Origin of the sequence: Gehongia tenuis (genome assembly GCF_014384795.1) — a bacterium.
Lineage (GTDB): Bacteria > Bacillota > Clostridia > Christensenellales > NSJ-53 > Gehongia > Gehongia tenuis.
In genome coordinates this window covers 1-55,575 of the sequence record NZ_JACRSR010000006.1, presented here as the reverse complement: position 1 = coordinate 55,575, position 55,575 = coordinate 1, and the positions used below count along the sequence as shown (strand labels likewise).

Below are 55,575 nucleotides of genomic sequence, written 5' to 3'. Positions count from 1 at the left end.
CGTTCCCAGCGCCGCACTGTATAGGATCAGCTGCGGATTCAAGAGGATGGAGGACATCATAAACGCCGCCAGCCAGTCATCTTTGATTCCGCCTTTGGAAAAGGAAGCTGCAATGGGGATGGTTCCGTACATACACAGCGGAGAAGCGATCCCAAGAACACTGGCGGCAACTATGCCCAATATACCAATCTTTTTCTCACCGATTGCGCGAAAGGTGTTATGTATCTTGTCTTTGAGAAAGACAGAGACAGCGGAGCCCAGCAGCATACCCAGCACCCAATAGGGAAAGAGCTGCTCCAGCTGAACGCTGAAATAGTACCAAAGGTAAACACTCTCGCGTCTTATGATTTCAAACATGACATCCCTCCTTACAGCAGCCGGCAGGAACCGTCCGGCGCATAATAAAATTCAAATTTATCTTCAGATTCAAACAGTTCCAACATCAGATCCAAATCCCGTGCAAGCGGGTACTCTTTGATCCGGCTGCGTTCCAGCCAGAATACCCGACCTTCCGGGGATGATTGTAAATGCCCCTCAAACCGGTCGCTCTTGAAAAGCAAGATTACATATCTTCCGCCGTTCTCCATGGAAAACTGCTTGATTCCGCAAAGAAAGGGGGTCTTGATCTGATATCCGGTTTCTTCCCAGACCTCCCGGATCACAGATTCCACAAAAGATTCTCCCGGTTCCACGTGACCGCCGGGAAAGGCAAGACCATCCCAGGCAGTGCCGATCCGTTCCTGCACCAAAATACGCCCGGCTTGGTCGGAAATCATACAAAGAGTCGTGAAAACAGCCTGTTCCACGGCGGCCACCCCTTTCTCAGTTATTCGTCGATGGAAACCAGCTGATAGGTTCGGCTGCCCAGACCGATCTTCTCTGCCTGCTCCAGCGTATGTAATCCATTTCTGGACTCAATACGGTTAATCAGTGACTGCCCATCCTCCGCAGCATAAACCAGATCCACACAGGCCTGGTCAACCGCTACCGGGTCAAAGGATGCAAGGATGCCAATGTCGTGCATATCCGGCTCGGCAGGGTTTCCATCACAGTCGCAGTCAACACTCAGACGGTTCATCACATTGATATAGAGGATGTTTCCGTCCAGTGAGTTGACCACAGATTTTCCGGCTTCCGCCATGGATTCCAGAAAGGCATCCTGCTCGCCGCTCCACATACTGCCGCCTTTACCTCCGGTATGAATATTTGTCTTTCCTTCCGAGGAGGCAATGCCGATGGAAATATTCTTAATGGCTCCGCCGTAACCGGCCATGGCATGACCTTTGAAGTGCGACAGCACCACAAAATAATCATAGTTTTCAAAGTGGGCGCCTACATAGTTTTCCGTCAGATTATCGCCGCCCTCCACCGGCAGTGTGATGGAGCCTTCCTCATCCATAATATCTACATCGGCTATGGCGGTATAACCGTGATCCTCGGCTACCTGATAGTGCATGGCCGTATTGGAACGGGAACCGCCATAAGCAGTATTGCACTCCACAATGGTTGCCTCCAGCGACTGCACCAGATCGCCAATCAGATCGGTTCGCAGATAGTTGCTTCCCGGTTCGCCGGTAGACAGTTTCACGGCTATGTTGCCGGTGGGGGAAGCCTCCAGTGCATTGTAGATGGCCATGAGTCCCTCGGAGCTGATGTCGGTAGTCATATAAACTGCCGGCGCGTCTCCATTAACGGTTGTGTCTGCTCCTGCACCGGAATCCGTTTCACTTTCGCTGCTTTCGGGATCGGAGGACGGCGTTTCCGGCTGGCTGTTTTGTGTGGTTGGATTGCTCGATTCCTGAACCGGTTCTGTTTGGCCGCAGCCTGCAAGGCAAACGGTAAAAAGAGCCACGGCTAACAGGGCCGCAATTCCTTTTCTTTTCATTGATTGCTCCTTTCTGCGCACTGCGCTTGATCGATCGATTTCATTATTCGGATTTTTCCAAAGTCACGGTAAAATTCTCTGCTTGTGCGGCAATATCTTCTATTCCCGCTTCCAATCTGCCCAACGAGATCAGACCGTTGGAGTAATTAAAATCCTGATAGAACAGAGAGAGGTTTCCCCATGGAGCGTATAGGCAGAGGTCGCCCGGCGAAGGGTCGTAGCCCTCCAGCTCATCCGCAGAGGGAAGCTGCTGTCCTTCCGGGAGATATGCGATCTTTTCTACACTGTTATAATCTTCAAAGGTCACTTCCAACGGCAGCAAATCATAGAGCGCATCGGCAACCGGGTTCTCATATAGGGTAATTTCATACGACTGTCCGTCTATTGTCATCAGAACCTGCCTCTGATCGGGTTCCACAGGTTCCGATTCCGTGTCTTGGGGAATTTCCGGCTCTACGGACGGTTCCGGCACGGATTCCGGGGTCTCTTCATTCGAAGTCTGCGAAGAAGCAGGCGGGGATACGCTTTCCCCATCCGTATCGCTTTCCGACTGACAAGCCGCAAGGGAAACCACAAGCAGCATTGCCGCCATCAGGCTTAACAGCTTTTTCATACATTTTCCTTTCCGGCGGCTGCTTTTTTCGCACCGCCAAGCTTTCTCAATCCCTTTGAAAGATAATGGGCAGCAAATACCCAAAGCCCCATCAAGCAGATATAGTCCAGATAGAACGACCAGATCGGCTCCTCATAGTCCAAAAAGACAAACTCTGACTGCAAGAGCAAATAGGTTGTGAAATCCCGGCTGATAAATACAAAAATACCATAAGCCGCAATCAGCATTCCGATCAGGCACAGCAGTATTTTGCGTGTATTTGATGGAGTTTTCGTGCCCATTCTCTTTTTCGCCATGCCCAAAAACATATTCCAGTGCAGGCCCAGATGAACGCTCATCAGAATAAAGCCCCAATAAGCGCCCAGAATATGCAGCCTTCTGGCCAGCGCCATCCCGCCGTCAATGGGCAGGAATGCAAATACATGACGGGACATGGCAATACCGCTGTACATCTGCGCCAGCATTGCAATCAAAAGCAGCATGTCCACACTGACCTGGAGCACCCTCATGGGTGTGTATCTGCCTTTGAACAGGGTCTTATACCAATTTCGATTTAGGAAATGATGTGCAAGAAACAAAATGAGCATCCCGGCTCCGACCCACTCGTGGGCTGCTTCGCCCCACAGCTGGTAACCCATCAAAACCAACAACGCCAGCGTCATCAGCACATCTACCACGATTTTTATGATGGCAGTTGGTTTCATCGCTTTATCCTCCTATTCGTTTTCCCATGGCATATGCTTCTTGGGGGAATCGCGTGCGTTTTGTCATTTGAACAGTTCCGCAGCCAACCCCCAGAATTTCTCCTTGATTCTGAAAATTCAAGTAGCGGCACAGGGTTTCGTAATGTGTTTTCACGTCCTGCATCGTCCAGCTATTGCTGTCCCAGGCGGCGACAATCAGGGCGGTTTTCAGCCCCTTTTCCGTCAGCTGTCCATTGAAGCTGTAAAAACGGTCAATGACGGTTTTCAGCTGTGCGGAAAAGCCGAAATAATAAAGCGGCGTCACAAAAACAGCCATATCGGAATCCAAAAGCTGTTCCCGCAGAACAGTCATATCATCTTTTTGCACACATGGGCCCGACATTCCACAGGCACCGCAGCCCAAACAGGGATTCAGTTTGGTATGCCCGGCGTCAAACACTGTCACATCATGCCCGGCTTCCTCAGCGCCTCGTCTAAACTCCGCTGCCAACAGATTGGAAGAACCATGCTTATGCGGGCTGCTTTCAATCACCAAAATCTTCATTGCTCATCCCCCCTTATAAACCCAGACTTTTTACCCAGGAAGAAACCTCGCTCATAGAAGCGGAAGCGCTCAGCTTCTTACCCGGCAAAACCTTTGCCGCCGGACAGCTCTTTTCCAGAATGGAGGCCGTCTTGCCCATGCCGCTGCCGCCCGAAGTGGCAAAGGGAATCACCGTTTTGCCGGAAAAATCATAGCTTTCCAAAAATGTCTGTACGATCCGCGGCGCTTCGTACCACCAGATAGGGAATCCCACGAGTACCACATCGTACTGCGCCATATTCTCTACCGGTACGGCAATGGCGGGGCGGGCAGCCTTATCATTCATCTCCACGCTGCTGCGGCTCTGCTTGTTGTTCCAATTCAAATCGGCATTGGTGTAAGGGGAAGCCGGTTTGATCTCATACAATTCCCCGCCTGCTGCGTCCGCCAATGTATTTGCCAGTCTTTCCGTTGCGCCGCTGGCAGAAAAATAAGCAACCAATGTTTTGCTCATCATCAAATCCTCCTTGTTATAACTTGCTGTATTCCTCATCGGTGACTGCTTCCAGCCATTCATTGACGGCGTTCTCGCCCGGCACCTCTACTGCCAGATGGGAAAACCAGCCGTCCTTCGCCGCGCCATGCCAATGCTTCACGCCCGCCGGAATCACGACGACATCGCCGGGATGAAGCAGCTGCGGCTCTTTGCCCCATTCCTGATACCAGCCCTGCCCTTCGGTGCAAAGAAGAAGCTGTCCGCCGTTTTTATCCGCATGGTGAATGTGCCAGTTGTTACGGCAGCCTGGCTCAAACGTCACGTTTGCGATAGCTGCACCGGATGTGGCGAGCATTTTCAAATAGCTCTGCCCGGTGAAATACTGCGCAAACCCATCGTTGGGCTGCCCCAGCCCAAACAGTCCTCCATGGGCGCTTTCGTGGGCGTCATCCTCGTTCCAAATCTCCTTCGCCATACGAAAGGCCGCCCACGCCTTGGGCCACCCGGCGTAAAAGGCCGCATGGGTAAGGATCTCTGCAATTTCCTCTTTTGTGATCCCATTCTTTTTAGCAGTCTCCAGATGGTACTGGAAAGAAGAATCCACAAGCCCCTGAGACATCAGGGCAACCACTGTGACCAGAGAGCGATCCCGCAGGGAAAGCTTATCCTCCCGGTTCCACACCTCGCCAAAAAGCACATCATCGTTCAGTTCCGCAAATTTGGGAGCAAACTCGCCCAGATCCCGGCGGCCTGCTGTTTGCTTTACGGCCATTTTTTACACCTCCTTATTTCTGTCGCTGATCAGCTGCCCGCCGACCCCCACATTATCCAGTTCATTTTCTTTGATGAACACATAAACCCCCGCTTCGGGCAGCCCTGTCACCCTCGCAGCTGTCTCTGTAAACTCTTTTGCCAGAGTACGCTTTTGTTCTTTTGTCAGCTTTGCAGCCTCCATTGTAATTACAGGCATTGTATTTCCTCCGTTTCTAATCAAAAAATGGGGAGAAGCGGGCAAAAGCAGCCGCTTCTCCCCAAGCAAAAATTATGCCATGGGATTTTCCCAGGAACCTCTGGTGTCCACATTCGCTTTCTTTGCAAGAACCTCCAAAGTTTCCATCTCCTCGGCGCTCAGCACAACCTTGGCTGCTTTCGCGGCGTCCTCTGCATGAGAGGGCTTGGTTACGCCAATGATCGGACGCGTGCCCTTGGCAATAGCCCAGGCAATGGCTACCTGCGGCACGCCCACATTGTGGTTCGCCGCCATCTCACGCATAGCATTGATCAGCTCCTCCAGCTGCGGCAGGATGGGATTATAGGTATCGCCGCGCTGGCTGCCCTCCGGCAGAGGATTCTTGGTATCGTACTTCCCGCTGAGCGCGCCCTGCTCCAAAACCATATAGGCGTAGAAGTCGATGTTGTTTTCTTTGCAGTAGTCCAGAATGCCGGCATCCTCGGAAGAACGGTAGAGCAGGCTGTAATGATTCTGAACGGCGGAAATATGCACGCCTTCCTTGCTGAGAATTTCTTCTGCCCGCTTGATCTGCGCCAGATTGTGGTTGGAAACGCCAACCTGACCCACCTTACCGCTCTTTACAAGAGAAACCAAGCCGGGCGTCCAGCGTTCCACATCGGCAGGATTGTGAATCCAGTAGACGTCAATATAATCGGTTCCCATGCGCTTCATGCTGGCGTCGCACATCTCCGCTACCGGGTCTGCGCCGCTGCCTGCAATCTGAGGGGTGAATTTGGTGGAAAGGATGACATTCTCGCGGGGATAGGTCTTGGCAAACGCACCCAGAATATCCTCAGATGCCCCCATGCCATATACCGTTGCCGTGTCCCAGAGAGTAAGGCCCTCACGCATTGCTGCGTCAAACACTTCTTTCAGCTCAGATTCGCCCAGATGGTTACCGAACACCTGATCGCCGCCTGCGGCGCCAACGCCCCAAGACCAGGTTCCAAGTGCGATTTTCGGGAAATTTTTGTTGTTATTCATAGTATTGTTCTCCTTTTTTCTTTGTGTTTTAGTTTTCAGAAATTCCATTGGTGGAAAGCCACTCGCTCACATCATCCGGCATACTGCTTCCGCCGGAGTAGTGAATGGAAAGCGCTTCGCCCATTGCCGCATCCGGCACGAGCTTTGAAATAGCGGTCAGGCTTTGACCAAAACGTCCGCCGCCGTGGCTGCAAAACGGAAGGATCGTTTTACCGGAAAAATCATATTCTTCAAGGAAAGAAGCAACCGGCATGGGGATGGACGCCCACCAGTTGGGATAGCCCAGGATGATGGTGTCATACTGCTCCATGTTTTCCACATGGCTTGCAAGTTCCGGCCGTGCCTGCTCGTTCTGATCTCTCTGCGCCTCATCCAATACGGTGTTGTAATCATCGGAGTAGGGATTGACCATCGTGATCTCAAACAAATCTGCTCCGGTCTGGCTCTGGATTTCTTCTGCAACGCCCTGTGTGTTGCCGCCCCAGGAGAAATATGCAATCAAGATATTCCCATCACCGGAAGTGTTGTTGCTCGTAGCAGAGCCGGATACGGAGCCGGAGCCGGCCACCGCATTTCGCACCAGACGAATACCGATGTTAAAGCTGCCGTGATCCTGTTCCAATGTGGCGCGATAGGCAGAACGCATATTTTTGGCAAAATCGTTCCAGCCGCCGCCCCGGTAAACCCGAAGCGAGCCGGTTTCCGGGCCGGTGGGATCGGTCTGCTCCTCTGTGCTGTAAGAGCCGTAATAATCCCAGACCCATTCGCTCACATTGCCGTGCATATCATATAGCCCATAGGCATTGGGGGCGAAGCTGCCCACCTCTACCGTTGTTTCGCGGTACTGGCCCGGCTGGGTATCCAGATCGCCCTGAGAGAAGTAGTTGCCCTCGATCTCATAAGGGTAATGTCCGTAATAGTTGACCTCGTCCGCACTGGGAGAGTTCTCCGTATTGAAGGGCGTGGTGGTTCCGGCTCGGCAGGCATATTCCCATTCCGCTTCCGTGGGAAGCCGGTAGCCGTTTGCCTCCCGGTTCCATGTGACATTCTGTCCGTCTACGGTGTAGGCGGGCGTCAGACCTTCCAGCTCGCTGCGGGCATTGCAATAGGAGATTGCATCCAGCCAGGAGATGTTCTCTACCGGCAGATTTTCTCCGGAGAAACTGCTGGGGTTTCCATTCGTAACCATTTGAAAATCCGCCTGTGTCAGCTCATAGGGGCTGATATAGAAATCGCTGACGGTTACGGAGTGCTGGGTCTCGTCCTCGCTGCGCCAAGGCTCGGAGTCCGGACTTCCCATTTGAAAGCTGCCGCCTTCAATCAAGATAAATCCCTCCGGAACATCTTGATCGGCAACTGTTTCCGATCCATCGGCACTTTGCGATGAAGCAGGGGGGTGAGACGCACTCTCACCGTCCGTACTGGTTGTGCTGCCGCAGGCCGCCAATGACACCACCATCAAAAGTGATAAAAAGATTGCAGTTAACCGTTTCATAAAGAACCCTCCTTACTCGGTCAGGCCGGCAGAAGAAAGCCATTCTGTTACCTCATCGCTGGGCTCTGCAGCCGCAGAACTGCTGAGGGAAAGACCGTCAACTACCGTAGCATCCGGTTCCAGAGACTCGATTGCGCTGATTGTGCTGGAAAAACCGCTGCCGCCGCTGGTAACAAAGGGCGCAATGGTCTTGCCGGAAAAATCATAGTTATCCAGGAAGGTGTAAAGAATCATCGGCATATCGCCCCACCAGTTAGGGAACCCAAAGTAAACCACATCATACTGTGCGAAATCCTCTACGGTTTCTGCAATCGCAGGACGGGCGTCGCTTGCCTGCTCTTCCTGTGCAATATCCAGCAGCGTATCGTAATCATCGGTATAGGGCTCCGCCGGAGTGATTTCAAATACATCTGCGCCGGTTTGCGCCGCAATTTCATTGGCTACCGCTTCAGTATTGCCCGACCAGGAGAAGTAAACGACCAGCGCATTGGAACCGGCTTCCGTTTCCGATTCAGAAGGTTCCTCAGTTTGCGTAACGTTCTCGGAGGAGGAAGGTTTTTCTTCCGGCGTGGAGGAAGGCTCCGTTTGGGAGGGCGCCGCAGACGACCCATCTTGGGAAGGATCACTCTCCGAAGAATTGCTGTTCCCGCAGGCCGCAAGAGCGAATACCATAGTAAGCGTCAATACAAAAGCCAAAATTTTTTTCATGTTAAAGATCTCCTTTCATTGATCTGACTACTGTACAGAAGAACTTGGTCCCGTCTGCTTATGCCAGATATTTTTTGTTATTTGGTTTCTTTTCCCAGTGTCATGCACTTTGCGGCAGTATCGCCGGTTTTCAGATAGGTGTAGCCCGGCATTTCAAACAAAATCGGTTTGAAACTGCCGTAATCAATTTTTCCGGAGGCATTCAGGATGCTCTCCTCTGCGTAGGTGTGGTCAATTTTCAAAATGAAATTGTCAAACCCCTTCGTTTCATAGAGGTCTTCCACCGTGCATTCCATGGAAACTTTTGCCTCGTCAATCAGCGGGGCGCTGTTTGGACCGATGTTGTAGCTGAACACCTCTGATTTGTCGGTCTTATTGCCGCTGACACAGCCTACATAATCCGCTTTCCGAAGCATCGCTTCATCCACTACATTGACCGATAACACTTTGGTATCCCGAATCCCCCGATTGGTGTAGTGAGGCTTTGCCAGACTGACCATGATGTGATCGTGCCCCATGATGCCCACATGACCAACCAGCACCCAGTTGGGCTTTTTATCCACCATAGTGCCGACCACTACCAGCGGGGTGGGATACAGTGCCAGTACAGAACCTAAGTCTTTCTTCATATTTCTTGACCTCCATTTGATTTGTTTTCAGATGCCTTTTTGATTTCAAAGCGAAGATAATCCAGCCTGTCCAGCTGCTTTTCTTTGAAATGGATTTCGTCCAAGGTACCATTCCTTTTTTCGTTGAGCATTCGCATACGCTCCTGTTGCGTGGACTCGCCGACGAGAAGCAGCTTCATATATGTCTCGACTTCCTCTTTTTCGAAGCCAATATCATGGAGCGTCATAATCATACTCAGCCGTTTTATATCTTCTTCATCGTACTGCCATGCTCCCATCACCTTTCTTACCGCATCGCACAGCCCCCAGCTTTCATATTCATTTAATATCTTGATGGGGATGTTATACCGTTCACTTGCTTCCTGAACTGTCATTTTATGCTCCTTTCCGATGTAATTAAAAAATATAGGTGCTCCTCTTGGGAACACCTATATAGTAATTCAAATATTGTGATATGTAAAATGCTTATATTTAATCTCCAGATATAGATTTTATGTATGCTCTTGCATGTTCGATAAAGACTATTGTTGTGGAAGAAAGTATCTGATTCTTTTTCCATGTAAGAACTGTGGGCGTTTCAACGCTTGGAGATAACGGAACGAATTTAAGTCCCGGATAGTGACAATCCAATTCAATTCCCAATACGGCTCCGATTTGTTCCTGTGCCAGAATTGCTTCATTGTAGAGCAAATTGCCGCTTGCGATAACCTCGATCTGATCATAATATTCACCGAACCATTTTCTGATTTCAGGGTACATTTTCTCACTTCTTGCCGAAATAAGCTGCTCATTCTGCAAATCGGCTGCCTGAATGGTCTCCTTTTGTGAGAGCTCCGATAATTCGGACACAAGAATACCCCATTTTTCTTTTGCAGGCATGGAAATATATTCGTATTTACTGATATCGATCGGCTCCATCATCAGTCCAAAATCGAGAATTCCCCGCTCAATACGTTCTTTTATATTCTCAGAATTACCACTGTAAATCTGATACCGAACCAGTGGATGCTTTTCTCGAAAAGAGGCAATCATTTTAGACAGGTATCTGGTACTGCGAAATTCGCCGCTGCCAATGGATATTTCACCGGTCAACTGTACATCTCCACGTTGAAAGTCTTGCTTTGTCTTTTCTGCAAGGGAAACGAGTTCTTGTGCTCTTCGTTTTAGAAGCATACCATCTTCGGTCAAAATAATATTATGATTGCTTCGAGTAAATAATTTTACGCCTAACTCCTCCTCCAGCTGCATAATGGAGCGTGAAAGAGTAGGCTGTGTTAAATGAAGCAGATTGGCAGCTTTTGTTATGTTTTCTTCTCTGGCCACCATCAGAAAATACTGTAATGAACGAAATTCCATAGTGATACATTCCTCCTTTATTGCATTGTATCACAAGCATTGATAAATTTGAATATCTAACGTTCAGATATTCAATAAAATAATATCAAGTAAAGCGGCAAGCAATGCAATCTTCCGTAAGATTGCGTATTTTAGGTAGGAAACCGTTCCTGGTATTCCTGCCTAAAATGCTTGTTGGTGACATATCCCCAAACCCCTTAGATCGCCACCTGCGGTGACGGCTACGCGTTCTGCGAACGCTGAAAAACAAATAAACAAACTGTATCAAAACAGAAAAAACTCTATGCGAAAGATTTCTCAATCGCATAGAGTTTTCATTTTTCCGTTTACCTGGCATAACTCATAGTTTTTGTAATGTTTCCTTATGAGCTACTGCCATTTGGGCTCATGCCTTTTTTTTCGATCAATCCATATGCCGCAGCGCCTTCATGGCGGTCTCCAGCCGCTTCAATCCGTCGTTCAGCAGGAATGCAGGACAGCCGAAATTCATACGGAAGCCGCCCTCCCTGCCAAACTCCGAGCCCTTCATGATACCAAGGTTGCCCTCCCGGACCAGCGCCTTGACCATGGTTTTTTCATCCTTATTATATTTGGACATATCCATCCAAAGCAAATAGGTGGATTCAGGGGTGTAGGCCTTGATCCTGGGCAGATGTCCCTCCAGAAACTTCATGGCCCGGTCACGGTTTCGGGTCAGGTAGGCCATCAGCGCGTCCAGCCAGGGCTCGCACTCTTCATAGGCGGCAATCTGCGCCACCTGGCCGAAGGGACTGAGCCCGTACAGGTGCAGGCGCTGCTGCATCTTTTCAAAGGGTGCCAGCATCCGTTCGTCCTTGGCGATCACATAGGACTGGTGCAGGGAGGGCACATTGAAGGTCTTGCTGATGGCATGGAAACTGAGTGCCCTCGCGTGGGCATCGGGCAGGGATAGCAGCGGAACATGCCGGTGGCCTTCATAGATGAGGTCGCTGTGAATCTCATCGCTGATAATCTTCACATCGTAGGCCTCGCAGACCTTCAGCATCTTCTCCAGCTCCTCCCGCTTCCACACCCTGCCGGTGGGATTGTGGGGGCTGCAGAACAGCAGAAGCTTAGCTCCCTTCTTGAAGCACGCCTCCAGGTCCTCATAGTCCATGACGAAGCCGTCCTCCGTTTCAAGAAGGGGATTCTCCATCACCTTCATGCCGGCGTCCTTGACCGCCCGGTAGAAATGGGGATAGACAGGCGGCTGGATCACCACCGAATCACCAGGGTTGCCCAAAGCCATCAAAGCCGCAAGCACGCCCGGCATCACGCTGGGCACTCCCCGCATCAGCTCCACATCCACGTCGAAGTCATTGCGGCGCTTCTGCCAGCTGGCAGCGGCCCTGAGGGACGCAGGATCCTCCATCTCGTAACCCAGCAGACCGGTATCCGCCCGTTTCTTGATCGCATCAATGATGGGCTTCGGCGCCGGAAAATCCATGTCGGCTACGCCCATGGGGAGAACGCCGCTTCGGCCAAAAGCCTTCTTGCGGTTATCCCACTTGATTGAATTGGTTCCCTCCCTGGGAACCAAAAGATCAAATGACTCCATCAAATCCATATCCATTTACTACCCGCCTCCTAAAAACCATATCTTGCTTTCGGATGAAGTGCCAAATCCAGCGTCCATACCAGATCCCGCCACGCATCCGGCAATTTCTCTGCAATGTCCGGCTTGGCCGCAATCGCTTCCACGGCGATCCCCCTGGCTTTGGCACAGGCCTCGGCCAGTTTCTGCCCTTCTACCACCTGTTCCACGGTGGTCATCTGGGCAAGATGGGTGTTGTTGATGATGCCCGTTATGCGCATCCGGCTTTTGGCCTCTATGGTATCCATGAGCGCCAGCGCATCCCGCTCATTGGTGGTATCCGGCCGGAAGAGATTCATGATAAAAAGCATCTCATATCCCTCCTTCTCAAAGAAGGGCTTGTAGCGGCCCAGCACCGTAGCGCCGGTGGCATCGCCGCCCACATCAAAAATGGCCTCCTCCTCGCGGTGGGCGAAGGCGCTCATTACCTCCGGCCCCAAAGCGGGCAGGTCCACGCCGGTACGAAAAAGAGGGGGGACCACCACTCGGACCCCCGCCTTTTCCAGTTGTTCCTTCATATTGGATGAACCGTAGTAGGGATTGATCACGTCCAGATCCACCAGCACCACCGGTTTATCCTCTTTTCGGTATCCCATGGCCATATTCACGCACAACTCACTCTTGCCGCTACCATAGGAGCCCACCAATATCTTGATTCTTTTCATTCGTTCATGGTCCTTTTGGCCTGCACAGGAACGGTTTCCGCTTCTCTGCCCGTTCTTTTCTTGAACCAGGCATAGACCCTGCGCCAGTTGATGTGGACGAGGACATCCACCACCACGCCGATGACCACAAGCCACAGGACGATTTTGATGAAATTTTCACCCACCCAGGTGATGAAACCGCTCTCGTACCACTCCACAGCCTTCTTGGCTCCGCTCTCCATGAAGCTGCCGAAGAAGCTGTCCATGAGCTTCGTAATAAAATCCATATCCGTCCTCCCCTATTTGGGTCTACTCCACGATAACCTCCACTTTTTCCGTTTTGACCTTGATATCCTGAATATCCACATCGTCGGCAATGTACCACTTGACCGATACGCTGGAGGAGCCGGTGCCCAAATGCGCCACATCCACATAAAGATAGATATACGCAGGCCGGATGCGGTTGACCATGCTGTAAGGCACCGTGAAGGTCACCTCCGTGGAGGCGGGCACCACCTTGGCCGTCAGCCCGCTTTGCAGGTTCTCCACCTTGATGGGCATGTCGTAGGTGATCTCCTCCCGCTTCTCCTCAATGGTAATGGCCACATTGACCGGCGCGGCATCCATCAGCATCACGCCGTCGGGGATCTCCACGCCGCAGCTTTGGGTGACGCTTTGATTGAGTCCCGCCACGTTCACCTGTTCCAGCTGCAGGCTTTCCATGCCGTCCAGCACCGCCTTGGGTCCCGCCACCACCAAGGTTTCCGGCAGCACCGCCACATCGGTGATCTCATAGCCCTGGGCCACCTCGCCAACCGTGAGGCTGTCCTTGTTGATGGGGAGTTCCTTGGTGGAATAGGCCTCAATGTTCACCTTGACCGCCGACACATCGGAGCGGATGCTGGCCGCCGAAACGGTGTTGCCGCCGGCGTCCTTGAGCTCATAGGTCAATGACTTCTCCCGGGTCTCGGTAACGGAGGTGATATCCACATCCACCAGCGCTTCCTCCACCGCCTCGAGGTCGCTCTTGGCGCCGGTGAGCACGATCTGCTCCGGCTCGGCGGTGATGGTGCGAATCCAATAGTTTGATTGCAGCGTACCGATCTGGCGGAGGCGCACCGGCACCGTGCGCGTCACCAGCTCCTCCACGGTCACCGTCACCTCGCCGGGTGTGACGGCCTTCACCGTGCCATAGGACGTGGTGCAGGTGAGGTTCACCTTCTGTTCCCCCACGCTGGTTACCGTGGAAAGGTCCAGGTTGAGGGAAATCCTCTCGCGGGTCAGATCGTTGAAAAGATCATTTCGAACGTTCACCGTTACTTTACCGCTTGCCACCAGTTTCGTCAAATCTTCCCGGATGGCAAGCCCCCGCTCCCGCAGCTCCGCCTCGCCCTGGATTTTGACGGGCACTTCGGAAAAAGTCTTTTCCCGAAGGGGATTGGTTTCCACGATGACGTAATTCCAAAGAATGATGGCAAAGAGCACCGATACGATCTTCAGCAGCAGATTTTGGCGAAAGATCTTATAAAGTATGGTTTTCATCCGTTCCTTCATAGCTTTCGCCTCCTATGGATCACCTTGGAAATCAAGGACTCCTCCGTGGGCGGGCCATAGATCTCACTCAGAATCTCCTTCAGGGACGCGGAATTGAGATAGCGTTTGATCCTGCCCTCCCGGGCAATGGAGATCACGCCCGTCTCCTCTGAAACGATGAGAGCCACCGTGTCCGAGCTCTCGCTGATGCCCACCGCCGCCCGGTGGCGGGTGCCCATCTCCTTGGAAATCTGATTTTCCGTCAGGGGCAGCAAACACGCCGCGGCTTCGATGCGGTCTCCGCGCAAAATGACCGCGCCATCATGCAGGGGCGTGTTGGGTTCAAAAATATTCTCCAAAAGAGGCGCACTGATCTTCGCGTCCAGCCGGGTACCCGTTTCGGCGATCTCGCCCAGACCCGTCTTTTGTTCGATGATGATGAGAGCGCCCACCCGCCGCTTGGACAAATGTTCGGCGCATTCCACCAGCTCGTCCACCACCCAGCCCGCACCCAGTTGGGCCGTTTCCGCCTTGCCAAAGATCTTGCTGCGGCCCAGATGCTCCAACGCCCGCCGCAGTTCGGGCGTAAAGAGCACCACCAGCACCAGAGCGCCGGATGTGATGATGTAGTTGAAGATCCAGCCCACAGCCGTCAGTTCAAAAACCTGGGCCAAAGCGGAGCCCAGGAATACAATACCAAGGCCCTTGATGACCTGGAACGCCCGGGTCTTCCGGGTCAAATTGAGGATCTGGTAGATCATCACCGCCACCAGCAGCATATCCACAAGGTCCCGCCAGGTCAGCTGAACCACGATCACATTGCGTATATATTCAAGAATCCGCTGAACAAATTCCAAATCATCACCCGCCTTTATGGCTTCCCAATGCCTTTATTATAGCATATTGCCGTGCGGTAAAAAACCTTTCCATGGAATTTTCCGGATGAATCCCCATGGCAAATCCAGGTAATCTAAAAAAAGGGGCATAAAGCCGCTTTTTTTACCCGTTTACAATGCCCTGAGGCGTCCTGCCCGACAGCGCATCCAGGATCTGAAAGGAACATTCCGCCGCCATGGTGTTTCGGGTGTCCAGGGTATCCGAGCCAATGTGCCCCGTTAAAACCACATTGTCAAGACATAGAAGTCCCTCCGGAATGCCCGGCTCATGGACGAATACGTCCAGTCCGGCGCCGGCAATCCGTCCCGCCTTCAGTGCGCTTATCAGCGCCTCCTCGTCCACCACCGCGCCCCGGGCCACATTGATCAGGTAGGCGGTGGGCTTCATCAAATAGAAGGCCCTCTCCCCGATCAGCCCCCTCGACTCATCGGTCAGCGGCAGGTTGAGGGACACCACGTCGCTGGTTCGAAGCAGGTCGTCCAGGTCCATGTAACTGGCCCCGTCCTCTTTGTCCAGCCTGTTCCGGTTGTGATAGACTACCGCCATGCCAAAGGCCCGCGCCCGCCGTGCCAGCGCCCGGCCAATCCGGCCCATACCCACAATGCCCAGCTGTTTCCCGTACAATGTGGTGCCCATTAGGTCTTTGCGGCGCCAATGCGTCTCCTGATCCTCACGGACCAGCCGGTCCCACAGCACCACCTGCCGACATACGGCCAGCATCAGCGTCATAGCCAGCTCCGCCGTGGCCTCGGTGACGGTATAGGGAATGTTGGTCACTGGAATGCCCAGCCTTCTTGCCGCTTCCACGTCCACATTATCATAGCCCGCGCCGTAGGCGGTCACAATCTTAAGCTTCTCCGCCCTAAGCAGCATCTCCTCATCCACCTTGATTCCTGACGTGGCCACGATGGCCGAGCATTCGGGCACGGCGGCCATTTGTTCCTCCCGGGTGAGCAGCCAGCCCTCTTCCGGATAGATCAGCGCACACCTCTCCTCCAATTTCCGAAACCCTTCCCGCGGCACGCGGTAGGGCACCAAAATTTTTTCCATGCCTTCACCCCCCCTCAAGGATTGAGCAGATTGGCGGGAATCTTCCCGCTGTCCGCGTCCATAAGCTGCCTCGCCCGTTCCCGCATGGAGGCCTCCATCACGCCATCGGCATTGCCGCCCCGGTGCGGCGTCAGCACCACATTTTCCATGGCAAGAAGGGCCTTCGGGATACCCGGCTCATGCTCAAACACATCCAGGCCCGCTCCGGCAATCTTTCCCCGTTCCAGCGCCTCCACCAGCGCCGCTTCATCCATCACCGCACCGCGGGCCGTGCTGACCACAAAGGCGGTGGGCTTCATGAGCTCAAATTCCGCCCGGCCCAGCAGCTTCCTGGAGCTGGCGCCGAGAGGCAGATTGAGGGAGATCACATCACTGGTCCGCAGAAGCTTTGCAAGGTCCATATACTTTGCGCCCTCTTCCAGCTCGGAAGTCAGATGATGCCGGTTGTGATAGACAATGGTCATGCCAAGGGCTCTCGCCCGCCTCGCCACCGCCCGGCCGATCCGGCCCATGCCGATAATCCCCAGCTGCATATCCATCACCGTGGTCCCCATGCGCTTGGCATTGCCCCAATAGGCGTACTGGTCTTTTCTCACCAGGCGGTCCCACTCGGACACCCTGCGGCACACCGCCAGCATCAGCGCCACCGACATCTCCGCCGTGGGTTCCGTTACGGGATCGGGATTGTTGCAAACCCACACGCCACGCTTCGTGGCCGCCTCCACATCGATGTGGTCGTAGCCGGCCCCGCCGCACACCACGATCTTGAGATCCCTGCCCGCTTCCAGCATCTCCTCGTCCACCCGAACGCCGTCCGCCGTCAGTCCGAAGGCCCCGGGCAGAGCCTTCAGCACCTCTTCCCGGCGGAGCCTGCTGCCTTCCGGTGCCGTGACAACCTCAAAATGCTGCCTCAGCTCGTCCATGACCGACGGCAAAAAGGGCGCGCACACAATGATCTTCCGCACCATGATCCTCCTTCCCGTTTTTCCGAAGTAAACGTTATACCTTATCTTAACATCCCTGTCCCATTTCAGCAAGGCAAAAAACCGCATCCGTGAGGAGGGTTGAGATGCGGTTTTGCTATTTCGTTATGGGCGGGAATCCCCGCACTTTATCCTATGCCTTCAGCCCGCCAAGGGTCCCATTTTGGGGGTTGAATCCGGGCGGAGAATCGCATACGATATTGAAAAGGGGGTGCCGCACCATGATCCAATATCCTGACTACCAGGACGGCCTGGTGAATCTGGCCTGCTCCGTGCTGAAGCACTACGCTCTTCCCACCGGCCACAAGACCATGTCCGATGTGGATGGACTGCTCATGAAAAATCCAAGGCATGTGGTGGTGCTGCTGCTGGACGGTATGGGCTGGGCCTCGCTGGAGGAGCTGCTGCCCGAGGACAGCCTTCTGAGGCAAAAGGCGCTGCGGCCCATCTCTTCCGTTTTTCCGCCCACCACCACCGCCGCCACCACGTCCCTCAGCAGCGGGCTTACACCGGCGGAGCATGGCTGGCTGGGCTGGTCCCTCTATTTCGAAGAAACGGACGACATCGTAGCCATCTTTCCCAACACGCTCCATTACGGCGGACGCGGCCCCGCCGCTCCCATCCATCTTGCGAAAAAGCATCTGCCTTACGCGAGCCTTATCGACCAGCTTCGAACCGCCGGGCGCACCGCTCATTCGGTGTCCCCCTTTGGCACCTACCCCATCGAAACCCTGGAGGAGCTCGTGGAGGGCGTGGCCGCCCTGACGAAGGCGGGCACCGACTATATCTATGCTTACTGGCCCCAGCCGGACAGCGTGATGCATCACACAGGTTCAGCGTCCAGGAAAACCCGTTCCTGGATGAAGCGGCTGGATGTTGCGGTGCGCAATCTGGCTGAACGGCTCTCGGACACCCTTCTCATCGTCACCGCCGATCACGGCCACCGGGATAACCGCTACGCCTACATCACCGACCATCCGGATATCGCAGGAACGCTGGTGCGTCCGCCCTCTCTGGAGGATCGGGCTTTGGCCTTTCACGTACAGGCGGACCGGCGGGAAGCTTTCCAACAGGCCTTTCTCGCGGCGTTCGGCGACGAATTCCTTCTTTGTTCCAGTGAGCGGGCGCTCGCGGAGGGCCTCTTTGGCGGCGGCATGCCCCATCCCCGGGTTCCGGGTTTTCTCGGCGACTTTCTTGCCATAGCCACCGGGGATCTGGCTCTTGCCTACGATCGCTCCTGCCACCGCTTCCTGTCCAACCACGCCGGACTCACCGATCGGGAGATGGCCGTACCCCTTATCGCTGTGGAATGCCCATAAAAAGGCCGCGCCTTCCGGCCCGGCCTTTACACTAACCCTTTTGAGCCTTATACGTCTCTCCCCAGTCCATCATGGCGTCCAAAACGGGCTTTAGACTGTAGCCCGTTTCCGTAAGCGTATACTCCACCCTGGGCGGCACCTCGGCATAGACTTTCCGGGTGAGAAGACCGCTTTCCTCCATGGCCCGAAGCTGCGCCGTCAAGACCTTTTGGGTGACGGTGCCAATGGATTTTTTCAGTTCGCCAAAACGTTTGGTACCCCCCATCAGATCCCGCAGGATAAGAACCTTCCACTTGTCGCCGATCAGCGTAAGCGTCGTTTCCACCGGACAGGCCGGCAGCGGCTTTGCTTCCATGTTCATCCCTCCAATAGTATCTTTAAAGCAACTACGGCACATTCCTGTGCCTACTTTACATTTCCGTCATACACCACTATTCTATAACCATAGGCTTGCCTTCGCAAGTCCGCAGCTTATGCCATTTTAGGCAACTGGAGCGTGAAACATGACGCACGACGAAAAAAGACACTATCTCCTTAAGACGCTGCTGCAGGAGCGCGGCGATCCTTTACCCATCCCGGCGGACGGCGAAAGCCAGCGAAGGCTTCTTCGCGCCCTCCTGAACGTCCGGCGGCCCGCGCCCGTTTCGGATGCCTTTCTCCAGGTGCAGGACGAATATCTGGCAGAGCGGCTCGCCCAGCGGGGAGTCACCGACTCCGCAAATCTTGTCCCCACGGCAGAAGGCTTCTGCCTGTGGCGGGGGGATATCACCGCCCTGCGGGCGGACGCCATCGTTAATGCCGCCAACAGCGGAATGCTGGGCTGCTTCGTACCCTGCCACGGCTGCATCGACAACGCGATCCACACCTATGCCGGAATTGAGCTCCGCCTATTCATGGCCCAGCTCATGGCGGGCCAGGGGGAGGAGCCGGTGGGCCGGGCCAGAATTTCCCCCGCCTTCAACCTGCCCAGCCAATACGTGCTGCACACCGTGGGCCCCATGGTGTCCGGCAGGCTCACGCCCCATCATGAATCCCAGCTGGCCTCCTGTTACCGGACCTGTCTGGCCCTCGCCGATGAAAACGGCCTCCAATCCCTGGCCTTTTGCTGTATCTCCACCGGCGAATTCCTCTTTCCCCCGCTCCGAGCCGCGGAAATCGCCCTCGGCACCGTTCGGGATTACCGCGCCCAAACTCAAAGTAAAATGAAGGTGATCTTCAATGTCTTTCAAGAATCCGATGAACAAATCTACCGCCGGCTTCTGCAACGCCATTGAGGCTCTGGGCCAAGCTCTTGAAAGGGCGGACGCCGTTGTGGTCGGCGCCGGTTCCGGCCTGTCCTCCTCGGCTGGGCTCACCTATTCCGGGCCCCGGTTTGAGGCCCATTTCGCAGATTTTATTGCAAAATATCATTTTAGGGATATGTATACCGCCGGATTTTACCCCTATGCCTCCCCGGTGGAATACTGGGCCTACTGGAGCCGCCACATTTATTACAACCGCTATGACCTGACCCCGGGCAGAGTCTATTTTGATCTGCTGAAGCTGGTCCGGGATCGGGACTATTTTGTGATCACCACCAATGTAGACCATCAGTTTCAGCTCGCCGGCTTTGATAAAGCCCGGCTTTTCTACACCCAGGGGGATTACGGCCTGTGGCAGTGCTCCCTTCCCTGCCATAAAAAGACCTATGACAACGAAAAGACCGTGCGCCGCATGGTAGCGGAGCAAAGAAATAGGCGTATTCCAACCGAACTCATCCCCCGCTGTCCCGTATGCGGCCGTCCCATGACCATGAACCTTCGCAGTGACAGCACCTTTGTGGAGGACGAGGGCTGGCATCGGGCCCATAAGCGGTATGAGGACTTCCTTAAACGGCATGAGGGGCTGTCCATCCTCTATCTGGAGCTGGGCGTAGGAAGCAACACCCCGGTTATCATCAAGTATCCCTTCTGGCTTTGGACCTGGCAAAATCCGAAGGCGACCTACGCCTGCATCAATCTGACGGATGCCGCCGCTCCCCGGGAAATCCTGCCCCAATCCATCCGAATCGAAGGGGATATCGGCGAAGCTATCGCCTCCTTGATTCCATAAAAAAAGCCTCCGCCTTGGGCGGAGGCTTTTGCATATTGTCAGCGTTTGGCGGACATGAGCCGGGCGCTGATCACGCCCTGGATGTTGCCCATGGCTTCCACCAGGCCATCGTCGCTGCCGTTGTCCAGATCGATCAAGGTGTATGCGGTCTGGCCGCGGCTGCGGTTATTCATGTTGTTGATGTTGATGCCCCGGGCCGCCAGAATGGATGTGATCTGACCCACCATATTGGGCTCGTTCTTGTGCAGCACCGCCAGGCGGGGCGCACCGGTGCCGGGCAGGGAGCAGTCGGGGAAGTTGACCGAGTTGCGGATGTTGCCATTCTCCAGGTAATCCCGAACCTGAGCCGCGGCCATACGGGCGCAGTTGTCCTCGCTCTCCGGCGTGGAAGCGCCCAGATGGGGTATGCAGATTACATTGGGGAGGCCGATCAGGGCCTCGCTGGGGAAATCGGTGATGTAACGGCCCACCTGCTTCTCCTCCAGAGCCTTCACCAGATCCTCCTCATTGATGATGCCTCCCCGGGCAAAGTTCAAAATCCGAATGCCCTGGTTGGCTCGGGCCAGGTTCTCCGCATTGATGAGATCCTTGGTCTTGGCGTTGAGGGGCACGTGGATGGTGATGTAATCGGAGTTGGCAAGAAGCGCCTCCAGGCTGGATTCATGCTTGACGGCCCGGGACAGATGCCAAGCCGCGTCGATGGAGATGAAGGGATCATAGCCCAAAACCTCCATGCCGATGGCATGGGCGGCGTTCGCCACCATTACGCCGATGGCGCCAAGGCCGATAACGCCAAGACGCTTGCCCTTCACTTCCGGGCCCACAAACTGGTTCTTGCCCTTTTCCACCAGTTTGCCGATCTCGTCGCCCTGACCCTTCAGGGTCTTGGTCCATTCGATGCCCTCGATCACCCGGCGGGAGGCCAGGAACAAGGACGCGATCACCAGCTCCTTCACCGCGTTGGCGTTGGCGCCGGGGGTGTTGAAGACAACGATCCCCTTTTCGGTGCAAGCGTCCACGGGGATGTTGTTGGTGCCCGCGCCGGCCCTGCCGATGGCCAGAAGGCCTTCCGGCAGTTCCTGATCGTGCAGGTTGGCGCTTCGGATCAGGTACGCGTCAGGATGGGTCTCCTCCTTGGAAACCTGATATTGATCGTCCAGCTCATCATAAATGACCGACGAAATGGCGTTCAGCGTTTGAATTCGATACATGCGCTACCTCCTATCAGCCGTGCCGCTTTTCAAAGTCGGCCATGAAGTCCACCAGCTTCTGCACACCCTCCATGGGCATGGCGTTGTAGATGCTGGCGCGGATGCCGCCCACCGAGCGGTGACCCTTGAGGTTTACCAGCCCGTTCTCCGCCGCTTCCTTCACGAAAAGAGCGTCCATGGCCGGTTCCGGCAGGGTGAAGGTGACGTTCATCAGCGAACGGTCAGCCTTCTTGGCGGTGGCGTGGTAGAAGGACGTGTTGTCCAGATAATCGTAGAGCAGATTGGCTTTCATCTCATTGATAGCCTGAATGGCCGGCACGCCGCCCATCTCCTTCAGCCAGTCGAAAACCAGCTTGGCAATGTAGATGGGATAGCAGGGCGGGGTGTTGTACATGGATTCGGAGTCGGCATAGGTCTTGTAGTCCAGCATCACCGGGGTGTTCTCCGCGGCGCGGCCGATGAGGTCCTCGCGGATAACCACAATGGTCACGCCCGCAATGCCGATATTCTTCTGGGCGCCGGCGTAGAGCAGGCCGAAACGGCTCACGTCCATGGGCTCGGAGAGAATATTGGAGGAAGCGTCCGCGACGAGCGGCACATCGCCCACTTCGGGAAGCTTCGTGTATCGGGTGCCATAGATGGTGTTGTTGGTGGTGATATGCACATAATCCGCATCGGGATCAAACTTGGCGTTCGCAAGATCGGGGATGCAGTTGAAGTTGGTATCCTTGGAGGAGGCCACCACGTTCACATCAAGAAACTTGGCCGCTTCCTGGGAGGCCTTCTTGGCGAAGGAGCCGGAGACGATGTAGTCAGCCTTGCCGTTTTGTTTGAGGTTGATGGGCACGCAGGAAAACTGCATGGTGGCGCCGCCGCCCATAAAGAGCACCTTGTAGTTGTCCGGGATGCCCATAAGCTCACGCAGCTCCGCTTCCGCAGCTTCGATGATCTCCATGTACATCTTGGAACGGTGGCTCATCTCCATCACACTCATGCCATGGCCGCCGCAGCTCACAAGCTCCTTTTGGGCACGCTCCAGCACGGGCAGCGGGAGGGTCGCAGGTCCGGGTGAGAAATTGAATACACGATCCATGATACCGTCCTCCTATTTTTGATAATTATTTCACAAATTGATCGATCCTGGGTCCTTGCGCCGGATATAGTAATAAGATAGCACGATTCACCCGGGTTGTAAAACGGAAATCCCAACAAAATGCAATTTATACCTGCCTTTTCTGCCATTTTTTCATGCGGTCCGTGGCCAGCACCATGGCCTTGCCCAGGGCCTCCTCATCGCCCCTTGCCACATCCTCTCTCAAGGCCAAAAGGCTTCCGAGGAGACGGTCCAGGGAAAGCACCAGCGCATCCCGGTTTTCCAAGAAAAGCTGGGGCCAGAGCCTGTCGTTCAGGATGGCCACCCGGGTTGCACCCCGAAAGCTCCCGCCTTCAAAGCCCTTGCTTTGTAGAAAATCGGGATTGTCGCACAGCGCCGCCGCCAGCACATGCATCAGCTGGGAGGTGTATGCAATGTTTCGGTCATGTTCTTCGGCCGTGCAGGATACGATGCGGGAAGCGCCAACATGGCGCGCCATGGACCGGACCAGTTCCACGCTTTCCGGGCGGGCGGCGTCATCGGGGATCACGATGTAATTGCAGCCCTGGAACAGGTCCTTTTTTGCATGGTCGAACCCCCAGACCTCAAGGCCCGCCATGGGGTGGCCGCCCACGAAATCCACGTCCGCGGGGAGAAGGGGCGGAATTTTCTCCAGCACCGCGCCCTTGACCCCGGCAATATCGGTAACCACCGTACCCGCCGTGAAAAAGGCCCGGTTTTTCTCCACAAATCCGGCCAGGTCCCGTGGGTAGAGGCAGAGCACCCAAAGATCGCTGGGTCCCGCAGGCGCCGTCAGTCCCTCGTCAATGACGCCCCGTTCCAGCGCTTTCTCCAGCGAGGCCTCGTTCACGTCAATACCCACAATGCGCGCATCCCTGAAGCCCCGAAGGGCCATGGCCATGGACCCGCCCATGAGTCCCAGGCCCACCACCGCAATTTGAAAAGCCATGGCTTCCTCCTTACAGCGTCCGGCCCATGACGGAGGCCACGGCGGAAAGCCGCTCCATCAGGGAAGCGAACTGGTCTGGATTGATGGACTGGGCGCCGTCGCACAGGGCGCAGGCGGGATTGTTGTGCACCTCGATGATGAGGCCGTCCGCACCCGCAGCAATGGCCGCCATGGCCAAAGGCTCCACCAGAGCGGCCTGGCCGGAGGCATGGGAGGGATCCACGATCACCGGCAGATGGGACAGCCGCTTCACCACCGGAATCGCACTGAGGTCCAGAGTGTTCCGGGTGTAGGTCTCAAAGGTGCGGATGCCGCGCTCGCACAGAATGACCTTGGAATCGCCCTGCGCCATGATGTATTCAGCGGACATGAGCCATTCCTCAATGGTGCTGGACAGGCCCCGTTTCAGAAGCACCGGCTTTCCCGACGCGCCCACCTCCTTCAGCAGGTCGAAATTCTGCATGTTCCGGGCGCCAATCTGAATCACGTCCACCAGGTCCTCAAACAGCTCCAAGTGATGGGGGGACATCATCTCCGAGACGATGGGCAGTCCGGTGGCCTTCTTTGCCTCCACCAGAAGCCGGATGCCCTCGATGCCCATGCCCTGGAAGGCGTAGGGCGAGGTGCGGGGTTTGAAAGCGCCGCCGCGGAGCGCCGAGGCGCCAGCCGCCTTCACCGCTTTTGCAATAGCGGTCACCTGCTCCTCCGATTCCACCGAGCAGGGGCCGGCCATCACAGCCAGCGCTTTGCCGCCCACCTCCAGACTGCCCGCCTTCACGATGGTGTCATCGGGATGAAATTTGCGGTTGGCGCGTTTGAAGGGCTCCTGCACCCGCACCACCCGTTCCACGCCGGGACGGATGGCCATGCGTTCCTTATCCACCAGCCCCGCATCGCCCACCACGCCCAGCACCGTCTGAGCTGCGCCCCGGCTCTCGTCCACGCTGAGGCCCAGCTGAATCAGCTCTTCCTTGACCGCCTCAATTTCGCTGGGCTTTGCTCCCGCTTTCATCACCACAATCATTTTCGTTCCTCCTCCCAAAAATAAAAAGCCCGCGGCCTTAGCCGCGGGCTTACGATATCTTCCTTTTACCCGTCCAGCGCTGGCCATTTATCCAAAGCAAAATAACCGTAGGCATAGCTACGGTAATAGATAAAGGACATAGCGCAGGAAATGGAATTCATCGGTTTTGCACCTCCAAGAATTGTTCACAGTTTAGCATCAATCACCGGCAAGCGCAAGCCTTTTTTACAAATTTCAAAAGATACCCAAAAGATCCAGTGCGACCTTGATCAAAAGCAGCGCCAGCACTAGAAAGAACATGGGCCGGACCACCCGTGCGCCCCGGGTGAGAGCCAGCTTTGCCCCGATGAGGCTGCCCAGAATGGAGGCCGCCGCCGCGGGCACCGCCACCGCGAAGAGCACCTGCCCGCTGATCAGAAAGGTCACAAAGGCGCCGGTGTTGGAAGCGAGATTGACCACCTTGGCATTGCCGCAGGCCGTCAAAAGATCCATGCGCAGCAGTCCAAGGAAAGCCAGTATGAGAAAGGTTCCCGTTCCCGGGCCGGAAAAACCGTCGTAGCAGCCGATGACAAACCCGATGGCCAGCGATCCCAGATAGAGAGCCCGGCCCCTTCGCATCTCACCTTTGGGCTTGTCCACCGTCCGGTGAAGGGCCAAAAAAATGCCCGCCACCGGAATGATGATAAGAAGAGCGATCTTGAGAGCCTGATCACTGAGAAGCAGGGCCAGCCTCGCTCCCGCCCAGGAGCCGCCCAGCGCACCCGCCGCCGCCATCACCGCCGGCAGCAGCAGTATCTTCCCATGCTTCAGGAACCGGCTCATGGCCACCGCCGTTCCGATACCGTTGGCGAACTTATTGGTACCCGCCGCCAGATGGGTGGGCAGACCGGCAATGAGATAGGCGGGCAGGGAAATGAGTCCGCCGCCGCCAGCCACCGCATCCACCAGGCCAGCCAGGAACACCAGCGGGCAGACGATTACATAGGTCCAAACCGTGATCTCCATGGCGCCTCCTAAAAAAAGGGGCGGCCTGCGCCGCCCGCTTCATCAGCCCTCCACAGCAAAGTAATTGTAGATACCGCGGATCGCCCGCCCAAAATCTTCATCGGATACGCCCACGATGATGTTGAGCTCGCTGGAGCCCTGATCAATCATGCGAACGTTCACGCCCGCCCGGGCCAAAGCATTGAAAAGCCGTGCAGCCGTACCCAGCGTGCTCACCATGCCGATGCCCACCGTGGCCACCAGCGACAGGTGGCGCAGCACCTCCATGGAGTCGGGATGGCAGGTCTCCTCAATGCGCTCCATGATCTTTTCCAGCTTTCCGCCTTCCAGCTGGGCCTCCTGAATGACCACGGACATGGTGTCGATGCCTGTGGGCAGATGCTCGAAGGACACGCCGTTCTCCTCCAGCGCCTCCAGCACCCGCCGGCCAAAGCCCAGCTCCGCGTTCATAAGATTTTTTTCTATGGACAAAACGCACATATTCTTGCGTCCCGATATGCCCGTAATAATCTTTTTGGGGCGCCCCTCGGGATACTTGTCGGTGATGAGCGTGCCCGGATCCTCCGGACGATTGGTGTTGAGCACGCGGATGGGAATGCCTGCCTTGCGGGCAGGGAATACGCAGTCCTCATGGAGCACGGTGGCGCCCATATAGCTCAGTTCCCGAAGTTCCTGGTAGGTGATTAGATCGATAATCTTGGGATCGTCCACGATCCTCGGGTCGGCCATGAGAAATCCGGATACATCGGTCCAGTTCTCATAGAGCTCCGCCTGGACCGCCCGGGCCACCAATGAACCGGTGATGTCCGAACCGCCTCGGGAGAAGGTGCGCACGGAGCCGTCGGGCATGCTGCCAAAAAAGCCCGGGACCACCGCCCGACGGTGCTGCATCAGTTTCTCAGAAAGGCTCTTCTGAGTCCTTTCCATGTCCAGCTGGCCCTTTTCGTCAAAGAGAATCACGCCGGCGGGATCCACGAAATCATAGCCCAGAAGCTCGGCCAAAATCTTGCCGGAAAAGTATTCGCCGCGGCTTGCCGCGTAGTCCCGGCTCGCACCCTCCGCGATGGCGGCGGCCACCTGCTCAAGCTCGCTTCGAAGGTCCATGGCAAGCTCCAGGTCCTGGATAATGCCCATGAAGCGCTGAATCAGCAGATTCAGCACGTCCCGGCCGTCCTTGCCCGCCGCCACCTCGTCGTAGAGCCGATACAAGAGATCCGTCACCTTGATATCCCCGTCGTAGCGCTTGCCCGGCGCTGAAGGCACCACATAACGCCGCATGCGGTCCTTGCGGATGATGGACTGCACCTTAATAAACTGACCGGCATCGGCCAGCGAACTGCCGCCGAACTTGGCAACTTTAATTCCCATCGCTGGGTTCCCCCTTCAATCTACTCATTAGGACAATCGCCACGATTATAAAGCGCCCGAAAGCCAAAGTCAAGTTAAGGCCGTATTATGCGTCCTTCCATATAGAAGCGTTTTTCCTGGGCCTCGCCCATGGAAAAGGTCTTTCGAGGCAGTACGCCCCGGCTGTCCACCGCTTCGAACAGATGGTTTTTGTCGATGGGCGGCAGCAAAAACGCCGCATTGCCCGGCTTTTTCCCCAAAGCTTCCGTCACATCGTCCCCATGGACATAGTCCAGCGACACCTTGGGATTGCGCTTCAGATAATCATCCAGAAAATCCTGCAGCAGTCCCACCGCCAGTTCGCCCCTTCTAAAGCGGGCCAGCTTCTCTCCCGCTGGGGTGATGAGTTTTGCCCAAAGGCTGCCCCCGTCCCCGTCCTTAAAGGTCAGGTTGCCCTTAAAGTGGGCTTCCATAGCCATCACCAGATCCCGGGCATCCACACCAAAGAGCACCCGGTGGATGGGCTCAAAGACGAGGCCCTCGTCGTGAAGGTTGACCACCTCCACCAGAGCGAACCGTGCCGGGTGGTCCTCCCAGGCATCCCCCAGCGCGGGCTTCAGGTTTTCCCAGCAGCGCTTGGCAGTGGCCAGCGAATGGTTGCCGTCCCCGGAGGCGAAGAGCAGCGGATGCTCGCCCTTCTTGAGCCCCTCCAGTGCATCCAGCACCTTCATGCAGCCCTCCTCCGGCAGGAAATAGCCCTCAAGATGGCCGCCGCCCATCATGAGCTCAAAATCATAGGTCTTTTTAAGGGCGCCGCGCCCTTCCCACAGGGGCTCGATCACGGTTCTTCCCGGATCGTCCACCAGCAGCATCACATGGGGAAATTCGGCAGGCGCCGCCTCGCGAATGGCGATCCTGGGCGGCAGGCGGTCCACAATGGTGCCTTCCGTCGCCCGAATGAGGCTCTGGGAGCCCGGCGTAAAGTCGTAGGCTTCAAGATCGATGGAAAGAACAAGGCCCGTCCGCGTCTTGTTCCCCAGTGTGCGGCGCACCAGCATCATGCCCGGCTCAAGCTCGGTGAGCACGCCCGAATCGAGATACGCCTTGATGGCGTCATGGATCGCCCTGATGCGCTCCGGCTTATCCGGCCGTTCAAGATAAACCTCGGGATAGATGAGCCGCAGCGTGGAAGGGGCATCCTTCACGATCGCCTCCACCTCGCGCCAATACGCCTCCTCCGCGGTGTACTGGTCGCAGGCCACCACCGCCCACTTCTCAAGCTCCGTGCCCTTTATCGGCATCAGCAGCCGGGGTATCTTCACAGCAACACCATTATAGATCATCAGATTCCTCCCGTTTCACCGGAAATTTTTGCATCTTTAACTATATCATCAAACCCCGCGATCAACAACGGAAAATTCACTCTTGCCATCAACTTTGTAAAAGCATATAATGGTTGTTCAACTGCAAAAAGGGGGGGAAGCAGCGTGTCGGAACAATCCCTGGAAAGGGCAAAGCTCACAAAGACCCTGCGGCTCATCGATGACGAGTCCCGCATGACCCGGCAAAAATACGAAGAGCTGAGGGAGAGCGTCGGCGGGCTCAAGCGCGGCGCGTCCAGCGCCTTTGACTCGGCCCTGCACGTCAAAACCTTTCTGCTGGAGAGGGCCCGTCAAAACCTCATCAATCTGGGTCTGGCCGCCGGAAAACCCTATTTCTGCCGTGTGGATTTTCGGGAAGCCGGCCATGATGAGCTTGCCACCCACTACATTGGCAAATACGGCGTGGAGGATACCCAGCATCATACCATGGCTGTCGTGGACTGGCGCTCTCCCGTCGCCAATCTCTATTACAGCGGCCAGCTGGGGAATGTCTCCTACCGCTGTCCCGATGGAAATGTGGAAGGCGAACTGATCCTGAAGCGGCAGTTCACCATTGAAAACGGCGAGCTGAAGCACATGTTCGATACCGATGTGGTGGCCCAGGAGGCCTTCCTGCGGGACGCCCTCAGCGAACTTAAGGACAATCGCCTTCGGGATATCGTGACCACCATCCAGCAGGAACAGAACCTGGTGATCCGTGCTCCCATGAACGGCCCCCTTCTGGTGCAGGGCGCGGCCGGCTCGGGCAAGACCACCATTGCGCTGCACCGCATCGCCTATCTGCTCTATGCCCATCAGGACACGCTCACCCCTAAAAACCTCATGATCCTGGCGCCCAATCCCCTCTTCCTCGATTATATCTCCGAGGTTCTGCCCGAGCTGGGCGTGGAGGACGTGGTGCAGACCACCTACGTGAAGCTTTGCCAAGAACTCATGGGAAAGCACGGCCCCAAAGTGGCTCCCGCCGATCCTCTTACCTTGATGTTGGAGCGGAACCTCACAAAGGATGCCGCCGAGCGCATGGTCCGCTGCGGCCGCTACAAGGGCAGCCTTGCCTTCCGGAAAAAGGCGGAAGACTATCTCGGGCATCTGCAAAGCGCCATAATGCCGGAAGCCTCCCTCACCCTGGGAAAGCTTCGCATCTACTCCCGCAAGGAGCTCCTTCGCATCTTTACCGAGGATTTCGCCCCCTATCCTCTCGTTCCCCGCATCAGGGAAATGGAAAAGCACCTCAGCTTTAAAATGGCGGACAGCGCCGCCAGGCTGGTGGCGTATTACGAGAAGGACTGCCAGACGCGGGTGAACGCGCTCAAGCTCAGACTGCCTCCGGGCGAGGAGCGACAGCACCGCATCCTTGAGGTCTACGAGGCCCGGGATCTTCGGATCAAGGAGGTCAGGACACAGGCTGAGGAGAGGCTGAAGACCTACATCGCGGCCTTCAAGGTGCCCACCCTTTTGGAGGCTTACCAGGATTTCCTCGCCCATTACAGCGCGGATGATCCCGATCTTCTGGCACAGCTTGCCGCGGAGAATCGGGAGGAGCTCCTGGCGGGCAGAATTCGCCGGGAGGACCTGGCCGCTTTGGTACTGCTTTGCCACGGCCTTTTTGGGCTGTCGCGAAAGCTCTCCATTCAGCATGTGGTCATGGATGAGGCCCAGGACTTCTCCCCCTTCGAGCTTTCCCTGCTGGGAACGCTGACGGGCAGCGAATCGGTGACGCTGATGGGCGATCTGGCCCAAAGCATCCACCCCTTCCAGGGAATTGAATCCTGGAAGGAGGTGGCGGAACAGTGTTACCAAAGGGCCGGCCTTGAAACCATGACGCTGGTGACCAGCTACCGCAGCACCACGGAGATCATGGCGGTGGCGGAAAGCGTGCTCGCCCATTTCACCAGTCCCGAACGGCCCGCGGCGAAACCGGTGCTCCGCCATGGACCGGCGCCGCGTTTTTACAGGGTCGGGGAACAACAGCGGCTGCCCGCATTGCAGGCCCTCGCCCTGGAATTTGCCGAAAGCTACAGCTCCGTGGCCGTCATCACAAAGACCCCCGCCGCGGCGAAGTCCCTGTATAGCAGGCTTCGAAAAAATACCGCGGTTCATCTCATCACCCAGAAGGACACCCACTATGAGGGCGGCGTGATGGTTCTGCCGGCGGCGCTGGCAAAAGGCCTCGAATTCGATGCCGCCATTTTGGCGGATGTTGACCGGGAGACCTACTGTGAAAACCCCCTCGACTGCCATCTTCTCTATGTATCCCTCACCCGGCCTCTCCACGCGCTGGCCGGCGTCTTTTCCGGGGAGCCTTCCCCGCTTCTCTCGGCGGTGTCCTTTACGGACTGGGCCTAAAAAAAGCGCGCCCCCATGGGCGCGCTTTCCCTATACCTTGATATACTTCCACTTACCCTTCCTCAGCCGAATCCAATACATCAAAGTCCGGATGCCGAAATCGGCCAGGAACGCATAGTACACCGACTGAAGCCCCAGATTAAACCAATGATACAGAGCCAGAGTGGTCAAAAGCCGGAAGCCCCAGATCCCCACAAAACTCGTTATCAGAACGTAGGTGATATCCCCCGCGCCCCTCAGCACGGCCGAGATCACATTGTTCACACCCATGAAGGGCTCCACCAGGGCGAGGATGTAGATGCAGCTGATGCCCAGCTGGAGCACCGCCGGGTCGGAGCTGTACATGTGCATCAGGGGATTCGCAAAGACCACCAGCAGAATCCCGGTAAAGGTCACCGCCGCAACGCCGGTATAGACGTTTTGCCAGGCGGCCATATCCGCACGCCTGAGATCCTGGGCGCCCAGGGTCTGGCTGACCATGGCCGTGGCCGCCGTTGCAAGGCCGGTGACCGGCATGAACGCCATGGAATTGATGTTGGTAACCACCTGGTAGGTGGCCAGAGCCACCGTACCCATGGATGCGATCACCGTCTGCATCATGAGGAATCCGCCCTGCATCACCAGCTGCTCCAAGGAGGCGGGAATGCCCACCTTGAAAATGCGGCGAATGAGATCGAGGCGAACCTTGAAGCTTCTTATTCTTGCTTTGCTGATGCCGCCATGGCTGAGCTTCAGCATGGCAAGAATAAGGATCATGGACGCCCAGCGGGCGATGGTGTTGGCCCAGCCCGCGCCGGCAATGCCCATAGGCTTTACGGGACCCCAGCCGAAGATCAGCACCAGGCTGAGCCCAATATTCAGGACATTGCTGATGGCCGCCACAAACATGGGCGTCTTGGTGTCGCCCACGCCCCGGAAGGCGCCCGCCACCACCAAATAGATGATAAAGCCCGGCACGCCCAGAAGAATGATGCCGAAATACTCCACCGCCAGAGCCAGAGCATCGGCGGAGTTGCCGCCAAGGAAGATACGGAGGATGGGCTCCTTCAAAAACAGGCAGGGAATCACGATGATAGCCGAAGCCACGATAGAGATGATGATGGACTGCACCAGGGTATGACCGATGGTATCGTAATCCTTCTCGCCCCACTGCCTCGCCACCACCACCGTGGTGCCGGTGGACAGGGCGTTGAAAACCGCTTGGATGAAATTCATCACCATGTTGACCAGGCCCACCGCAGCCAGGGCCGCGGTACCGATGCGCCCCATGAGCACCATGGCCACGATGCCCACCAGCATGACCAGAATCTGTTCGACGATGGACGGCCATGCCAGCTTCATGATATCCTTTTCAACCTGCCAGCGTTCCTTGCGCCTTAGCTCCGTATCCGACACGAAATCACACTCCTTTTTCAAGAAATAATAAGGGGGCCAAATCGGAATTTGGCCCGCCTAAGCGTATCTTTGTTTAATTATCGCCCTGGATTTCAAGACGGGTTACACTGAGGTCCTGCATATTGAGCCGGTAGAACTGACCGGCGGCCAGCGCCGTACCGCTTTCTTCGTCCACCGCTGTCACCTGAAAGATCACGCAGCCCGCCGTCTCCAGCACAAAATCGTAGTTGGCCAGATGGCCCTGCAGGATGTATTCGGGCTGCTGGTCCACATCGGCCCTGATCCGGTACATGCGGTCAAACTGCTTTTCCGTGCCGTCCTCCGAGGTGACGGTGTAGCCGTTCGCATAATAGATCATGCCGTCCGACGTAAGCAGGAATTTCAGCCCGCCCTTGTCCACCTCCACGATGTTCTCCAGCGGACCGCCCTCGGCGTTGACCCGTTCGATCCGGGCCTTGCCGTTGCCAATGCTGACCTTGCGGTACAGCGTCTCACCCTCCAGGGGATAGTTTTTGATCATCTGCTGCAGATCGCTGCCGTCAAGATTCATGCGGTACACCGCCCAGTCGGAGCGGTCCTCGTAGAAAATCTTATCCTCCCGGATATCAAAGCGGCTGATGGAAGCCGTGCCGCTGATCTGCCGAATCACCTTCTCGCCCAGATCCAGACAGATGATCTGTTCCTTGTCCGAAAGGTTGATGCCATAGATACCGTTGTTCCAAAACTTGAGGTTGGTGAGCAGCACGTCAGCCAGCACCAGCGTCCTCTCGCTGCCGTCGGGTTTTATGCGGTACAGCCCGCCGGTCTGATCGTCCCGGCCCTCCAGCGTAATATAGAAATGGTCCTCCGCCTCGAGCAGACCGCCCCGGGCGTTGACCCGCTCCGCCAGGACCTGGCGTCCGGTGCCGTCCAGCTTGATCCGTTCCAGCGACGCGTAGGTCCCCGGCATATCCGGCGCAAAGTAATAGACGTATTCATCCATCACGCCCAACACATGCAAATCACTGGCTTTATAGAGTCTGTAAAGCTCGCTGCCATCCTTTTTAAGGCGGTAAAGCCCGCTGTCCGGCCTGCCAAAGTAGATGTAGTCTCCCTGCTGCATAGCAAGCTCGGTATTGGGGGTCCCCCCCACCAGCTCCGACGCCGCCGGTCCTTCCGGCTTGCCGCCGCAGCCTGCAAGACCCATCGCCATCAAAAGACACAGCGCTGCCGCCATCCATCGAATCCTTGCCCTCACCGGGTGCCTCCTTCATCTCATAAGAAGTCTCATTATTATAGCATGCTTTACGAAAAAAAGCCATTGGCCCTTGGGTCAATGGCTAAAATTCCTTCCTCAGAGACTTTTGATTACCTTGTCAATGGCCTCGGCCGAGCGGCAGAGGGCCTCCAGCTCATCCTTCGCCAGATCCACCGGCACAAAACGCTCAATTCCCTCGCCGCCCACCACCGCCGGCAGACTCAGGCACACGTTCGGCATTCCGAAGATCCCCTTCACCGGCCCCGAGACGGTAAGAATCGCCTTCTCGTCCCGGAGAATGGCCTCCACGATGCGGCGCACAGCCAGGGCCACGGCGTAATAGGTCGCACCCTTTCGGGCAATGATCTCATAGGCGGCATTTTTCACCTTGGATTCGATCTGGTCCGCCAGCGCCGTGCCCAAATCCATATCGCACCGGCCGCACTTTTCACAGAAGGTGTGCACATCCATGCCGGCAAGACGGGTCAGGCTCATGGCTACAACCTCGCTGTCCCCATGTTCGCCAAGGACATAGGTGTGAATGTTTCTTGCGTCAATATGGGTATGCACGCTGATCAGATGCCGCAGCCGGGATGTATCGAGGACCGTGCCGCTTCCCAGAACCCGGCCAAAAGGCAGGCCGCTCACTTCCATGGTGACATCCGTCAGTACATCCACTGGATTGGTCACCACCAGCAGCACCGCGTCCGGAGCGTTTCGAACAACTTCGGGCACGATTTCCCGAAAGATGGCCGCATTTTTGTGCGCCAGATCCATCCGCGTTTCACCGGGTTTTTGATTCGCGCCGGCGGCGATGATCACCACATCGCTTCCCTTGAGATCGCTGTATTCCCCCGCCATCACATTCATGGAGGGATAGAAGGCGGCGCCATGGTTCAGGTCCATCGCTTCGCCCAGCGCCTTCTCCTTATCCTTGTCCACCAATACCAAGTCGGAAACCAGTCCGCTCAGGGTAAGCGTATAGGCGGTGGTGGCGCCCACGAATCCGGTGCCGATCACGCCCACTTTATTGCCTTGTCGTTTCATCCCTTCAACTCCTTTGATTCTAGGTTTTGCGGCGGAAGTTTATTTTACTCCTACATTTTGATCCTTCAGGGCTTTTTTCCTTGTTTAAACGGAAAAGATTTGGTAAAATCCTGGGTAACGCGTTATAATAAGAAAAAATTCGTAAAAGAGGTTGTATTGTATGTCCATTGAGTTGCGCTCATTGCACAAGGATCCCGCGGCCTGCGAGGGCCAAACGGTCAGCGTCAACGGCTGGGTGCGCACCGTTCGGGATTCCAAGGTTTTTGCATTTATCGAACTGGCCGACGGCACCGCCTTCCGGCCGGTCCAGCTGGTTCTGGACAAAAACGAGACGGAGGACTTCGACCGCTGGGTAAAGCTGAAGCTGGGCTCGGCCATCACCGCCACAGGCAGGGTGGTGCTCACCCCCGAAGCGAAACAGCCCTACGAGATCAAGGTGGAAAGAATTGAGCTGGTGGGGGACTGCGACGCCGCCTATCCGCTGCAAAAAAAGCGGCACACGCCGGAATATCTTCGGACCATCGCCCATCTCCGGCCCCGGACCAATCTGTTCCAGGCTGTGTTCCGGATCCGTTCCCTGGCGGCCTATGCGCTGCACCGTTTCTTCCAGGAGCGGGGGTTCATCTATGTCCAGACGCCCCTCATCACCGCCAGTGACTGCGAGGGCGCGGGCGAGATGTTCCAGGTGACCACCCTGGACCTCAAGAACGTGCCCATGGATAAAGGCGAGGTGGATTTCGGCAAGGATTTCTTCGGCAAGCCCGCCAACCTCACCGTATCCGGCCAGCTGAACGCCGAATCCTTCTGTCTGGCCTTTAAAAACGTCTACACCTTCGGCCCCACCTTCCGGGCGGAAAATTCCAACACGCCCCGCCATGCTGCGGAGTTTTGGATGCTGGAGCCGGAGATCGCCTTTGCGGATCTCTCCGACAACATGGATCTTGCCGAAGACATGACGAAATACGTGCTGACCTATCTGTTGGAGCACGCGAGGGATGATCTGACCTTCCTCAACCAGTTTGTGGACAAAGGGCTCATCCAGCGCGTGGAGGCGCTGGCTGGCTCCGAGTTCGTCCGAATCACCTACACCGAGGCCATCGAGCGGCTGCAAAAATCCGGCGCGAGCTTCCAGTTCCCCACCGCTTGGGGCGAGGAGCTTCAGACCGAGCACGAGCGTTACCTCACCGAGAAGATTTTCCACGGGCCGGTGTTCGTCACCGATTACCCCAAGGATGTGAAGGCCTTTTACATGCGGGTGAACGATGACGGAAAGACGGTCGCCGCCATGGATATGCTGGTACCCGGCGTGGGCGAGCTGATCGGCGGCAGCCAGCGCGAGGAACGGCTGGACGTACTTCTGGCCCGCATGAAGGAGATGGGTCTCGAAGAAGCGCCCTACTGGTGGTATCTCGACCTGCGCAAATACGGCGGAACGCCCCACGCCGGTTTTGGCATCGGTTTCGATCGGCTGGTCATGTACGTCACCGGCGTCACCAACATCCGGGACGTGCTGCCCTTCCCCCGCACCGCGAAGAGTGCCGAATTCTAGAATGACCAAAGGACCCGTAAAACGGGTCCTTTTTTTGTAATATACGTTGTAAAATAATCCACCCTTGTATAACCATGGCATATGCTGTTCATACTACACATAAAATGAACCAATACAGGAGGGAACGCATATGACCAACATGGAGACCGTGATCACCAAGTCCGGCGGATGGAAGCCGGAGGAGGTTGAACTTTTGAATACGGAGGTCCAGCGGGCGGAAAGGGACAATCTTCCGCTGCGCATCGTTTTTGATTCGGTGGCCCAAAAAACCGGCCGCAAGAGCGGAAGCGTACGCAATTTCTATTATGCCAACCGCGGCAATCTTTTGAAGGCCGGCATCATCAACGGGCGCCGGCCGGCACTGCCCTTCACGCCCTTCGATCACAGTGAGGTGGAGCATCTCCTGCGCACCGTCCTCGGCGCTCAGGCCCAGGGCGTATCGGTGCGCCGCTGCACCCTGGAGATGGGCCGCGGCGATCGTTCGGCCATGCTCCGCTACCAAAACAAGTACCGCAGTCTCGTCAAAACCCACCCGGCGCTTGTAAAGGAGGTCATCCGCAAGATGCGCCAGGAGGGGGTTGCCTGCTACGATCCCTACGACCAGCCCGTGAAAATAAAGGGCGAACCGGTGGTGGACGAAGGTACGGCGCTCCTGATGGGAATGCGCCAGGACTTGGAGAAGATACCCGGCCTCCATGCCGATCAGTTCTTGGACGGACTGATGACCCTGGCCTCGGCCGCGGTGGGCAAGACCTCCCGCCGGAAGATCATGGAACTGGACCGAATCAGCGTCAAGTATGATCTATTGCTGCTCCGCACGGAAAAGCTGGAGCAGGAGAACATCCAACTTCGGGAGGCGCTGGCTTCCTACAGCAAGTCGCTGAAACAGGCCGGCAAGGAAAACGAGGCCCTTTCCCAGCGCATTGAAGTGCTGAAGGAAAAGACCCTGCCCGTCTTCACGCTGGCCCGCCAGCTGGTCAAGGAGAACAGCGCGGCCATGGAGATGTTCCAGCCGCTGGTCGAAGCGGAAAAGATGATCGCCGAACCTTAAAGTCGGCAAAGAAAAGGCCCTCCTGGGGAGGGCCTTTTTTAGCCTTCGGCGATTTCGCCCGCCTTTTTCAACGCAAACTTGGAAATGGCCGGCCCCACGATCTCGTAGATGAAGGTGGCGCAAAGAACCACCGCTCGAATCACCGACGCATATTCCCCGGGCAATACCGTCTCCGCAATGAGCGTGAGGCCAATGGCCACGCCCGCTTGAGGGATGAGCGTGAATCCCAGATACTTCTTTACCGGTTCCGGCGCCTTCATGATAACGGCGCCAAGGCGCGCTCCGGCAAGCTTTCCAATCACCCTGGCCACCACATAACCCACGCCCACGATACCGATGGACGGGATGAGGGAGATATCCAGTTCCGCGCCGCTGACCACGAAAAACATCATGAAGATGGGCGGCGTGATGGTGTCGGCAAGCTTCAGAATCTTTTCGCCGCTCTTATGGACATTGACCAAGGTAGCGCCAAGCGCCATGCAGACCAGCAGGGAGGAGCCGCCCACCAGGCCCGCCAGCGCCACGCCGGCGAACACAAAACCCACCGTCAGGCACAGGCGATTGGATTCCTTTTTGAACCATCGAAGGGGAAAAGTGAAGATGAACCCCAGCGCTCCGCCCAAAAGCAGCGACACCCCCACCTCGTAGAAGGGGGAGAGTATGGACAGCAGCATGCTGCCCTCCCCAACGGAAAGAATGGCCTTTGCCGCCGTCACCGCAAAACCGAATCCAATGAGTGCCACCGCGTCGTCCAGCGCCACCACGCTCATCAGGGTTTCCGTCAGCGGGCCCTTCGCCTTGTATTGGCGGACCACCATGATGGTGGCCGCGGGAGCGGTGGCCGAAGCGATGGCGCCGATCACCAGCGCAAAGGGCCAGTCGTAACCCACCAGCAGCATGGTGGCTGTCACCAGGATGATGGCGCCCACGCCTTCGGTGATGGCGATCACCACCGGCGTGAAGCCCACCCGTTTAAAATAGCTGGCCTTAAATTCGCTGCCGATGGAAAAGGCAATAAAGCCAAGGGCCATCTCCGAAACCAGGGACAGGCCTTCCACCGCATGTTCCGGGATGATGCCGAGGATGTGCGGGCCGATAATGAGGCCCGCGATCAGGTAGCCCGTGACATTGGGGAGCTTCAAATGCTTGACCATTCTGCCGAAGAAAAGGCCGGAGAACAGAATAATGGCCAGATAGAACAGTGTGTTGCCTTCCATCAGCGGCCCATCCCCTTCATATAGTCCACGGGAAGCGTGAACAGAATGCCGGTATCGGGATCGCTCAGGTCTCCCACCACCGCCTCGATCGTTTCCACGGCGCCGCCCACCTGATCCTCCCGCAGCACCGTAAAGATGGTCTTATTCTCCTCCCTTTCCGGATCCAGCAGCGCTCTCAGACTCCCCAGGAAGGGCACATCGTTGTTGCCGTCCGCCCGGGCCAGCTCCCGGGCCATGCCCGTGCTGGTCAAGATGGTGGCGCCTTGAATGCCGCAGTCGGTAAATGCCGTCAAAAGCTCATCCAGCAGTTCCACCTTGTTTAGAATCAGGACCAATAATCTCACAAGACATCCTCCCTTTCATACGGCTGATTTCAGCTATTCAAAAGACGGTCTATGGCAATAAACCGGGGTGACATGGCGCTGAAGACGGCGATCTCCATAAAGCCCGCCGCCCTGGCGTCCATAAGAGCCCGCTTGAAGTGGCGCCCCACATCCCCCGGCTCATGGGCGTCCGAACCAAGGGTCAGGATGCGCCCTCCCAGTTCGCGGTATCGGGCCAGAATATCCACGCTTGGAAGCCCGTGTCCTGCCGGCGAGTCGTACCCCGAGGTGTTGAGCTCAAGACCCAGATTGTACCGCACGGCCCGGCGCAAAATTTCATCCAGGACCATGCCAAACTCCTCATAGCCCATCGCCGCCGCCCCGGCCGCGTAGGGCGCCGCCTTCGCCGCATATCCGATATGGCCCAGCACCGATGCGCCCTCGGCATAGGGCATCATCTCCGCCATGGCCTCCAGATATTCCAGATAGGCCTCGTGTCTGGTCTTGCCCTCATAATAGGCTCCGTCATATGGGTCCTTGCCGTGCACCACATGGAGGGATGCAATGGCAAAGTCGAGCCCCGGCGTTTTGAAATAGGCCTGGTTTTCCGGGCCGGTAAGGCCCACTTCCAGACCCATGCCGATGATCATATCGGGGTTCTCGGCCCGGGTCTCCTCAATGGCCTGCCGGTATCCGGGCATATCCACGCTGAAAAACAGGCCCTCCTTCTCCGAAGGATGGTTTAGGTCGATATGCTCGGTGAACAGGATGCCGGAAAGGCCCGTCCTTCGGGCCGCCGCGGCCATATCGGCCATGGCCGCATCGCTGTCCGCGGAAAAAAGCGAATGACTATGATGATCCCAATACCTCATTCAACAACCTCCTTATAAAAAAGGCGGCCCAGCGCGTCGCTAGGCCGCCTTCAGCATTTTACACAACGATATTGACCAGCTTTCCTTTGACCACAATGATCTTTCGGATGGTCTTGCCTTCCAGAGCCCGGGCCACCCGCTCCTCCTTCAGCGCCGCCGCCTCGATCTCCTCGTCGGGCGCGCCGGCAGGCATGGTAAACTTGCCCCGGACCTTGCCGTTCACCTGCACCACGATCTCCGCCTCATTGCGGATCAGCGCCTTCTCATCAAAAGCCGGCCAGCTTTGGTTGAAGATGGAATAGGGCTTGCCCATCTTCTCCCACATCTCCTCCGAGAAATGAGGCGCAAAGACGGACAGCATGATCACCAGATCCCGGGCCGCCGCCTTGATGAGCGCGGGATTATACTCATCGTCCAGCGCCTTGTATAGGGCATTGGTCAGTTCCATCAGCCGGGCAACCGCCGTGTTGAAGGAGAACTTATCCACATCCTGCGTCACATTTTTGATGGCGTAGTGCTGTGCATAGCGAACGTTGCCGTCACTCTTCGCCGCCCTGTCCTCATCCGGAAGCGCCGTCACCCGTTCCACCAGCCGCTCCACCCGTTCAATGTAGCGGTTGACCGCTTTGATGCCCTCCGGGCTCCAGGGGCCGCCCTCCGTGTACGCAAACCCAAAGGCCAGGTAGGTACGGAACACATCCGAGCCGTATTGGTTGATGAATTCATCGGGCGAAACCACGTTGCCCTTGGACTTGGACATCTTGTTGCCGTCCGGTCCCAGGATGGTTCCTTGATGCACCAGGGATTTGAAAGGCTCATCAAAGGAGAGATAACCCATATCCCGCAGCGCTTTGGTGAAGAATCTGGCATAGAGCAGATGCATGCACGCATGTTCCGCACCGCCCACGTATTTATCCACAGGCAGGAGCTTGTTAACCCATGCGGGATCCCAGGCCTGCTTGTCATTCTTCGGGTCGGCGTACCTGAGATAGTACCAGGAGGAACACACAAAGGTATCCAGGGTATCGGGGTCCCTCCGGGCCGGACGGCCGCACTTCGGGCAGGTCACGTTCATGAAGCCCTCGTGTTTCGACAGCGGCGAACGCCCGTCGGGCGTAAAGTCCACGTCATAGGGCAGTTCCACCGGAAGATCCTTCTCCGGCACCATCACCTCGCCGCAGTGCTCGCAGTGGATCATGGGGATGGGCGCGCCCCAATAGCGTTGGCGGGAAACCAGCCAGTCCCTGAGGCGGTAGTTGACCTTAAATCCGCCCTCGTCCGTTTTCATCAGCTTCTCGATGACGGCTTTTTTGCCTTCCGTCACCGTCATCCCGTCGAATTCACCGGAATTGACCAAAATACCGTCGTAGCTGGTGAAGGGCAGTTCATCCGGCTCCCCGCCCGCCGCTTTTACCACCCGGCGAATGGGAAGATCGTATTTCTTGGCAAAGGCATAATCCCGCTCGTCATGAGCCGGAACCGCCATCACGCAGCCTGTGCCATAGGTGGCAAGGACATAATCCGCCGCCCAGATGGGCACCCGCTCCCCGTTGATGGGGTTGATTGCGTAGGCGCCGGTAAAGACGCCCGTCTTCTCCCGGGTGGTGGACAGGCGGTCGATCTCACTGGCCCGCGCCGCCGCAACCCTGTAGGCCTCCACCCCCTCCTTCTGCGCGGGAGCGGTGATCTCTTCCACCAGCGGGTGTTCCGGCGCAATCACCACATAGGTGCATCCGTGCAGGGTATCGGCCCGGGTGGTGAACACCGTAAAGTCCTTATCGCTCCCCTCAATCTTGAACTTCACCTCGCCGCCCGTGGAACGGCCAATCCAGTTTCTTTGCATGCTCTTGGTCTTCTCCGGCCAGTCCAGATCGTCCAGGCCCTCCAAAAGCTCGTCAGCATATTCGGTGATCTTAAAGAACCACTGGGTCAAATTTTTGCGCACCACCGGCGTCTGACAGCGCTCACAGCAGCCCTCCTGGACCTGCTCGTTGGCCAGCACCGTGTTGCAGGAAGGGCACCAGTTCACCGGCGCCGCCTTGCGGTAGGCAAGGCCCTTTTCATAAAGCTTCAGGAACAGCCACTGGGTCCACTTGTAATAGTCGGGCATGCAGGTTTTAACCTCGTAATCCCAATCAAAGGTCGCACCCATGTCCCGAAGCTGCTGCTCCATGGTGGCAATATTCTGCAAGGTGGAATCCATGGGATGGATGCCCGTCTTGATGGCGTAATTCTCCGCCGGCAGTCCGAAAGCATCAAAGCCCATGGGATGGAAGACCTCATAGCCCTGAAGCCGCTTGAGTCTTGCCCAGCTGTCGGTAAGACCGTAATTATACCAATGACCCAGATGCAGCTTGGCGCCCGAGGGATAGGAGAACATCTCCAGGCAGTACAGCTTCTTGTCCACGTTCTCCGGATGGAACTTATACAGTCCCGTTTCCTCCCAGCGTTTTTGCCATTTGGTTTCCATTGCCTTGCGATCCATCAAAAAAACTCCCTTTCTTTGGTGTATCCAAAATCAAAAGCCTTCCGTCCGAGGACGAAAGGCTAAATTCCTTTCCGGCCCGCCTTTCGGCCGCTTCAATCGTTTCGATTGTATAGCTTTGGCGGCGAAATGTCAACGTCAGCGCCGGTTGTTGGCCAGAGAAATGAGGCGCAGCAGCGACAGGATGCCCACCAGCGCGGACATGAGATAGGTCATGGCCGCAGCGGATAGAACCTTCTTCGCACCGCCCGCTTCCTCCCAGTCCATGTAACCGCCGCTTTCCAGGATGGACAGCGCCCGGCTGGAGGCATTGAGCTCCACCGGCAGGGTGATCAGCTGAAAGATCACGATGAGCGCATAAAGTCCAATACCGGCATAGGTGAGAGGCGGCCAGCTCATGATCAGTCCCACGATAAAAAGCAGCATGCCCGCCTGGGATCCAATGCCCGCCGTGGGCGCCAGGGCCTGACGAAGCTTGAATGCGCCGTAGTGTTCGCCGTGCTGGATAGCGTGGCCGCATTCATGGGCGGCAACGCCCAGCGCCGCAATATTCGAACCCTGGTACACCTCCCGGGACAGGCGCAGAACCCGGGACCTCGGATCGTAGTGATCGGATAGAAAGCCTCCGGGAGAGTGCTCAATATTGACGTCGGAAAGACCGTTCTCATCCAGGATCCTCCGGGCAACTTCCGCTCCGGTCAGTCCGGAGCGGTCCGGCACCTGACTGTATTTACGAAAAGTTCCCGTCACACGGGACTGTACCACCATCGATAAGATGACCACTCCAAACAGGATAAGCGTGATGATCATCGTGTCCGAGCCTCCGCCGAAATAGATAAACGGCATGGTCATTCCTCCTTTGCTCTATTATATAGGATGATGGAGCCGCTGACAAATGGACAAAAGGGACCTGCCCTTGGCAAGTCCCTTGATCGCATCACTGCAGGCGAAAGGTTTCGCAGCTCGCATGCTGCAGGGAGGAAAGCTCAGCCGAGGCAATTTCAATGCCGGGGGCGGAGCATTTGCGGTCCTTGTTGTACAGACATTTCAGCGCGGTGCAGTCCACATCCGGCGGCTGATAGGCCCCCATGGAAAAGGTGTCGGCGTTTCGCTTCAGAAGGCCCAGAAAATCCCTTCCATATTCGTCATAGGGATTGGCATGGGTCACATAGGTCTCGCAGTGGGTATCGCCATGGTCATCCGCTTCCCGGCCGCCCACCTGAATGGCGCCTGCCCGGCAGGCTCCACGGTCATTATGGGCGCAGTCGGATGCCTTGCAAATGATATCCTTCATCAGTTCCGCGGCCGATAGCTGGCGCACATGCTCTCATCCTTTGGCATGCCGGTCACGCAGCCGGGAAGCGCGCTGACCTGGATGCCGTACAGGGAACATGCCGCACCGTGATCGTTATACATGCAGCTTTTAACATTGCATTGAATGGATTGGCTGCCTGCTTTATTGTACATTTGGCTCATCTCCTTCTGTTTTAGTTTGGCTTGATGGGGTTGGTTTATGCGTCCTTGGGATAAGATAAGCGCACGCTAAAGCGTGCGCTGTTCGGATTCCGCTATTTGTAGTTTTTTTGTGCGAGCTCAATGGCCATACGGACCATGTTGCCGCAATCCCTGGAGGAAACTTCGCCCCAGCCACCGCCGCTATGAACGGTGTCATAGACGCCCATCTGGCGCGCAATTTCGTCCTTCAGACCTTCGGACATAATGCCTCGTCTACTCATAACAATCCTCCTCACACTCTTAATTTGCGCCGAACCGTTCATGTCATACCCGGTAAAATTAACAAAGCCGCATTGCAAAAGGTTTCAGAAGATGCTATCGTAAAATAGCAATGGAGCGTGATTGGCAATGAAGGAAATTTTTTTAAGCGGCAAAGAAATTTTTCGGCTCAGGGACTGTCTCGCGGCCCTGGCCGAGCACCACAACGCTGTAACCCAGCATTTTAAGGGTGTCTTTCCGCTGCAGCCCATCGATCTTGTGATGGCCGGCATGGCGGAAGCGGAGAAGAAGGGTACGGCCCTCATCAAGGCTCTTGAGGAGGGGGGCGACATCGTGGGCTTTTGTAAGATTGCTACGGAAAAGGAAAGGGGCAGTCTGGACTACCTTTACGTCCGGGAGGATCAACGCGGCAAGGGCTACGGCAGGCTGCTGATGGACTGGGCTATGGCGGCCTTTCAGCAGCGCGGCGCCCGCTTCATCGATGTCAACGTGGTGCTGGGCAATCCGGCCCAAGGGCTCTATGAGGCCTATGGATTCGTACCCCGCACGCTGGTCATGAGCCAGCAAATCCAGCATTTTTAAAATATTAGTTGAAATTCATCCGGTTTTTGTATATAATACTTTTTGCCCGGAGAAACCGGATTTCATGGGGCTATAGCACAGCTGGCTAGCGCGCTACGTTCGCATCGTAGAGGTCAGGGGTTCGAATCCCCTTAGCTCCACCAAGGCATTGACTATTCGAACCCATTTTATATCTTTGTAAATGGGCTGTTCGGAATAGTCATTAAAAGAAAAAAGACGTGAGGTTGTTCTCACGTCTTTTTATTTGCTCACATTTTGAATTTGCAAGTAATTCTTACAAGTTACCGGCAATTTAACGGATGCCTATATAGCAGCGCTTTCAGGGCTATGGGCCTTTTCGTCAAACGACCTTTGCAAGTTAAGCCATAGATCAACGCTGATCCCCGTTGCCGCAGAAAGCTTACGGGCCATTTCATCCGATAGACTGATTTCACCATTTGTTAATTTCCTGATTGTTTTCTTCGGGATGCCTATCCTTTTCGCAAAGGCCACCGGGGTGATCCCCAGCTCCTCGATCAGGTCCTTGACGTAATAACCCGGATGGAAAGCAACCATATCTCCGTGTTCTATCATGTTACTCATGGGTTTCACCTCTCTTTATATTCTCAAAAATGAGCAATATTTTTTGAAAGAAAACGTTATATAACTCATTTTTTGAAAAAATATTGGTTAAAAATAAAAACAAGCCCCTGGCCTCCGTCCAATCCCGGATTTTGGGGGACGTACTGCCAGGGGCGGATTAACGGACGCTTGCGTCCCGTCTCCAAGATACCTTGGATAATGATATTATATCATTTTTGAGGTTCTAAGGTAATCCAGCTTTCGTTAGGTCTTGCCATTTTGTCTAATCAAAAAAGTAGTGCCTATATTTTAGTTGGAGCCCTTTTGGACTTTAGCTCCCTGTTTCACGAGCTGATTTCCCAGCACCGCCGCACCGGTCACCAGAACGCCCTGGATCACGCTCTCAACCGACGGACCCATCAGCCCCATCGCGCCGCCGATCCCCAGGACCAGCAGCACGAAGGGGATCGTCCAGTTCGGCACGCTGACGAAGGCGTGCTTGATCAGCGCTCCCACGATCCACAGCGCCGGTACCAGGATCAGCGCATCCCCGATGATGTATTCCGCAAACTCCATTATTTATCCCTCCCCGTCATCCATCTTGATGATTGCCTCAAACCCCGCCGCTTCCACGGCTGCCTTCGCCGCCTCCGCATTGGACTTGTCCTTGTAGGCTCCGATCTGCACCCGGTACAAGGTGTCGTCCTTAGCCGCCGTTGCCTGTTCTAACGCTGTCCACGTTTTGGGGCCGGTCTTGCCGTCTACGTCTAAGCCATGTGCCTTCTGGAAGTCTTTGACCGCCGCCTCCGTTGCCGGACCATAGGTCCCGTCCACTTCAAGGGCGTATCCCAGTCCATTCAGGATGGTTTGCAGCTCCTTGACCTCCGCGCCCTTGCTCCACTCGACAAGTACGCTGTGTCCCTTACTCACCTCAATCTGTGCCTCCCCTCCGTTGTACGCCGTCTCTACCGCCGCCACAAACTTGTCCCAGTGGGGCAGGATCAGCGCGGGACAGTACTTGCTGGGATACCAATGCTGATGGGTGGTCACATTGGCCAGGGGGATGTCATGCCTGTGCATGAGCTGGGCCACCAGCTGGGCAGCATTGGCCTCGGCCCTTGCCTGATCGATCCCCTCGAACATACATACCTCGATCCCGATGGATTGACTGTTGCCGGGGCCTCTGCCGTCCGCCGCGTGCCAGCCCTGCTCGGTGTCAGCAAGGTGCTGATAGATCACGCCGTCATCCACGGTGTAATGCCAGGAGACCTTCTGGCCTCCGGCCCCGCTGGTGAGGTAGCTGGCATGGGCCTTCGCGTCCGCGCCCTTTGCACTGTTGCCGGTGTTGTGCATCGTAATATACTTCGGGGTCATGGTCCGCCCCGGTTTGTTCTTCGCTCCCGCTGGAAGCAGCTGCTCTATGATTTGCATCCTTTCACGCTCCTTTTTCTTCACCCTATCACACCCTCAATTCCTCTGGGTGCTGCCAAGGTCTATTTATGATAGTTCTCCAGATCCTCAAGCCTATGATTGACCACCTTGATCTGCTCCTCAACTACCGGCATCCGCCGGGCATACTGGTTGTGTTCATTTACCTTTTTCTCCAACTGCTGCAGCCGGTAGTTCGTCATCTTGGAGGAGGTCAAAATTCCGCCGAAGGTTCCTGCCAGCGTTCCCGCAAAGGCCACCAGGGCCACAATGATTTCACTGTTCACTGCCGCCCATCACCTCCGCCCGGATTTCTGCAAGCTGTTCTGCCGTAAGTCCCGGATAGTCAAGGATCACACTCTCCCAGCTCCCGCCCGCCTCCATGCGCCTTTGAATCGTCCGGCACGCTATTCTCGTCATTGCCGTCATGCCGCACCCCCTTCGGGTTTAGGAAAGCGTCCGCTTTCCTCTGACCCCCCTGGTCCTTCGGATTTGGGAAAGCTTCCGCTTTCCTTTGATCCAAACATCATTTCGGTAAGCGCGTCCTCGATATCCGCCACCCGATCGGCCAATGTCGGGCCCGGCACCGGATGGTGGGCCCGACATTCCTCTATTTCTTCCGCTGTCGCGCCCTCAATCCACCCATTGCCATCCCATTTGGGCCGAACGGCCTCACTGCTAACCCGGACACCCACCAGGCTTTCGCCCGTCTGTAAAGTGTAGTACTGAATGGCCTCGCGCCCGCTCCCGTCGATCTCTACCAATACGGGGAACCTATAGTAGCCCTGTGCATCTATGACCCATCTATGTGTGTACATCATCACACCCCCACATAAAATTGTGCATCAAATACCGGTGCGCTGGACGTATTGCTGTTGGCATTGTTATGCACCGGCACCCATATAGCGCCATCTATGATTACAAGTACATCCGGATCAAATATTGGATTACCGCCGCTGGAGTAATTGCTGGTTACGGGTACTGCAAGGCGTCCAGGACGATAGTATCCCACCGGCAGGTCAGCGACAATGGAGCCAAGCGGCACCACAACGCCCGGCGCTTTATAGATCTGTCCATACAAATGCACAAACCCCATATCGTCCTTTGCATACTTGGCCGGGCCAATAAAGCCATCCCGGAGAGGTAAGTCAAACCATTGCAGATTCCGCCGCGCAAACGCCTCCGCGTGCATCCCGTCCACCGTGTCCGCGTCCATGGCGTTGACTCGCGCCGTCCCGTCCTCGCCCGTGTGCGCGTGGGCGTTGATTTGATTTTGGAGATTACCCGCCGCGTCCTCGGAGAGCTGGCCTTTCATGCTTTCAAACCACGCGCCAAACTCCTGCTGTGCCCCAGTAGTATACCCTGCATACCATGACGACCATTGGGCCTGTAGTTCTTCCGTGGGTATTCCGGTCACCCCATCCCGCATGATGCCACAATAGGCCTCGTTGAGCCGCTGGTCAGTGATATCGCTTTGCAGGATCTCCGTTGCTCCGGCACGCACATACACAGTGGCCACATAGATTTCATCGTAATTTGCATCACGCACCGGCGTGGCAATGGTGGGCGGTTGCGGTGTATAAGCGCCACTCTTCACGACCAATTCACCTTTATTCAGATTTTTGTCCAACCGGACACACACAGCATCGACACGGTCCAGGGAGCCGTCCGCCGTGTCCAGCATAAGCACCTGCGCCGCATTTTCATAAGCATTCACGCCCCAAAAATCTCCGGCTTGCAGCCACGCGAGACCGGGACTTACCCTCACCGACATGCCTCCGTTTGCCGTGACCGCATAATGCCCGTCAGCCGCATATACACCGCGGGTCCGGGTCCCCGACCAAGCTCCCAATGCCGACGCATCGTATTCAACATTATCCAAAGGGAAACAAACCATGGTCTTCCTCCTTTACTCCGTTAGTTTAAAATCACTTAGGGTCACAACAACCCGCGTGCCGCTGCTCTCATAGATACGGTTAACCGACGACACCACTGCCGAGGCGGTAATGCCATAGTCCGTGAGCTTGACGGGCATACGGTCGCCCAGGTGGTAATCCACGCCGTATTCCAGATTGGACTGTTCAATATCACAGGTTACGCCAAAACTGCTCAGATGCTCCGCCAGCTTTTCATAGCCTCTTGCGTCCAGCAGCGCATTGTATTCGGCATCGGTATAGACCTTGGTCTGATACTCATAGATGGGATTGCCTTTTTCGTCCACCTGCCCGGTATCCACGGCAATTTGGGCCTCGCGCTGGACGTCCCTTGCATCCACATACAATTCCCGTCTGTTCTCGCCCGAAACGTTACCCAAAGACACAATACGGACCGTTCGGGCGGAGCCTTCCCCCTCGCCGGCGACCACCGCCACGTTTTTAAGATCGGTGGTGCCCGTCGTAATTTCAAGATTGCTGATATTGCCAACATCCGTCCCAAAATAACCCACGTAATTGTCGCTACCCTCAACGGATCGATCTATGCCCTTGTAGACCTTCAGTGTCTCAATACCTGTTTCCGGATCAAACCCGACCACGTAACCAAGCCCCGAGGACGCCGCCAAGGCATTCAGCGCATCCAGTACTGTGTTCCAGGTGATTTCCATGTCCAGCCGCTCGGTGTATCCCTGTGCCGTGCCCATTTCGATAGGCAATCCGCGGCGGTTTTTGGCGTAGATGGCATACATAGCAGCTTCCACGTTGGTTACATTTTCCGTTGCCATAACCACCCTGTCGCTCAGCAGTTCAGCGGTAAGGTCTGCCCGGGCAATGATGCTGTGCTCGCTCTCCGCCTCCACAATGCTGACATAGGAGATTCGCGCCGCCGTGTTGCTGTCGGTGTTATAGATTCGATTCCCGTCAACAAGCAGAGCCAGGTTATCCTCTGTTACTCTCACCACGACTTTGACCTCGCCTGGGGATTGATAATTCTCCAGCCATTGCACCGACTCATCGTTTTGGATAATGCCTATCCGTTCTTTGACGTTGTTGTAGATGTAGAAATCAGACACCGGATTTCACCCCCTGCGGGGCTTCCAGCCTCACACCCAGCCCTTCGCGGTTGTTTTCCGCGTCGATCCGGAGCAGATTGCTTCCTGGCTGCAGCGTCATGGACAGATCGCTGTCAATCGTCAAAAATTTGAACCCGTTGGAAGCTGTGCCGTCCGGCGCCGTCACAATTACGCCCCGCTCACCATAAGCTGTTGACACTAAAATGCGTTCGCCTGCAACCATGGTCTTTTTGATAGCAATTCTCTTGCGGGTATCCACATGATAGAACTCGGGATTGATAAGGGCGGCCCGCGCCGTGAAGGTGACTCGGAACTCCACAGGCACGTTGCCCTGATTCTCAATACTGCGGAAATAGCTGTCGCTGTATTTGGATATCCACCAGGTGCCGCCGGTTAAGAATGGGAAGCGGAACATCGGGACCAGTCCAGCCACCTGCACCGAATAGGACGCCGTGGTGCGCCAATAGGGATAGGCGGCAAAAAGCCGAAGCTGGAAATTCTGAACGCCCAGACCCGGCTCGATTTCCGGCGTTTTTTCCGGTACAACATCAAGATACCAGGATTCAGCGCCGTCCACCATGGTCAGCGTTGCCGGGACCTGCGGGGCTATGATGTCGATCAATCGTTCCCGATTGACCCCCACAGGATCAAACAGGCAGCCGTCCAGTGTAAGGGACCTTGGCCGCACGCTTTGGCTTGCGATGGTGGCGCCAATCTGGCGCGGCCCCCGGGATTGGGAGATATCCACCTCCACACTGCTCATGCCGTCAAACATGGTGATCCAGTGGGGCGACTCCCATGCAAACGTGATCTTGCCGATACTGTTTTCATAGATCCATACGGTGTTTTGATCCATGCTTACCCCCTCTTTAAGGCAACTGCCATTTTGAGCGCCGTAGCATGTCTTCCGCTTCCTTCGTCATTTCGGACGGCGACAGTGCTTTGGGCGTAGTGATGTATTGAGTAAGGCTTGTGCTGTACGACGCGCCCGCCCCCGCCAAAGCTGGCTGGGCGCCGGAGCTGTGGGTGTAAATTCGGGCCGGGCCGTAGTCCGCCGCCGTCTGCAGCCGGTCCACAATATTAGGCGTGATCGTCGGTGATGCGGACAGCCGGTCCGCCAGTTCCTTGCTGATGTAGCCCGCTTTGCGGTACAGCCTGTTCTCAGCGCTTTCCAGCCCGTCATAAATGCCCTGTATGATATAGCCGCCCATTTCCATCATGATCCTGGACGGAGAATGGATATCCAGGGCTTTCCGCATCGTAGCGGCGATCTGTTCCGCAATTTGCCTGGCCTTGGCGTACAGTTCCCCGGCGCGGCTGTTCAGCACCTTCAGCATGCCATCTATCATTCGATTGGCAACGTCTCCACCGTCCTCCACCATGGGCTCAAGGCCCCGCACAATGTTGCTTGCGGCGGCGCGGGCTTTGTCGCCCAGTGATGCGGTACGGGCGGTGATGGCCGTTCCCATGTCCTGCATCATCTTTTGTGGATAGACCGCGGCCTTGGCCGGCAAGTCCTTAAGCCCATTCAGCATGCCCGTAACTACGCCCACCATCGATACTTTGACGGAGTTTGCACGGGTGGCAATAGCCGAGTTGATTTGGGACATCATCTTGACCACCGTTGCCTCACACTCCCGGGACATACCCCGGAACACCTCCTGCACGGAGCTGCTGAGGGACTTGGCCGAAGCCGTGGCCTGCTGCATACCGGACTTGATCGCATTGGCCACGGCCTTGCCGATGCCCGACATATCCGCTTTGGCCACGCCTGTCACAATATCGGTGGCCATGGTTTTGCCCACCGATCCAAAGTCGGCATTTTTCACCGAGGTCTCCATGGCTTTCAAGGCGTCGTCCACCTTGGTTCCCGCCGCATCCTGCAGGGCCGTGTTGCCCGACACGATTTGAGCGGATTCATTGATGGATTCATTGGGCGCACCGATAAAGCTGGGATTGTTCCAGTCCTCAATGGCCTGGCCGGTGGTCTCGTCCAGCTTCACGCCGAATACCTCGCGGTACTGGTCCAATAAGTCCGTGCTGCCCAGGATTTCTTCCAGGGCGCTGTTGGCTTCGGGGCCCAGCTTCCTGAATTCCTCCGCTGCCGTAGGGCCGAGCTGGCGGGTGATTTCCTCCATGTTGGCTTCCCAGGCCGCATACCGCTCCTTGTTGACCTGGAGGTTCTCCAGCATTTCCTTGGCGGACTGATCGTATTTCTTGGGCAGTTTCTCAAAGCCGTTGACCACATTTTCCGTGCGCTCCGTCACTGTCTCGCTGTAGTCCGTCCAAGCGTCTGTCATCATGTCCGACCAGCCCTGGACGTCCGATTCGTTCATGGCAATCCATTCCCGAATGGACTGAGCCGACACGCCCCACTTGGCCGCAAGAGCATTGATATCCTCGCCGGCTTCCGTATGGGTCTTCTTCATCTCCTCGTTGAACTCGTTGTAATCCATGCCCCATTCCTGGCAGTAGGCTTCAATCTGTTCAGTGGTCATGCCCCACTTCTTGGCCAGCAAGGCCAGATCCATGCCCGATTCCGTGAAGCGCATGGCCTGTTTTTCGGACCATTCTTCAAGGCCGCCGTCCAGTTTGGCCGCTTCGTCAATGATCTCGTCAAAGGACATGTTGTACTGCTTTGCGAGTTTCTTTACATCCTTGGACTGATTGTTCATGATATTCTGGCGCTTGACCGCCAGATCCGCCTCTTTGTTATAGGTTTTTTGCACGGTGCGTTCGTAGGCGGCCACGTCCACTTCCAGATCGCGCATGGATGCATTGTAATCCGTGAGCAGGTCGTCCGCTTCCGAAATGAGCTTGTTGGCCTCGCTCTGCTTCATGTTTCCCTCGTCCGCCATCTGCTGGTAGACTGCTTTTTTCTCTTCCAGTGCGTTGATTTTGGCCTGCAAAGCGGTGCGCTCACTCAGGATGTTGTTGTACTGCTCCTCTGCGGCCTGGTATTCGGTGACGGCCAGCAGGTTGTCTCCGTACGCCCGGAGTTCCTCCGCGGACATATTGATCTTGCCGGTAGTCTCGTCAAAAGCCAGCCCCAGCCCGTCAATGTTGCCGTTGAGTTCGGATACCGCGTGCCGGGCCTCCTCCACGGAGCCGGAGAACACGCCGTTTTCATCCACAAGCTCCGCAAGGGAGTTCAGCAGATTCCGGTTTGCCTGGGCTTGGGCAACCTTACCCGCCGCCTCTTCCCGCGCCGCGTCCTTGCTGTCCGCAAGAGTGCTGGCGTATTCGTCGTGTTCCTTTCTGAGATCCTCAAGGTTTTTCTTTTCTTCTTTGTAGGCGGCGCTGCTCGTGTCAAAGATTGCAACGAGCCCGGCAATTACACCTATAAGCGCGCCAACGCCCGCAATGACAAGGCCGATAGGATTCGCCGCCATGGCCGCGTTCCAGAGCCATTGAGCAGCGGCAGCGGCCTTTGATGCTACAGCGGCGGCAATCTTGGCGACTATCCCACCATTCGTTGCGGCCGTATTGGCCTTGGTTGCTATGGTCTCGGCGGCAAGGGCCACATTGAACAGCCCCATCTGTATTAACTCGCCACCTCTTACTGCCGACGCTTTAACCCTCATAGCAAGCGCCTTTGTCTGAGCAAGGATATTTCCGTTCTCTGCCGCTGTGAGCAGCGCAGTCATATCGCTCAGCCCCTTTAGCTCTTTGGCGTAATCCCCAATCTCAGCAGCCGCTTGCGCTTATCGCACCGTTTGATCTCCTTGCCCGTCTTGAGGCAGAGGGCGCAGTCCGATATACTATCCCGCAGCAATGTTTCTATGTCCCGTGGGTCCACCACAATCAACTCCCGCTTTGCCGCCATCCGCTCATTTGGGACCACTCGAAGATCACATCGCGTAGAGTACCGGACCACCTCGACAGCCTGATCCTCGTCCACTTCCCGCATCAGCTCATCCAGCACCCTTCCGCAGTAAGCCTTGGCCATCTTAGCGTCCCTCACCGGCACATGGAGCCGTTCGGGCGGATGCTCCAACAACGCCTCATAGTAGGACAGTGTCGCTGCGCAACTGATGATATAGGACCGCATGTCCGCATTAATGTACATCGTCGGCCCCCTTAGACCCCTTTATCGTTCTTGGTCACACTCGCTTCCCCTTTACCGCATAAAAATAGCAGTTCTTCAATGGCGTCAGCAGCTTCGATGGAGATATAACAGTTCTCGCATTCTGGGAGTTCCACGTATTTACAACCATAACACCTAATGCCTGCTCTAAGTGTCTTAATTAGTTCCTCATACATCCTCGTCCCCCTTGACACCGCGCCATTGCCAGCTTAGACAATCTTTACAGCCGCTTTTGTAATGCGTCAGATCACAATCGAAACCATTATCCGTATAGAACCCGTTTGCGCATGACCAGCATTTATGCGGAATGTCTTTTATCGCCGCGTCCCGTTCCTTTCGGCCCTGTTCCAATTCGGTCTGCATGTCTTCCAGGGCTTCAATGACCTGTGGTATAATTTGCCTCGTCATCGCTATAAACTTTGCAGTTCCATAATCGCCGACGTGAAGTTCTGCAAACCACTCACCCTCTTCGTCCAGCTCATGGCTTATGACCCAGAACGGAAGCCAACTGCCATCATTGTCGTTTCTTACAACCCATGGCCCCGGCCTTGCCCCGTCATCCATGCGGTGCAATGTTTCAAGCAGCTTCTCATACATTATCGTCAATCCTCCAAATCCATCTTTGCACCGCAGTTGGGGCAGTAGTGCAGTTTATCCAGTCCTATATCATCCAAAAAGCCAATACCGCATTGCGTGCAATCCCAATGAATCAACGTATCTTCCTTACGCTTTTCCCACCGTCCATGCACCACCGGCACGGCGTCGATGGTAGGGGCTTCATCGATGGCCTGTTGGATCCCCGCGGTCCACATTCCCCGGTCAGTAGAATTGTAATGGCCACGCAACGGATAATCATGCATCTTTATTGTTGCCATAAGCTCATCCGCGTCTATCAGCCGCATGGTTCTTCCCTCCTGTTCCACGCTTCTACGGCTTCTTCTTCAGTATCAAAGCGCCCACCATAATCATAATCCCAGCCGAACATCATCTCGCACTCACAGCAGACAATACAGTAGGTATGGTTCATAACAGGCCTGTATAATCTCGGTTCATATTTTGCAACAACAGGCAGATTCCCGCAAAACGGGCAGGGTTTGAGCTCGTTCATGGTTCTGCCTCCTCCAACTCCACCTCAATCCGTGGGTGTTCCTTGTCCACCGCAAACCGGTCCCGGAACCCCTCGATATGTTTCCACCCGTCCCCGGCCAGCACGCCCGCTTTGACCAGCGCGTCCTGGATCACCTTGCGCCCGTAGCTCGACACATTATCCTTGTCCCGCCTCCTGCTGGGCTCGTACCAGGTGTAGGTCATCGTTACCGGGCCGTCAAAATGCACTCCGTGGAGCTGGCGCCGCGCATAGCTCATGACCACATGCTCCGATTGGTTTTTGAGCTTCGCCGCCAGATACTTATTGCGCCGCTCCGCATTGATGTACTCGTTGAGGCCCGGCAGCGTGCCCTGGATCACAAGCTTAGTCCGCCTGCCCATGACCGGCCTCCTCAAAAGGGCAGATCATCTTGCTCCTCCGGCGCTTCCCGCAGCCAGTCGTCTTCAGGTGATGTTTGCCACGCCTCTTGCTCCCGCCTGGCTGGCGCTTCATCCTTCGAGGACTCGCCCCTTGGCGTGAGGAAATCCACCTCGTTGGCCTGTATCTCCGATACCCACCGCTTCACGCCGTCCCTGTCCGTATAGCTCCTGATTTGCAGCGCCCCGCTTACGGCCACCTTGCGTCCTTTGGCGAGATACTTGGCGCAGTTCTCCGCAAGATCACGCCAGACTACCACCGGAATAAAAGTCGCTGTCGCTCCTCGGGGATCCGTGGGCGTGTTGCCGTCCTGATCCCTATAGCGGCGGTTCACCGCTACGGTGAAACTGCATACCGCATTCCCCTGTTCCGTGGCACGAAGCTCCGGGTCCTTGGTTAGATTGCCGACGATGCAAATTTTATTCATTCGCTGCCTCCTCCTCAGCTCTATTCGCCGTTCGTATGATTTCGCGCATAACCCCCGGAAGTATCTCGCTTAGTGGTGTAAGCTTGCCGCTGCACACCGAAAAATCGCATGACCTCCGGTTTGAATGCCGTGTCGA

At 56.0% G+C, this 55,575-nt stretch carries 64 protein-coding genes and 1 tRNA gene (1 of these 65 only partly in view); 8 read left to right on the top strand and 57 right to left on the bottom strand.

Annotation, left to right across the window (positions count from 1 at the left end; all coding sequences use genetic code 11):
* The 22 genes from H8696_RS10705 to H8696_RS10600 all read right to left on the bottom strand — a co-directional run.
* Positions 1-357: the start of a permease gene (locus H8696_RS10705; protein ID WP_249317429.1), read on the bottom strand. The gene continues 549 nt to the left of window position 1, outside the view; 357 of the gene's 906 nt are visible here — the first part of the coding sequence; it begins with the start codon at positions 355-357; its stop codon lies beyond the left edge, outside the window.
* 11 nt (positions 358-368) lie between these two features.
* Positions 369-806 carry an 8-oxo-dGTP diphosphatase gene (locus tag H8696_RS10700; protein WP_249317427.1) on the bottom strand — a complete coding sequence of 146 codons (438 nt, stop codon included), beginning with the start codon at positions 804-806 and terminating at the stop codon, positions 369-371.
* 20 nt (positions 807-826) lie between these two features.
* Complete coding sequence (locus H8696_RS10695) at positions 827-1,885, bottom strand: DUF362 domain-containing protein (RefSeq protein ID WP_249317425.1); 1,059 nt, start codon at positions 1,883-1,885, stop codon at positions 827-829.
* Positions 1,886-1,928: 43 nt separating this feature from the next.
* Positions 1,929-2,498: a cyclophilin-like fold protein gene (locus H8696_RS10690; protein WP_249317423.1), complete on the bottom strand. Its 570-nt coding sequence runs from the start codon at positions 2,496-2,498 to the stop codon at positions 1,929-1,931.
* The gene (locus tag H8696_RS10685) at positions 2,495-3,202 is read right to left on the bottom strand and encodes a DUF4405 domain-containing protein (protein WP_249317421.1); all 708 of its coding nucleotides are present in this window, start codon (positions 3,200-3,202) and stop codon (positions 2,495-2,497) included. The genes H8696_RS10690 and H8696_RS10685 overlap by 4 nt, the downstream gene beginning before the upstream one ends.
* A 4-nt stretch (positions 3,203-3,206) precedes the next feature.
* Positions 3,207-3,746, bottom strand: coding sequence for a flavodoxin family protein (locus H8696_RS10680; RefSeq protein WP_249317420.1), 540 nt, complete (start codon positions 3,744-3,746; stop codon positions 3,207-3,209).
* Positions 3,747-3,759: 13 nt separating this feature from the next.
* Entirely contained in the window at positions 3,760-4,239 is a 480-nt protein-coding gene (locus tag H8696_RS10675) for a flavodoxin (protein WP_249317419.1), read from the bottom strand.
* 16 nt (positions 4,240-4,255) lie between these two features.
* Positions 4,256-4,993 (bottom strand): carboxymuconolactone decarboxylase family protein, encoded by a 738-nt coding sequence (locus tag H8696_RS10670; RefSeq protein WP_249317418.1) that lies wholly within the window; start codon positions 4,991-4,993, stop codon positions 4,256-4,258.
* Positions 4,994-4,996: 3 nt separating this feature from the next.
* On the bottom strand, positions 4,997-5,191 hold the full coding sequence (gene dmpI, locus H8696_RS10665; protein ID WP_249317416.1) for a 4-oxalocrotonate tautomerase DmpI: 195 nt from the start codon (positions 5,189-5,191) through the stop codon (positions 4,997-4,999).
* A 72-nt stretch (positions 5,192-5,263) separates the two neighbouring features.
* Complete coding sequence (locus H8696_RS10660; protein ID WP_249317415.1) at positions 5,264-6,217, bottom strand: aldo/keto reductase; 954 nt, start codon at positions 6,215-6,217, stop codon at positions 5,264-5,266.
* A 28-nt stretch (positions 6,218-6,245) separates the two neighbouring features.
* On the bottom strand, positions 6,246-7,712 hold the full coding sequence (locus H8696_RS10655; RefSeq protein ID WP_249317414.1) for a flavodoxin: 1,467 nt from the start codon (positions 7,710-7,712) through the stop codon (positions 6,246-6,248).
* A 12-nt stretch (positions 7,713-7,724) separates the two neighbouring features.
* Positions 7,725-8,420, bottom strand: coding sequence for a flavodoxin (locus H8696_RS10650; RefSeq protein ID WP_249317413.1), 696 nt, complete (start codon positions 8,418-8,420; stop codon positions 7,725-7,727).
* Between the two features lie 77 nt (positions 8,421-8,497).
* Complete coding sequence (locus H8696_RS10645; RefSeq protein WP_249317412.1) at positions 8,498-9,049, bottom strand: flavin reductase family protein; 552 nt, start codon at positions 9,047-9,049, stop codon at positions 8,498-8,500.
* Positions 9,046-9,423, bottom strand: coding sequence for a MerR family transcriptional regulator (locus tag H8696_RS10640; RefSeq protein WP_249317411.1), 378 nt, complete (start codon positions 9,421-9,423; stop codon positions 9,046-9,048). Before H8696_RS10640 ends, H8696_RS10645 begins: the two co-directional genes overlap by 4 nt.
* Positions 9,424-9,520: 97 nt before the next feature.
* Positions 9,521-10,405 carry a LysR family transcriptional regulator gene (locus H8696_RS10635; RefSeq protein WP_249317410.1) on the bottom strand — a complete coding sequence of 295 codons (885 nt, stop codon included), beginning with the start codon at positions 10,403-10,405 and terminating at the stop codon, positions 9,521-9,523.
* A gap of 403 nt (positions 10,406-10,808) precedes the next feature.
* Positions 10,809-11,996, bottom strand: a complete 1,188-nt coding sequence (locus tag H8696_RS10630) for a MalY/PatB family protein (protein ID WP_249317409.1) — start codon at positions 11,994-11,996, stop codon at positions 10,809-10,811.
* A 14-nt stretch (positions 11,997-12,010) separates the two neighbouring features.
* Positions 12,011-12,682 carry a hypothetical protein gene (locus H8696_RS10625; RefSeq protein WP_249317408.1) on the bottom strand — a complete coding sequence of 224 codons (672 nt, stop codon included), beginning with the start codon at positions 12,680-12,682 and terminating at the stop codon, positions 12,011-12,013.
* Positions 12,679-12,948 (bottom strand): hypothetical protein, encoded by a 270-nt coding sequence (locus H8696_RS10620; protein ID WP_249317407.1) that lies wholly within the window; start codon positions 12,946-12,948, stop codon positions 12,679-12,681. Before H8696_RS10620 ends, H8696_RS10625 begins: the two co-directional genes overlap by 4 nt.
* Before the next feature lie 22 nt (positions 12,949-12,970).
* Positions 12,971-14,215, bottom strand: a complete 1,245-nt coding sequence (locus H8696_RS10615) for a CdaR family protein (RefSeq protein WP_249317406.1) — start codon at positions 14,213-14,215, stop codon at positions 12,971-12,973.
* Positions 14,212-15,051, bottom strand: a complete 840-nt coding sequence (gene cdaA / locus H8696_RS10610) for a diadenylate cyclase CdaA (RefSeq protein WP_249317405.1) — start codon at positions 15,049-15,051, stop codon at positions 14,212-14,214. Before cdaA ends, H8696_RS10615 begins: the two co-directional genes overlap by 4 nt.
* A gap of 142 nt (positions 15,052-15,193) precedes the next feature.
* Positions 15,194-16,141: an NAD(P)-dependent oxidoreductase gene (locus H8696_RS10605; protein WP_249317404.1), complete on the bottom strand. Its 948-nt coding sequence runs from the start codon at positions 16,139-16,141 to the stop codon at positions 15,194-15,196.
* Positions 16,142-16,155: 14 nt separating this feature from the next.
* Positions 16,156-17,106 (bottom strand): NAD(P)-dependent oxidoreductase, encoded by a 951-nt coding sequence (locus H8696_RS10600; RefSeq protein ID WP_249317403.1) that lies wholly within the window; start codon positions 17,104-17,106, stop codon positions 16,156-16,158.
* Between the two features lie 239 nt (positions 17,107-17,345).
* Here H8696_RS10600 and H8696_RS10595 point away from each other — a divergent pair, with 239 nt between their 5' ends.
* Positions 17,346-18,443: an alkaline phosphatase family protein gene (locus H8696_RS10595; RefSeq protein ID WP_249317402.1), complete on the top strand. Its 1,098-nt coding sequence runs from the start codon at positions 17,346-17,348 to the stop codon at positions 18,441-18,443.
* A gap of 31 nt (positions 18,444-18,474) precedes the next feature.
* On the opposite strand, the gene H8696_RS10590 is transcribed toward H8696_RS10595, so the two are convergent.
* Positions 18,475-18,798: a winged helix-turn-helix transcriptional regulator gene (locus H8696_RS10590; RefSeq protein ID WP_249317401.1), complete on the bottom strand. Its 324-nt coding sequence runs from the start codon at positions 18,796-18,798 to the stop codon at positions 18,475-18,477.
* Positions 18,799-18,946: 148 nt separating this feature from the next.
* On the opposite strand from H8696_RS10590, the gene H8696_RS10585 reads away from it, so the two are divergent.
* Both H8696_RS10585 and H8696_RS10580 read left to right on the top strand, forming a co-directional pair.
* Positions 18,947-19,717, top strand: coding sequence for a protein-ADP-ribose hydrolase (locus tag H8696_RS10585; RefSeq protein WP_249317400.1), 771 nt, complete (start codon positions 18,947-18,949; stop codon positions 19,715-19,717).
* Positions 19,662-20,534: an SIR2 family NAD-dependent protein deacylase gene (locus tag H8696_RS10580; protein WP_330605427.1), complete on the top strand. Its 873-nt coding sequence runs from the start codon at positions 19,662-19,664 to the stop codon at positions 20,532-20,534. Before H8696_RS10585 ends, H8696_RS10580 begins: the two co-directional genes overlap by 56 nt.
* Positions 20,535-20,572: 38 nt before the next feature.
* On the opposite strand, the gene H8696_RS10575 is transcribed toward H8696_RS10580, so the two are convergent.
* The 7 genes from H8696_RS10575 to H8696_RS10545 all read right to left on the bottom strand — a co-directional run bounded on the left by H8696_RS10575 (position 20,573) and on the right by H8696_RS10545 (position 28,527).
* Positions 20,573-21,745, bottom strand: coding sequence for a phosphoglycerate dehydrogenase (locus tag H8696_RS10575; RefSeq protein ID WP_249317399.1), 1,173 nt, complete (start codon positions 21,743-21,745; stop codon positions 20,573-20,575).
* A 13-nt stretch (positions 21,746-21,758) separates the two neighbouring features.
* Positions 21,759-22,838 carry a 3-phosphoserine/phosphohydroxythreonine transaminase gene (gene serC, locus H8696_RS10570; protein ID WP_249317398.1) on the bottom strand — a complete coding sequence of 360 codons (1,080 nt, stop codon included), beginning with the start codon at positions 22,836-22,838 and terminating at the stop codon, positions 21,759-21,761.
* A gap of 127 nt (positions 22,839-22,965) precedes the next feature.
* On the bottom strand, positions 22,966-23,808 hold the full coding sequence (locus H8696_RS10565; protein WP_249317397.1) for a prephenate dehydrogenase: 843 nt from the start codon (positions 23,806-23,808) through the stop codon (positions 22,966-22,968).
* A 10-nt stretch (positions 23,809-23,818) separates the two neighbouring features.
* Positions 23,819-24,832: a 3-deoxy-7-phosphoheptulonate synthase gene (aroF, locus tag H8696_RS10560; protein WP_249317396.1), complete on the bottom strand. Its 1,014-nt coding sequence runs from the start codon at positions 24,830-24,832 to the stop codon at positions 23,819-23,821.
* Positions 24,833-25,066: 234 nt separating this feature from the next.
* Complete coding sequence (locus H8696_RS10555; protein WP_249317395.1) at positions 25,067-25,837, bottom strand: sulfite exporter TauE/SafE family protein; 771 nt, start codon at positions 25,835-25,837, stop codon at positions 25,067-25,069.
* Positions 25,838-25,879: 42 nt separating this feature from the next.
* Positions 25,880-27,205 carry an aspartate kinase gene (locus H8696_RS10550; protein ID WP_249317394.1) on the bottom strand — a complete coding sequence of 442 codons (1,326 nt, stop codon included), beginning with the start codon at positions 27,203-27,205 and terminating at the stop codon, positions 25,880-25,882.
* Positions 27,206-27,279: 74 nt separating this feature from the next.
* Entirely contained in the window at positions 27,280-28,527 is a 1,248-nt protein-coding gene (locus H8696_RS10545) for a DUF1015 domain-containing protein (protein WP_249317393.1), read from the bottom strand.
* A 144-nt stretch (positions 28,528-28,671) separates the two neighbouring features.
* On the opposite strand from H8696_RS10545, the gene H8696_RS10540 reads away from it, so the two are divergent.
* Positions 28,672-30,912, top strand: a complete 2,241-nt coding sequence (locus H8696_RS10540) for a HelD family protein (RefSeq protein ID WP_249317392.1) — start codon at positions 28,672-28,674, stop codon at positions 30,910-30,912.
* Positions 30,913-30,942: 30 nt separating this feature from the next.
* On the opposite strand, the gene H8696_RS10535 is transcribed toward H8696_RS10540, so the two are convergent.
* From H8696_RS10535 to H8696_RS10525, 3 genes are all read right to left on the bottom strand, one after another.
* Positions 30,943-32,307 (bottom strand): MATE family efflux transporter, encoded by a 1,365-nt coding sequence (locus H8696_RS10535; RefSeq protein ID WP_249317391.1) that lies wholly within the window; start codon positions 32,305-32,307, stop codon positions 30,943-30,945.
* Between the two features lie 73 nt (positions 32,308-32,380).
* Complete coding sequence (locus tag H8696_RS10530; protein ID WP_249317390.1) at positions 32,381-33,544, bottom strand: DUF5050 domain-containing protein; 1,164 nt, start codon at positions 33,542-33,544, stop codon at positions 32,381-32,383.
* A gap of 96 nt (positions 33,545-33,640) precedes the next feature.
* Complete coding sequence (locus H8696_RS10525) at positions 33,641-34,591, bottom strand: L-lactate dehydrogenase (protein ID WP_249317389.1); 951 nt, start codon at positions 34,589-34,591, stop codon at positions 33,641-33,643.
* Between the two features lie 160 nt (positions 34,592-34,751).
* On the opposite strand from H8696_RS10525, the gene asnS reads away from it, so the two are divergent.
* Positions 34,752-36,140, top strand: coding sequence for an asparagine--tRNA ligase (gene asnS / locus H8696_RS10520; protein ID WP_249317388.1), 1,389 nt, complete (start codon positions 34,752-34,754; stop codon positions 36,138-36,140).
* 130 nt (positions 36,141-36,270) lie between these two features.
* Positions 36,271-37,191: a hypothetical protein gene (locus H8696_RS10515; RefSeq protein ID WP_249317387.1), complete on the top strand. Its 921-nt coding sequence runs from the start codon at positions 36,271-36,273 to the stop codon at positions 37,189-37,191.
* Between the two features lie 38 nt (positions 37,192-37,229).
* On the opposite strand, the gene H8696_RS10510 is transcribed toward H8696_RS10515, so the two are convergent.
* From H8696_RS10510 to H8696_RS10475, 8 genes are all read right to left on the bottom strand, one after another.
* Positions 37,230-38,408: a cation:proton antiporter gene (locus H8696_RS10510; protein WP_249317386.1), complete on the bottom strand. Its 1,179-nt coding sequence runs from the start codon at positions 38,406-38,408 to the stop codon at positions 37,230-37,232.
* Positions 38,408-38,752, bottom strand: a complete 345-nt coding sequence (locus H8696_RS10505) for a hypothetical protein (protein WP_249317385.1) — start codon at positions 38,750-38,752, stop codon at positions 38,408-38,410. Before H8696_RS10505 ends, H8696_RS10510 begins: the two co-directional genes overlap by 1 nt.
* A gap of 29 nt (positions 38,753-38,781) precedes the next feature.
* The gene (locus tag H8696_RS10500; RefSeq protein WP_249317384.1) at positions 38,782-39,603 is read right to left on the bottom strand and encodes a histidinol-phosphatase HisJ family protein; all 822 of its coding nucleotides are present in this window, start codon (positions 39,601-39,603) and stop codon (positions 38,782-38,784) included.
* Between the two features lie 58 nt (positions 39,604-39,661).
* Positions 39,662-42,088, bottom strand: coding sequence for a leucine--tRNA ligase (gene leuS, locus H8696_RS10495; protein WP_249317383.1), 2,427 nt, complete (start codon positions 42,086-42,088; stop codon positions 39,662-39,664).
* Between the two features lie 138 nt (positions 42,089-42,226).
* Entirely contained in the window at positions 42,227-42,934 is a 708-nt protein-coding gene (locus tag H8696_RS10490) for a zinc metallopeptidase (RefSeq protein ID WP_249317382.1), read from the bottom strand.
* A 91-nt stretch (positions 42,935-43,025) separates the two neighbouring features.
* Positions 43,026-43,409 (bottom strand): DUF1540 domain-containing protein, encoded by a 384-nt coding sequence (locus H8696_RS10485; RefSeq protein WP_249317381.1) that lies wholly within the window; start codon positions 43,407-43,409, stop codon positions 43,026-43,028.
* Positions 43,382-43,555 (bottom strand): DUF1540 domain-containing protein, encoded by a 174-nt coding sequence (locus tag H8696_RS10480; RefSeq protein WP_249317380.1) that lies wholly within the window; start codon positions 43,553-43,555, stop codon positions 43,382-43,384. Before H8696_RS10480 ends, H8696_RS10485 begins: the two co-directional genes overlap by 28 nt.
* 101 nt (positions 43,556-43,656) lie before the next feature.
* A complete protein-coding gene (locus H8696_RS10475) occupies positions 43,657-43,824 on the bottom strand; it encodes a small, acid-soluble spore protein, alpha/beta type (RefSeq protein WP_249317379.1) in 168 nt (55 codons plus the stop codon).
* Positions 43,825-43,951: 127 nt separating this feature from the next.
* Here H8696_RS10475 and H8696_RS10470 point away from each other — a divergent pair, with 127 nt between their 5' ends.
* Positions 43,952-44,404 (top strand): GNAT family N-acetyltransferase, encoded by a 453-nt coding sequence (locus H8696_RS10470; protein ID WP_249317378.1) that lies wholly within the window; start codon positions 43,952-43,954, stop codon positions 44,402-44,404.
* 66 nt (positions 44,405-44,470) lie between these two features.
* Positions 44,471-44,547, top strand: a tRNA-Ala gene (locus tag H8696_RS10465).
* A gap of 160 nt (positions 44,548-44,707) precedes the next feature.
* On the opposite strand, the gene H8696_RS10460 is transcribed toward H8696_RS10465, so the two are convergent.
* The 16 genes from H8696_RS10460 to H8696_RS10385 all read right to left on the bottom strand — a co-directional run bounded on the left by H8696_RS10460 (position 44,708) and on the right by H8696_RS10385 (position 55,439).
* Complete coding sequence (locus H8696_RS10460; protein ID WP_249317377.1) at positions 44,708-44,986, bottom strand: HigA family addiction module antitoxin; 279 nt, start codon at positions 44,984-44,986, stop codon at positions 44,708-44,710.
* A 288-nt stretch (positions 44,987-45,274) separates the two neighbouring features.
* Positions 45,275-45,541, bottom strand: a complete 267-nt coding sequence (locus H8696_RS10455) for a phage holin family protein (RefSeq protein WP_249317376.1) — start codon at positions 45,539-45,541, stop codon at positions 45,275-45,277.
* 3 nt (positions 45,542-45,544) lie between these two features.
* Positions 45,545-46,396: a peptidoglycan recognition protein family protein gene (locus tag H8696_RS10450; RefSeq protein WP_249317375.1), complete on the bottom strand. Its 852-nt coding sequence runs from the start codon at positions 46,394-46,396 to the stop codon at positions 45,545-45,547.
* A gap of 62 nt (positions 46,397-46,458) precedes the next feature.
* Positions 46,459-46,680: a hypothetical protein gene (locus H8696_RS10445; protein ID WP_249317374.1), complete on the bottom strand. Its 222-nt coding sequence runs from the start codon at positions 46,678-46,680 to the stop codon at positions 46,459-46,461.
* Entirely contained in the window at positions 46,670-46,822 is a 153-nt protein-coding gene (locus H8696_RS10440; RefSeq protein ID WP_249317373.1) for a DUF433 domain-containing protein, read from the bottom strand. Before H8696_RS10440 ends, H8696_RS10445 begins: the two co-directional genes overlap by 11 nt.
* Positions 46,819-47,211 (bottom strand): hypothetical protein, encoded by a 393-nt coding sequence (locus tag H8696_RS10435; protein ID WP_249317372.1) that lies wholly within the window; start codon positions 47,209-47,211, stop codon positions 46,819-46,821. Before H8696_RS10435 ends, H8696_RS10440 begins: the two co-directional genes overlap by 4 nt.
* Before the next feature lie 2 nt (positions 47,212-47,213).
* Complete coding sequence (locus tag H8696_RS10430) at positions 47,214-48,290, bottom strand: hypothetical protein (protein WP_249317371.1); 1,077 nt, start codon at positions 48,288-48,290, stop codon at positions 47,214-47,216.
* A 12-nt stretch (positions 48,291-48,302) separates the two neighbouring features.
* Complete coding sequence (locus H8696_RS10425) at positions 48,303-49,400, bottom strand: siphovirus ReqiPepy6 Gp37-like family protein (RefSeq protein WP_249317370.1); 1,098 nt, start codon at positions 49,398-49,400, stop codon at positions 48,303-48,305.
* Positions 49,393-50,256 carry a phage distal tail protein gene (locus tag H8696_RS10420; protein WP_249317369.1) on the bottom strand — a complete coding sequence of 288 codons (864 nt, stop codon included), beginning with the start codon at positions 50,254-50,256 and terminating at the stop codon, positions 49,393-49,395. Before H8696_RS10420 ends, H8696_RS10425 begins: the two co-directional genes overlap by 8 nt.
* A gap of 13 nt (positions 50,257-50,269) precedes the next feature.
* Complete coding sequence (locus H8696_RS10415; protein WP_249317368.1) at positions 50,270-52,984, bottom strand: hypothetical protein; 2,715 nt, start codon at positions 52,982-52,984, stop codon at positions 50,270-50,272.
* Between the two features lie 77 nt (positions 52,985-53,061).
* On the bottom strand, positions 53,062-53,469 hold the full coding sequence (locus H8696_RS10410; protein ID WP_249317367.1) for a hypothetical protein: 408 nt from the start codon (positions 53,467-53,469) through the stop codon (positions 53,062-53,064).
* 186 nt (positions 53,470-53,655) lie between these two features.
* Positions 53,656-54,084, bottom strand: a complete 429-nt coding sequence (locus H8696_RS10405; protein ID WP_249317366.1) for a hypothetical protein — start codon at positions 54,082-54,084, stop codon at positions 53,656-53,658.
* Between the two features lie 5 nt (positions 54,085-54,089).
* Entirely contained in the window at positions 54,090-54,389 is a 300-nt protein-coding gene (locus H8696_RS10400) for a hypothetical protein (RefSeq protein WP_249317365.1), read from the bottom strand.
* Positions 54,380-54,595 carry a Lar family restriction alleviation protein gene (locus H8696_RS10395; RefSeq protein ID WP_249317364.1) on the bottom strand — a complete coding sequence of 72 codons (216 nt, stop codon included), beginning with the start codon at positions 54,593-54,595 and terminating at the stop codon, positions 54,380-54,382. Before H8696_RS10395 ends, H8696_RS10400 begins: the two co-directional genes overlap by 10 nt.
* On the bottom strand, positions 54,592-54,975 hold the full coding sequence (locus H8696_RS10390) for a RusA family crossover junction endodeoxyribonuclease (protein ID WP_249317363.1): 384 nt from the start codon (positions 54,973-54,975) through the stop codon (positions 54,592-54,594). Before H8696_RS10390 ends, H8696_RS10395 begins: the two co-directional genes overlap by 4 nt.
* An 11-nt stretch (positions 54,976-54,986) precedes the next feature.
* Positions 54,987-55,439 carry a single-stranded DNA-binding protein gene (locus H8696_RS10385; protein ID WP_249317362.1) on the bottom strand — a complete coding sequence of 151 codons (453 nt, stop codon included), beginning with the start codon at positions 55,437-55,439 and terminating at the stop codon, positions 54,987-54,989.
* Between the last annotated feature and the right edge of the window lie 136 nt (positions 55,440-55,575).

Excerpts from the sequence above, each read along its gene's own strand:
- H8696_RS10695 (WP_249317425.1), bottom strand. The coding sequence starts at position 1,885 with ATGAAAAGAAAAGGAATTGCGGCCCTGTTAGCCGTGGCTCTTTTTACC.
- H8696_RS10690 (WP_249317423.1), bottom strand. The coding sequence starts at position 2,498 with ATGAAAAAGCTGTTAAGCCTGATGGCGGCAATGCTGCTTGTGGTTTCC.
- H8696_RS10685 (WP_249317421.1), bottom strand. The coding sequence starts at position 3,202 with ATGAAACCAACTGCCATCATAAAAATCGTGGTAGATGTGCTGATGACG.
- H8696_RS10680 (WP_249317420.1), bottom strand. The coding sequence starts at position 3,746 with ATGAAGATTTTGGTGATTGAAAGCAGCCCGCATAAGCATGGTTCTTCC.
- H8696_RS10675 (WP_249317419.1), bottom strand. The coding sequence starts at position 4,239 with ATGAGCAAAACATTGGTTGCTTATTTTTCTGCCAGCGGCGCAACGGAA.
- H8696_RS10670 (WP_249317418.1), bottom strand. The coding sequence starts at position 4,993 with ATGGCCGTAAAGCAAACAGCAGGCCGCCGGGATCTGGGCGAGTTTGCT.
- dmpI (WP_249317416.1), bottom strand. The coding sequence starts at position 5,191 with ATGCCTGTAATTACAATGGAGGCTGCAAAGCTGACAAAAGAACAAAAG.
- H8696_RS10660 (WP_249317415.1), bottom strand. The coding sequence starts at position 6,217 with ATGAATAACAACAAAAATTTCCCGAAAATCGCACTTGGAACCTGGTCT.
- H8696_RS10655 (WP_249317414.1), bottom strand. The coding sequence starts at position 7,712 with ATGAAACGGTTAACTGCAATCTTTTTATCACTTTTGATGGTGGTGTCA.
- H8696_RS10650 (WP_249317413.1), bottom strand. The coding sequence starts at position 8,420 with ATGAAAAAAATTTTGGCTTTTGTATTGACGCTTACTATGGTATTCGCT.
- H8696_RS10645 (WP_249317412.1), bottom strand. The coding sequence starts at position 9,049 with ATGAAGAAAGACTTAGGTTCTGTACTGGCACTGTATCCCACCCCGCTG.
- H8696_RS10640 (WP_249317411.1), bottom strand. The coding sequence starts at position 9,423 with ATGACAGTTCAGGAAGCAAGTGAACGGTATAACATCCCCATCAAGATA.
- H8696_RS10635 (WP_249317410.1), bottom strand. The coding sequence starts at position 10,405 with ATGGAATTTCGTTCATTACAGTATTTTCTGATGGTGGCCAGAGAAGAA.
- H8696_RS10630 (WP_249317409.1), bottom strand. The coding sequence starts at position 11,996 with ATGGATATGGATTTGATGGAGTCATTTGATCTTTTGGTTCCCAGGGAG.
- H8696_RS10625 (WP_249317408.1), bottom strand. The coding sequence starts at position 12,682 with ATGAAAAGAATCAAGATATTGGTGGGCTCCTATGGTAGCGGCAAGAGT.
- H8696_RS10620 (WP_249317407.1), bottom strand. The coding sequence starts at position 12,948 with ATGGATTTTATTACGAAGCTCATGGACAGCTTCTTCGGCAGCTTCATG.
- H8696_RS10615 (WP_249317406.1), bottom strand. The coding sequence starts at position 14,215 with ATGAAGGAACGGATGAAAACCATACTTTATAAGATCTTTCGCCAAAAT.
- H8696_RS10605 (WP_249317404.1), bottom strand. The coding sequence starts at position 16,141 with ATGGAAAAAATTTTGGTGCCCTACCGCGTGCCGCGGGAAGGGTTTCGG.
- H8696_RS10595 (WP_249317402.1), top strand. The coding sequence starts at position 17,346 with ATGATCCAATATCCTGACTACCAGGACGGCCTGGTGAATCTGGCCTGC.
- H8696_RS10590 (WP_249317401.1), bottom strand. The coding sequence starts at position 18,798 with ATGGAAGCAAAGCCGCTGCCGGCCTGTCCGGTGGAAACGACGCTTACG.
- H8696_RS10585 (WP_249317400.1), top strand. The coding sequence starts at position 18,947 with ATGACGCACGACGAAAAAAGACACTATCTCCTTAAGACGCTGCTGCAG.
- H8696_RS10580 (WP_330605427.1), top strand. The coding sequence starts at position 19,662 with ATGTCTTTCAAGAATCCGATGAACAAATCTACCGCCGGCTTCTGCAAC.
- H8696_RS10575 (WP_249317399.1), bottom strand. The coding sequence starts at position 21,745 with ATGTATCGAATTCAAACGCTGAACGCCATTTCGTCGGTCATTTATGAT.
- serC (WP_249317398.1), bottom strand. The coding sequence starts at position 22,838 with ATGGATCGTGTATTCAATTTCTCACCCGGACCTGCGACCCTCCCGCTG.
- H8696_RS10565 (WP_249317397.1), bottom strand. The coding sequence starts at position 23,808 with ATGGCTTTTCAAATTGCGGTGGTGGGCCTGGGACTCATGGGCGGGTCC.
- aroF (WP_249317396.1), bottom strand. The coding sequence starts at position 24,832 with ATGATTGTGGTGATGAAAGCGGGAGCAAAGCCCAGCGAAATTGAGGCG.
- H8696_RS10555 (WP_249317395.1), bottom strand. The coding sequence starts at position 25,837 with ATGGAGATCACGGTTTGGACCTATGTAATCGTCTGCCCGCTGGTGTTC.
- H8696_RS10550 (WP_249317394.1), bottom strand. The coding sequence starts at position 27,205 with ATGGGAATTAAAGTTGCCAAGTTCGGCGGCAGTTCGCTGGCCGATGCC.
- H8696_RS10545 (WP_249317393.1), bottom strand. The coding sequence starts at position 28,527 with ATGATCTATAATGGTGTTGCTGTGAAGATACCCCGGCTGCTGATGCCG.
- H8696_RS10525 (WP_249317389.1), bottom strand. The coding sequence starts at position 34,591 with ATGAAACGACAAGGCAATAAAGTGGGCGTGATCGGCACCGGATTCGTG.
- asnS (WP_249317388.1), top strand. The coding sequence starts at position 34,752 with ATGTCCATTGAGTTGCGCTCATTGCACAAGGATCCCGCGGCCTGCGAG.
- H8696_RS10515 (WP_249317387.1), top strand. The coding sequence starts at position 36,271 with ATGACCAACATGGAGACCGTGATCACCAAGTCCGGCGGATGGAAGCCG.
- H8696_RS10510 (WP_249317386.1), bottom strand. The coding sequence starts at position 38,408 with ATGGAAGGCAACACACTGTTCTATCTGGCCATTATTCTGTTCTCCGGC.
- H8696_RS10500 (WP_249317384.1), bottom strand. The coding sequence starts at position 39,603 with ATGAGGTATTGGGATCATCATAGTCATTCGCTTTTTTCCGCGGACAGC.
- leuS (WP_249317383.1), bottom strand. The coding sequence starts at position 42,088 with ATGGATCGCAAGGCAATGGAAACCAAATGGCAAAAACGCTGGGAGGAA.
- H8696_RS10490 (WP_249317382.1), bottom strand. The coding sequence starts at position 42,934 with ATGCCGTTTATCTATTTCGGCGGAGGCTCGGACACGATGATCATCACG.
- H8696_RS10480 (WP_249317380.1), bottom strand. The coding sequence starts at position 43,555 with ATGTACAATAAAGCAGGCAGCCAATCCATTCAATGCAATGTTAAAAGC.
- H8696_RS10475 (WP_249317379.1), bottom strand. The coding sequence starts at position 43,824 with ATGAGTAGACGAGGCATTATGTCCGAAGGTCTGAAGGACGAAATTGCG.
- H8696_RS10470 (WP_249317378.1), top strand. The coding sequence starts at position 43,952 with ATGAAGGAAATTTTTTTAAGCGGCAAAGAAATTTTTCGGCTCAGGGAC.
- H8696_RS10460 (WP_249317377.1), bottom strand. The coding sequence starts at position 44,986 with ATGAGTAACATGATAGAACACGGAGATATGGTTGCTTTCCATCCGGGT.
- H8696_RS10455 (WP_249317376.1), bottom strand. The coding sequence starts at position 45,541 with ATGGAGTTTGCGGAATACATCATCGGGGATGCGCTGATCCTGGTACCG.
- H8696_RS10450 (WP_249317375.1), bottom strand. The coding sequence starts at position 46,396 with ATGCAAATCATAGAGCAGCTGCTTCCAGCGGGAGCGAAGAACAAACCG.
- H8696_RS10440 (WP_249317373.1), bottom strand. The coding sequence starts at position 46,822 with ATGACGGCAATGACGAGAATAGCGTGCCGGACGATTCAAAGGCGCATG.
- H8696_RS10435 (WP_249317372.1), bottom strand. The coding sequence starts at position 47,211 with ATGTACACACATAGATGGGTCATAGATGCACAGGGCTACTATAGGTTC.
- H8696_RS10430 (WP_249317371.1), bottom strand. The coding sequence starts at position 48,290 with ATGGTTTGTTTCCCTTTGGATAATGTTGAATACGATGCGTCGGCATTG.
- H8696_RS10420 (WP_249317369.1), bottom strand. The coding sequence starts at position 50,256 with ATGGATCAAAACACCGTATGGATCTATGAAAACAGTATCGGCAAGATC.
- H8696_RS10415 (WP_249317368.1), bottom strand. The coding sequence starts at position 52,984 with ATGAGGGTTAAAGCGTCGGCAGTAAGAGGTGGCGAGTTAATACAGATG.
- H8696_RS10410 (WP_249317367.1), bottom strand. The coding sequence starts at position 53,469 with ATGTACATTAATGCGGACATGCGGTCCTATATCATCAGTTGCGCAGCG.
- H8696_RS10405 (WP_249317366.1), bottom strand. The coding sequence starts at position 54,084 with ATGTATGAGAAGCTGCTTGAAACATTGCACCGCATGGATGACGGGGCA.
- H8696_RS10400 (WP_249317365.1), bottom strand. The coding sequence starts at position 54,389 with ATGCGGCTGATAGACGCGGATGAGCTTATGGCAACAATAAAGATGCAT.
- H8696_RS10395 (WP_249317364.1), bottom strand. The coding sequence starts at position 54,595 with ATGAACGAGCTCAAACCCTGCCCGTTTTGCGGGAATCTGCCTGTTGTT.
- H8696_RS10390 (WP_249317363.1), bottom strand. The coding sequence starts at position 54,975 with ATGGGCAGGCGGACTAAGCTTGTGATCCAGGGCACGCTGCCGGGCCTC.
- H8696_RS10385 (WP_249317362.1), bottom strand. The coding sequence starts at position 55,439 with ATGAATAAAATTTGCATCGTCGGCAATCTAACCAAGGACCCGGAGCTT.